We start from the raw sequence: 54,431 nt of genomic DNA on the forward strand, positions 1-54,431 counted from the left end.
GTGCTGCCGCCCGATAACCCCGCGCACACGGCGAAGGTCCGCATCTTCACGCCCGGCCGCGAACTGCCGTTCGCCGGGCATCCGACGGTCGGAACGGCGATCTACCTGAGCGCCGAGCGGTTCCGCGGCGGCGAGGGCGACGACGTCGACGTGATGGTGGTGCTGGAGGAGAAGGTGGGGCCGGTGCGCTGCGGCGTCGTGCTGCGCTCCGGCGGCGTCCCTTACGCGGAGTTCGACCTTCCGCGCCTGCCCAAGGTGGCCGATACGGCGCCGGAGGTGGCAGCCGTTGCCGACGCGCTCGGGCTCGCCGCGCACGAGATCGGGTTCGGCCACTATCCGCTGTCGATCTCCGATGCGGGCGTGCCGTTCGTCATCGTTCCGGTGAACGGCCTCGAGGCGGCGCGGCGCGCGTCGCCCAGCGCCGAGCGCTGGGCCCGGGTGTTCTCCACCGGCGGCTGTCTCGATGTCTATCTGTTCACCGCCGAGGTCGAGCGTCCGGAGGCGTCGTTCCACGCCCGCATGTTCGCGCCGACGATGGGGGTCGCCGAGGATCCGGCCACCGGGGCGGCCGCGGCGGCCTTCGCCGGGGTCCTGCATCGCTATGGCCAGCTGAGCGACGGCAGCCATTCCTACCGCATCGAGCAGGGGGTCGAGATGGGGCGTCCGTCGCTGATCGACCTGGAGATCGACGTCGCCGACGGCGCGCTGCACGGGGCCCGGATCGGCGGTGGCGCCGTCCTCGTGGCCGAGGGGACGCTGAAGGTCTGAGAGGCCCCGGGGAAGGGGCCCGGACGTGCTGGCGGCGGCCGCCTTATTCGCCCGCCGTCTGCGCGGCGGGGATCGGAAACACCAGATCGTAGGCCCAGTTGTAGACGAACGCGTAGACCAGGTAGAAGGCCGCGAACGATACGTCCATCAGGAACGCCTCGGCCACCGAGATCGCCAGATACCAGGCGATGAAGGGCAACAGGACGAGGAGCAGCCCGCCCTCGAACAGCAGCGCGTGGAGCAGCCGCACGGCGACCGTCTTGTGGACGTCGCCGCGGATGCGGACCATCGCGTGGTCGAAGATCAGGTTGTAGAGGTAGTTCCAGCCGGTCGCGATGGTGGCGCTGATGAGGCTGACCATACCGATGTCGCCGATCGGCTTGTCGAACACCACGGCGCCCGCCGGAATGACGAGGGCAAGGGCGATGAGCTCGAACGAGACGGCGTGCCGAATCCGGTCGAATGTGGTGCGCATGGGGATCCCCCTCGGATTTCGGGCCGTCCCGAACATGTGACCCGCGCTGGGGGAGGTCGTCCTCGCTGTCTGCGCCGGATATGGGCGCGCGCGCCGGAAAGTCGAGGGCAATTCGACCCGTCGGCGTGAAGCCGCAGACGCACGGCTTCATCGGCGCGCGAACGGACCTCGCATGGCGGCGCGGGCGGCGTGTCTGGAGACGCCGCATCGCGCGGACGCGGGCGGTGTGCTCCAAACGACGGTGCGAAAGCAGTCCCGTGTCGCGCGGAACCGGATCTCGCTCGAGAGTGGCTTAGAAGGCAGCCGGGCATCCGGGCGGGCAAGCGATGGCCGCTTTTCCGGGGGATGCCGAGAGCCCTTTCCGGTCAGACCGACACGGTCCGAACCGCGAGGATCTGCTCGGAGGCTTGAAGCCGCAGGCATGCCCTGTCGACCAGGTGGTTCACCTGGTCAGAAAGGACCTTAGCGGCGGGCCGTCGCGGCGACCTTGGCACGCGGCTTGGCGATCAGGCCTTCGCGCTGCGCCTGCTTGCGGGCGAGCTTGCGGGACCGACGCACGGCTTCGTTTTCCTTGCGGACCCTCTTCTCCGAGGGCTTCTCGTAGGCCCGGCGACGCTTCAGCTCGCGGAAGATACCTTCGCGCTGGAGCTTCCGCTTCAGAACCTTGAGGGCCTGGTCGACATTGTTCTCACGGACTTCGACTTGCAGGGGAACTCTCCTTTCAGACGTTCGGATGGGTGCTTCGTTCGGGCGCCCCATGGCAGTTCCGCGTCCAGATCGTTTCGACCTGTACGAAGCGGTACGTGCTCAAGGTTCAAATCCAGAGCCGGTTCCTGTCGGTCAGGTGGATCACCTGATCGGAATGGGCTCCAAGTTGGCGCCAGACGTGGCACGTCCGGTGGCAAACAAAAAAAGGCCCGGCCGGCTGGCCGGGCCTTTCAAAACCCGACAGCCGAATTAGGCGTTCGAGAGGTTCGTCGCGGCAGACTTGCCCGAGCGACGATCCGGCTCGACGTCGTAGTTGACGCGCTGACCTTCTTCGAGCGGCGGCATGCCGGCGCGCTCAACGGCCGTGGCGTGAACGAACACGTCCGGGCCACCTTCGGCCGGCGTGATGAAGCCGAAGCCACGAGTGTGATTGAAAAACTTAACGGTACCAGTAGCCATGTCGGCCTCCATTAGACAAAACGCAAAGATGCGTTCCCCTGCGCAACCATCGCGCAGGAACTTACCCGAATTCAGCTTTAACTTGGGTAGGCCGTTTTGAGCCAACACAGCAAGGCAGCGTGAAATCGCGACAGACGGTATATGAGCCTGTTCCGGCCGTCGGTCAATGCCGAACGGCCATCCAGGTACAGTTCTGTTGCAGCCATAGGCTGTCCACGCGCACAAGATACGCTTGGATGGCTTGCTTGGAGATCGCCCGGTAGGGCGTGCACGCAGCAACCGGACGCGCCGACATTTGCCGGCATTTGACGAAAGCCCGTGCGTGCGGGAAGGTTCGATAGCGAGTGAGTGTACAGGGCGATCGATGGGACCGGAACTGGATTTTGCGAGTTTCGCCAGCGCTGGTTCGGCGATTGCACAGATGGCTGAGAAGCTGGAGCTGTCGACGGCCGAAACAAGCCGGGCGCTGACGGCGCTGATGCCGGCCTTTGCGGTCGCCTACCAGCGTGCCTCGGCCGATCCGGAGCGTCTGAAGACCGCCATCAAGAACGCGATGCCCGTCGGCCGCTTCGAGGACGACCGCGAACGGATGACCCGCGCCTTCTTCGGCCGGGACGATCTGGCACGCGCCGTGATTGACCAGGCAGCCCGGTCGAGCGGCCTCGGTTCGGATGTGGTGCGCACCCTGTTTCCGGCGGTTGCCGCCGACTTCGCGACGTCGCTGTCGCGCCGCAACGAGCTCGGCACGGCGGGCGATCTGCTGATCGCGTTCTTCCGTGGCTATGCCCGCGGGCGCTCCGGCAGTGCGGCGCCGGTCACCTTCAATCCCTGGCTCGACGCGATGGCGGCGTTCACCGACGGCTTCATGCGCGCCCAGGACGACCAGGGACCGACGGTTGCCGCCAACACCGGCGCCATGCTCGCGGCGTCGGCAAACGCCGCGTCGGCGATGGGCTTCCCCGACATCACGACGTACCAGCGGATGTTCGACCAGTTCACCGGCGCGGCCCCGAACGGCGGCAAGGGCGGCCGGAGCTGAGCGGTCCCGTTTCGACGCCTTGGATCCGGGGCGGGCCGACCCGGCCGCTGCAGCGCCCGCCATCCGGCGAAGGACCGCGTGATGGCTGACGTCGGCACGCTGATCTCCTTCGCGGGTCTGCCGGGCACCGGCAAATCCACCATCGCCAGGCTGCTTGCGCGGGAAACCGGCAGCGTCTTCCTGCGCGTGGACGAGATCGAAACGGCGATCCGGATGTTCGAGGAGCGGCTGGACATCGGGCCCGAGGGCTACCACGTCGCCGCCGCCCTGGCCGCGTCGAACCTGGAACTCGGTCTCGACGTCCTCATCGATTGCGTGAACCCGTGGACGCTGACCCGCGACATCTTTCGGGCGGCCGCGGCCCGGGCCGGAGCGGCGATCGTGGGGGTGGAGATCCTGTGCTCCGACGCGGCGGAGCATCGCCGCCGGGTCGAAAGCCGAAAGGCGGAGGTGCCGGGCCTTGCCCTGCCGGACTGGGAGAAGGTGGTGTCCCGCGACTACACGCCCTGGTACGACGCACATCTGCGCATCGACACCGCCCGGGTCGCGGCCGAAACGGCGGTCGGCGAGATCCGGGCGGTGGTGCAGGCCGCCCGGCGGCGGGCCTCCGCGCAGGAGCGGACGTGATCGCGGCCGACGCCAGGGCGCCGGCCGCGATCGCATTGGTTTCGATAGCTCGGAGCGGGAGGGCAGCGAGAAGCCGCTCTCCCGCTTCTTCTCATCCCGCTCCAGCGGGCGGGCCGTTGGCCGGTGCTGCCGGGTGGCCCGGTCGCCTCAGGCGCAGACCTTGTACCCGGACGCGCTGTCGGCTTCCTTCGCCTCGGCAGCGCGCGCGGCGGCGGTGGCATGAAACTCCGCGCGCTCGGCGGCGCGGCGCGAGACGGCCCGGATCCTGAGGAGCGAGCTCGGGTCCTGCCCGGCCGGCGCCTCGAGCGCCCAGCGCACGTCGTCGCGCGTCACCCCGATGTCGCGCAGCATGCGGTCGTCGGCGTCGATGAGGGTGCGCAGCGAACGGCGGCCGCGATAGGCCCGTACCATGGCCGAGAGGGTCTTGCCGATCCGTGCGGCCAGGCCCATCCGGTGGTCGTTCCGCGCTTCGGTTTCCGCGGTCATGCTGCTTTCGCTCGACATCGTCCTTTTCCTTCTCGTCCCCGGTCGCCTGCTCCGGACGGGTCTCATCCGGCGGCGACCCTGCGGTTCCGGGACACTCACCCGGATCCCGCCACAAGTGCTTCGGTCGTTTCCGAAGCATGGCGCGCACTGCAACTCAGGGTGTTCTTGGAATGATCTCATTGCATACATCAGTCCAGCGAATATATGTTATGTGATAGATCAATAACTTTGATGGCGTTGCGCGATGGCCGGCCTTCTCGATCTCGATCAGCTGCGGACCTTTCTGGCGATCGCCGAAACCGGCAGCTTCACCCGCGCCGCGGAGGTGGTTCACAAGACCCAGTCGGCGGTCTCCATGCAGATGCGCCGGCTGGAGGAACGGATCGGCAAGCCGATCTTCATCCGCGACGGCCGCCAGTCGCGCCTGACCGACGAGGGCGAGCGGCTGCTGCATTATGCCCACCGTCTGATCAAGCTGAATGACGAGACGCTGTCGTCCTTCGACGACACCGAGCTTGCCGGCCGCGTGCGGCTGGGCACGCCCGACGACTACGCCGACCGGTTCCTTCCGGAGATCCTGGCGCGGTTCTCCCGCTCCAATCCGCGCTCGGAAGTGACGGTGGTGTGCGCGCCGACGCCGATCCTGGTCGATGCGATCCGGACGCGCGAAGTCGACGTGGCGATCATCACCCATGTTCCCGACCGCCGTCCGGGCCTCGGCGAGGTCATCCGCCGCGAGCCGCTGCTGTGGGTCTCCTCGGCCCGCCACGGCGTGCACGAGGAGGACCCGCTGCCGCTGGCGCTCGGCCGTCCGACTTGCGACTGGCGGGGCGCGGCGATCGCCGCGCTGGAAAGCGTCGGCCGGCCTCACAAGGTGCTCTTCGCAAGCTGGAATTCGGCCGGCGTCGGCGCCGCGGTGATCGCCGGTCTCGCCGTCTCGGTCCTGCCCGAGTCGGCCGTGCGGCCGGGGATGCGGGTCCTGTCGGACGCCGAGGGCTTCCCGCGGCTGCCCATGTGCGAGATCGCGCTGGCGCGCTCGTGGCACGACCGGTCGCCGCTGATCGACGCGCTGGCGGGCCACATCGTTTCCTCCCTCGACAACCTTGCGGTGCCGGAAGTGGCGATGGCGTAGCGGCCCGGCCGCCGGTCCCCGGGCCTGCCTGCCTGGCCGGGGCCCGGCACGTCGAACGCGCGCGCGGCGAGCACCACGCCGACCTCGCTCCGGCGAAGGCCGATGTCCTGCAGGATGTGGTCCGGCAGATCGGCCAGCCGGGCGGCGGCAGGCCGGCGCATACGGCTCCGCAGGACGGCCCAGGGGCGCGTCAGCCGCGCCCAGGCGTCCCGCATCGCCCACAGCTTCGCGGCGCTGTCCTCCACACTCATCTCGATCGAAAGTCGCATGATCATTCTCCATGCGTTCGCCATTTCTCATCGGGATTGAGCATGTGACATTCGCTATTGATCGGACAAACGAATGTTTATAGGATTATGCATGATGAAATGCGATTGATCGAACCGGAGTGGTCATGCGGAGCCTCGATCCCGATCTCCTGCGCACCTTCATGGAGGTGTCCAATGCGCCCAGCTTCGCGGAAGCCGGTCTGCGGCTGAACAAGACCCAGTCGACGGTGAGCGTGCAGATGCGCCGTCTGGAAGAGCTTCTGGAGACCGACTTGTTCGAGAAGCGCGGCCGTCGCAGCGTGCTCACCAGCGCGGGCCAGGAGCTTCTCGACTACGCGGTGCGCATCGTCCGGCTGAACGACGAGGCGGTGGGGCGTTTCCTTCGTCCGGCCGTCACCGGACGGATCCGCATCGGCACCCCCGACGACTATGCCGAGAGCTATCTGCCGCAGATCTTCGGCCGGTTCGCGCGCTCGCATCCGACGGTCGAGATCTCGCTCGAGTGCCAATCGAGCTCAACCCTGATCCAACGTGTCGAGGAAGGCGCCCTCGACATCGCGTTGCTCACCCTGACCAAGCCCAACAGCCGCGCCCGTGTGGTCTACCGCGAGCAGCTGCAGTGGATCGCCGGAACCTGCTGCGAGCCGGAAAAGCAGTCACCGCTGCCGCTGGCGGTGTTCGAGCCGGGGTGCGTCTGGCGGACGCTGACGCTGCAGGCCGTGGATGGCGCGGGGATCGACTACCGCGTCGCCTATTCCGGAACCAATGCGGCGGCGCTGGCGATGGTGGTGCGCGAGGGGCTGGCCATTGCGGCGATCCCGCTGCGGATGGCGGGGGACGGTTTCCGGGTGCTTGGCCGGGCCGATGGTCTGCCGCCGTTGGGGTCGTTCGACATCGGGCTGATGAGGGGCGTGGAAGGCAATTCCGTCGTCGATGCGTTCTACGACCACGTGCTGGAGTTTTTCGGGCGGATGGAGGTCATGGCGGCGTGATCGCGTCGGCTCGGACCTCAGGGATCCGGCGTCGCGACCGGACCGTCGAGCAGGTCCTCGATGAACAGGCTGAGCAACTGGGCGCGGCTCGACACCTCGGCCTTCGCGTAGACCCGCGTGAGCTGGGCGCGCACCGTGCCGGCGGCGGCGTTTCTGATCGCCGCGATCTCCGCAACATCGAAGCCCTTGAGGGCGAGCATGGCAACCTCGGCTTCCGCCGGGGTGAGGCCCCAGCCTTCGAAGCGGGCTGAAATCAGCTCGGCGAAGGCGCCGGAGGCGGCCGATGCGGCAGCCTCCGCCCGCCGGTTGCGCTCGAGCGTGCGCCGCATCTCCAGCCCGCCGAAGACGACGCCGATCGCCAGCGCCATCGACACCGCCGCTTCGAACACGGAGTGGATGTCGAGGCCCGTTCGGCCGAAATCGCCGGCGACGTCGGCGATGAAGAAGACCGCGCAGAGCGACTGCAGGACGATCAGCCCGGCGAGGACGGGGATGCGTCCGCCGCCGGACCGTTGGGGCGCAGCCAAGGTCAGCCGTCGTCCCGGACGGCCCGTCGGCCGGTGACCATCTGCCGGGCGAGATTGGTGCGCGAGAGATAGGATTCCACAGCCACGCCGCCGATGTGGAGGGCGGCCAGGACAAGGATCAGGTTGGCGGCAATTTCGTGAATGTCGGTCACGAGGCTTTCCTTCTTCTCACGGTCGTCGCCCTGCGCGGTGCCGTCTTCGTCGCCATCGTCGTCGACGGCGCCGATGGCCGGCGAGGCGAGCGGCTGGAGCTGGGCGGCCGCCCCGGCAGGAGGTGCCGACAGGGGCGGCGGACCCGCCATGACGATACCTGTGACGATGACGAGCGCCAGCATGCTCCAAAGCGCATAGACCATCAGCGATCCGAGCGGATTGTGCGAGCGGTAATGGCGGACCCGGCCGGCGGCGAGATCGGAGGCATGGGCGCGCGCGCCCGAGGCCGACGGCAGGAACGACGCGAAGCGCGCCTCGGCAGGGCCGACGAACCCCCACAGCAGCCGCAGCACCAGCATCGCCAACGCGATGTAGCCGATCCAGATATGCAGGACCGAGCCGCCGTCGTCGATCAGGCCGTTCAGCAGGATCGCCAGGGCGACGACCCAATGGGTGATGCGGACGATGGGGTCCCAGATCCGTTCGGAAAGCTGATGGGCGTGGGCCATTGGCAGGTCATCCCCGGGCTGCCGCCTCGGGAACGGAGCTGTCCCGGGCGTGGTCGTTGCACGACGCGAGCCGTGCGCCCGCTGGTCGTCGGCACCCTGCGCACCCGCCCCGCCGTCCGACGATGGGAGCAAGGCTTACCACGTCCAGCATAAGCGCTCGCTTACGCAAGCCGAGGGCGCGCGGAATCGGGTCCGGGATTGGAACGGCTTGAAGGCATGCGCCCTACGCGAGGGAGAAGACGCCCTACGAGAGGGGCTTTGGCATGGCCCGGTCGGCGGTGCCGTGCCAGGCAGGCTGGTAGCCCCTGGCGAGCACCGCGATGGTGGAGGGCGGGGTAAGGGCGTAGGCGAGGCCCGCATCGGGGCGCGGGCGGTGTTCCGCATAGCCGTCGCCGGACCACTTCAGGAGGCGGTCGCCCTTCACCGCCCAGGCCTGCCAGATGGCGCCGGGATCGTCCGGATCCGCTTCCGGCTTCGGCAGCGCGATCATCGTGCCGTCGGGAAGATCCGGAATGGGCTCGAGGAAGTGCGGGCGCATGCCGAGCGGGGTGCGCTCGCGGTGGAGGATCCGGTCGATGTCGCCGGCCCGCGGCAGCCGAGCAAGGTCGTGCGCCGCGGCCCACGTCTCGGCGAAGGCACGGGCTGCCGCGCGGCGGCACTGGTAGCAGGGACGGTGGCCGGCGGTCAGCGCGGTGACCTCGTCGAGAAAGAACAGCTCCGTGTAGCCGCGCCCCATGACCTCGCGTCGCTGGTCGCCGTAATGCAGGTCGCAGGCGATCCAGGCGCGCGACGCCCAGCGGCGTCCGGAGAGCAGCTTCGTCTCGGGGTCATGCAGGCGTCCCCCGCGGTTTCCCATCAGGAGACCGCGGGCGGAAATGGCGACGATTTCACCGAAGGGGGTGACCCGGTTCTGAAGCGGCATGGCGGCGTGTCTCATAGCGCACAAAATGCACACTATGAGCTTAACAAATTCCTAACGCTGGTGTCGCTTGTGTAGGGTAACCCCTTGATAACAAGGGATAGCCTGGCTGAAATCAGGTCGTGGCCGCGGTCGCAGGACGCTGGTTCGGGAGCACCACAACCTTGGTCCCGTTCGGCACCCGCTGGTAGAGGTCGATGATGTCCTCGTTCATCAGGCGGATGCAGCCCGACGACACCGCGTTGCCGATGGAGCTCTCCTGCGAGGTGCCGTGCAGACGGAACAGCGTGTCGCGGTTTCCCTGGTAGAGATAGAGCGCGCGGGCGCCGAGCGGGTTGGCCGGCCCACCCGGCATGCCGCCGGCATACTTGGCGGCCTCGGGCTGGCGGGCGATCATTTCGGCCGGCGGCGTCCAGGTCGGCCACTTTGCCTTGCGCTTGATGGTGGCGGTGCCGGACCACGCCATGCCTTCGCGTCCGACGCCGATGCCGTAGCGGATCGCCGTCCCGTCGTCGCCGACGAGGTAGAGGAAGCGGTTCGTCGTGTCGACGACGATGGTGCCCGGCTCGTAGCCGGCAGGGGCGCGCGTCAGCTGGCGGCGATAGGCGATCGGGATCGCGTTGATGTCGGTGGGCGCCACGGCGAAACGCTCGGGCTCGGAGGGCGTCAGCGCCGGGACGGGCTGATAGCCGAGGGGCCGGGCCGTCGGCGCGGACATGCAGCCGGACAGGGACGCGGCACCCGCAAGGGCCCCGAGCGCAAACATTCGCCGTGTGAGCATTCACCAACCTCCAGAACCCGAAACGATCATCGTCAATGGCACAATGGCCGGTGCGGCGAAAGGTTCGGTGCGTTCACCGAATCCTGATCGGCGGCGGTCGGAAGGGCGGCGGCGGCGGCGCGGAAAACCGGCACGGTCAGCGCCGGGCCGTGACCCGCTCGCCGATGGTGCAGAGGTCGCCGCCGTCGTTGGCGCCGGGCGCGGACGCCGCCGTCACCCGCGCGCGGGGCTCCGGCTCCACGCCGACGATTTCCAGAACCATCTTGCGGCGGATCGCGGCGGCGAAGTCCTGGCGGGCGCGGATCGGGATCTGGAAGGCCCCGACGCCGCCGATCACGCATTCGCTGTAATAGGTCTCGAGGTCCTCGACCACCGACCAGCGCTCGCCGTGTTCGTCGAGAATGATGGGCAGCCCGTTGATGGTGACGCCGCGCGAAACCGCCAGCTCGCGGGCCTGGGTCACCGGCCGTCCGTGATCGTTGGGGCCGTCGCCGGACACGTCGATGACGCGCCGCAGGCCGTCGAAAGCGTTGGTGTCGATGCGGTCGACCGCGAACATCACCGCTTCGGAAATCGAGGTGCGGGTCTCGCCGCGGATCGGAGCGTCCTCGAGGGCTTTCGCGAAGGCTTCGGCCGAGGCCGCGTCGTCGATCGCCTGCCAGTCGATCAGGATGCGCTCGTCGCCGGCGGTGCCCCACTCGACGTAGGTCAGCGCGACGCGGCCGATGAAGCCGGACTGAACCGCCTGGAGAAACTCCGGCGAGCGGATGGCCTCGACGTAGCCGCGGCGCTGGATGACCTGCTCGGCCATCGCCATGGAGCGGGAGACGTCGACGGCGAGCACGAGCTCGACATCGACTTCCTCGCCGGCAGCGGCGGGTGGGGCGAAGGCGAGCGCGGAGAGGGCGGAGGCGAGGAAAATTTCCGCGCCGCGGCGTCGCAAGCTGCACCTCATACTCATCCCCTTTTCAGGTTATGCGCACTCAATGCACTAGATGAGCATGATTCGTCGGGTTTGACCAAGGAAAAGCGCACGTTGTGCGTTCACGTGTTTGTGCGCACTGTGTGCATATCGAGGGCGCCGGAGAGCCACGCACACGGCGCGCAGGGCTGAACGACCTGACCTCAGAAAATGGTTTCGATTCTAGTAGCTTAGAGTGGAATTGGGCGAAAAAGCTCGCATCCGCCGATGCTCATTCTGCGCAAGGCGCGTGTGGCGCAGAAAGGCGCAGACCGGTTCCCATTGACGGACCGGCGGTCAGCCGACGACGATGACGTGCAGCGCCCGCGGGCCGTGCGCACCCAGCAGCAGCGTCTGGCCGATGTCGGCGGAGCGGGAGGGGCCGGTGATGAAGTTCACCGTGCGCGGCAGGTCGTTGCCGAAGCGGGTGCGCAGGGCCGCGAGGACGGTTTCCATGTCGCCGGCAACGCTGTCGGCGTCGACGAGGATGATCGCCTCCTCGGGGAGGAACGACACGGTGGTCGGATTGTCGGCGCCGGAGAGCGCCACCGAGGTTCCGGTCTCGGCGATGCCGGCAAAGGCGTAGACGACGCCCGCCATGTCGCCGTCTTCGGAGGGGCCGAGGCGAACCTCGAGGGAGGGCGCACGGTCCCAGGCCATCTCGTCGAAGCGCGGGTCGGCGCCGCGGCGGATCACCGGCGGCAGGTTCCGGCGGTCGAGCCGGCGGGCGAGGGCCACGGGCACCTCGGCGCGGGCGGCGACACGCTCGGTGGTGCCGGCAACGGCCTCGATCATCCGGCAGAACAGCGCGACGCGCTCCGCGCCGCCAAGCCGGCCGCGGGCCGGAATGGTGTGGCGGCCGTGGGCCGCGAGGCGTTCGGCGACGGTCCGGCGCCGGGCCTCGTCCTGGTTGGGATCGACGTCGAGCGCGCGCTGGATCTTGCCGATGATTTGCTCGCGCGCCTTCATGGCCGGCGCCTCGCCTTCCATTCCGCCAAGAAGGTTCGCGGCGCCGGGGCAGGCAGATCGCGGTGACGGGTCCAGACGCCGGCGAACGGCAGCCGGGTGAGGCGGCCGCGCGTCCCGCCGACCATGGACAGGGTGCGGGCGGCAAGCGCGCTGACCAGCCGGTAGGCGCGCGGACGGCGGGCGAAGAAGGCCCACGCGCCGATCCCGTATCGCGCCGTGCGGGGCTGCAGGTGGCGGGCGAACTCGTCCTCGCGCCAATGGCGCATCAGCTTCGGCAGCGGGATGCGCACCGGGCAGACGCTCTCGCAGCGGCCGCAGAAGGTCGAGGCATTGGGAAGCTGGCCGGCCTGGTCGACGCCGACGAGGGAGGGGGTCAGCACTGCTCCCAGCGGGCCGGGATAGACCCACCCGTAGGCGTGGCCGCCGACGGCCTGATAGACCGGACAATGGTTCATGCAGGCGCCGCAGCGGATGCAGCGCAGCATCTCCTGGAAGTCCGTGCCGATCATCCCGGAGCGGCCGTTGTCGACGAGCACAACGTGGAAGCCTTGCGGACCATCCGGGTCGCCGTCGCGGCGCGGGCCGGTGGCAAGCGTGGTGTAGACCGACATGTCCTGGCCGGTGGCCGAACGCGCCAGCACCCTGAGCAGGGTGGCTGCGTCCTCCAGGGTCGGCACGATCTTTTCGATCGAGGTGACGACGATGTGCGCCCGCGGCAGCGACATCGTGAGGTCGGCGTTGCCTTCGTTGGTGACGATGACGGCCGACCCGGTCTCGGCCACCAGGAAGTTGGCGCCGGTGACGCCGACATCGGCGGTGAGGAACTTCCGGCGCAGGATCGTGCGCGCCTCGCCCAGCAGGGCCGACGGCTCGCGCAGGTCGCGCTCGCTCGGCAGATGCCTGTGGACGCGGCGGAAGTCGGCTTCGATCTGGTCGCGGTTGAGATGGATCGCCGGCGCGATGATGTGGCTCGGCGCCTCGTCGCGAATCTGCAGGATGTATTCGCCGAGATCGGTCTCGACCGGCTCGATGCCCTTCTTCGTCAGGTAGCGGTTGAGCTCGATTTCCTCGCTCACCATGGACTTGCCCTTGGTGACCGTCTTCGCCTCGTACTCGCGGCAGATGTCGAGCACGGCGCGGCGGGCGTCATAGGCGGTCTCGGCAAAATGCACCTTGCCGCCGAGCGCCTCGACCTTGTCGCAGAACGCCTCAAGATAGAGGTCGAGGTGGGCGATGGTGTGGTCCTTGATGGCGCGCGCCTCGTCGCGCAGCGCCTCGAACTCGGGCAACGCATCGGCGGCGACCCGGCGCTTCTGGACGAAGCCATCGCTGATGTTGCCGAGCGCGCGCTGCAGCTGCGGGTCGTTGATCGCGCGGCTGGCATTTTGCTTGAAGGCGGGGGAGGTGATGTCCATCGGCTAGCCTTTCCTGGCCGCCGCGATCGCCGGCTCGTCGGCCATTCCGGCCAGCACCTCGGCGACATGGCGGACGGCCACCGGCGAGCCGTCGCGCGACAGCTTGCCGGCGATGTTCATCAGGCAGCCGAGATCGCCGGCGAGGACCGTCTGCCCGCCGGATGCGCCGATGGCGGTGCACTTGCGGCTGGCCATCTCGTTGGAGATGTCCGGATACTTGACGCAGAAGGTGCCGCCGAACCCACAACAGACCTCGGCGTCCTCCATCTCGGCGAGGCTGAGCCCGCCGACGGAGGCGAGCAGCTTGCGCGGCTGCGCCTTGATGGCGAGCTCGCGCAGGCCGGAACAGGAGTCGTGGTAGGTGACGCTGCCGTCGAAGCGGGCATCGACCGTCTCCACGCCGAGCACGTCGACGAGGAAGCTGACCAGCTCGAAGGTGCGCGCCGCCAGCGCCTCGGCGCGGCCGTGCCACTCCGGATCGCGGGCGAAGAGATCGGTGTAGTGGCGCGAGATCATGCCGGCACAGGAGCCGGACGGCGCCACCACGTAGTCGAACGTCTCGAACGCCGCGATCACCTGGCGGGCGATCGCGGCGGTGGAGGCGCGGTCGCCGGAGTTGTACGCCGGCTGACCGCAGCAGGTCTGGACGTCGGGGACCTCGACGGTGCAGCCGGCATTCTCCAGCAGCTTCACCGTGGCAAAGCCAACCTGCGGACGGAAAAGATCGACGAGGCAGGTGACGAACAGTCCGACCCGGATCGGCCCGCGAGGGTCTTGGGGTGTCTCGGGATTGCTCATTCGGATGATCCCCCGGCCGGGGTGGGGACAGGGGCCGCGGCGGGCGGGCCGCGGCGTGCCCGGGTTCCGGTCTTGGCCGGTCCGGTCGACGCGGGCTTGCGTGCCGCAGACTTCGGGGTGAGGCGGGACAGGCGGCGCTCGGCGACCTCTTCCCAGGCGCCGACCCGCTGGATCTCGCGCAGGGTGCCTTCGACATAGCTGATGTGGCCGCGCGCCGCGAGGCGGGCCGCGTCCGGATCGCCGGCCATGATGGCGGTGTAGATGGCGCGGTGCTGTTCGATCAGCCGGTCGCGGGCCTCGGCGCTCTGGTAGAGGCGGGCGCGGCTGAAGAACACGCCGTCGGCCAGCAGCCGGTAGCAGCCGCGCAGCGTGTGCAGCAGCACGATGTTGTGGGCCGCCTCGCCGATCGCATGGTGGAACTCGACGTCGATCTCGGCTTCCTCGTCGAAGGCGCCGCTCTCGTGGGCGGCCTGCATCTTCTCGATGAGGTGGGTCAGGATCTCGCGGTCGGCGGCGGTGGCACGCGCGGCGGCGAGCGCCGAGGTCACCTGCTCGATCTCGCAGCGGAAGTCGAGATAGTCGAACACGGCCGACGGGTGCCGCTCGAACAGCCGCACGATCGGCTCGGAGAAGACGGTGCCGATCACGTCGGCCACGAAGGTTCCGCCGCCGTGGCGGGCGACGATCAGGTCGCGTTCCTCCAGCGTCTTCAGGGCCTGGCGGAGAATCGGCCGGGAGACATCCAGCGTCTTGGCCAGGTCGCGTTCGGACGGCAGGCGGTCTCCGGTCCTCAGCACGCCCTGAAGGATCAGTTCCTCGATCTGGTGAACGATCGCGTCCGCGGTGCGGTTGTGCACGATCCGGTCGAATACCATGGCCGACAACGGTTCTTGTTCTTGTGCCGGCGCGCGCGGACGATCCGCTCCCGGCTGGGATCCATTCGATCGCCGAAGTATGCGGTGCCCACGCGAGAGGTCAACGATCTTGTCCATTGGGGTGGCCGAGGATTTCGGTTCCAGCCCGGCCGCGTGCCGGCCGCTTCGGCGCGATGCACGCAAGGGGCGCAAAGGCAGAAGTCGCCCCTGCGGGTCAAAACGCTTGCGTTTCCCGTCGGTTGAAGAGGGAGCGATGTCCAGGCGCACCCGGAGTTTCGGGCGCGCCAGAGGCGCCGGCATCCCGCTCAGCGATACAGCGCTTGACTCCGGTGGTCGGTCCGGCGAACCATTCCGACCAGGGGCTGCGCGGGGGCGACACACCCTTGCGTTGCCCGGGGGGCATCGGCGGCCTGAGGCGGGACCAACCTGCCCGGTCGGCGCGTCGGGCGTCTCCCAAGAAAAAGCAAAAAGCATCCAAGGGAGAGAAACAGCATGCACGTTGCAAAGGGAATTCGAAGCGCGGGCGCTTGCGCGTTCGCAGCGGTCGTCGGGGTGGGCGGGGTCCTTGCGGCCGCGACCGGAGTGGATGCCGCCGACCGGGTCCGCTGGCCGATGCCGATGTCGTTCGCCTCGACGCTGACGGCGCTCGGCGATACCGCCCCCTGGGTGGCCGACCAGATCGACAAGATGAGCGGCGGGACGATCAAGCTGGAGGTGTTCGAGCCGGGCAAGCTGGTGCCGGCGCTCGAGATCTTCGACGCCGTCTCGGAAGGCAAGGTCGAGGCGGGCTACGCCTGGATGGGCTACGAGCAGGGCAAGGTGCCGGCATCGGCGCTGTTCGGCGCGCGCCCGTTCGGCCTGGAGCCCGACCAGTACGCCGCCTGGATCTATTTCGGCGGCGGAGACGAGCTCGTGAAGGAGCTCTACAAGCCGCACAACGTCTATCCGATCTTCTGCGGCACCATCGCGCCGGAAGCGGCCGGCTGGTTCACCTTCGAGATCAAGAGCCTCGACCAGGTGAAGGGCCTCAAGTTCCGTGCCGCCGGCCTTGGCGGCAAGGTGATGGAGAAGGTCGGGGCCTCGGTCACGGTGCTGCCGGGCGGCGAGCTCTACCAGGCGCTTGAAAAGGGCGTCCTGGACGGCACCGAGTTCTCGCTGCCGACCGTCGACGAGCAGCTCGGCTTCTACAAGGTGGCGAAGTTCTACCACCTTCCGGGCTGGCATCAGCCGTCGACGAGCCAGTACCTCTACGTGAACCTCGACGCCTGGAACGGGCTCGACGCCACCCAGCAGGCGATCATCGAGACCGGCTGCGTGGCCGGCGTGGCGCACGCGATCGCCAAGGCGGAGGCGTTGCAGGGCGCGGTGCTCAGCCGCTTCCAGAACGAGCTCGGCGTGACGGCGGTGCAGCTGCCGAAGGACGTCCTCGAGGCCCTGCAGGTCGCCTCCGAAGAGGTCTTCGCGGAAGAATCGGCGAAGGACGAGATGTTCAAGAAGGTCTACGAGTCCCAGCTCGCCTTCCAGAAGGAGAACAAGGACTGGCACAACCTCGGCTACCTGCCGCGGGACTGGCCGGTCGAGCCGGCCGCGAACTAGCGTCGAAGCTCGGCGTCCCCTGCGCCTGTGCCGGCGCAGGGGACGTGCCCTTTTTCTCGATCAATGGTTCCGCCGCCGGGCGCCCCGCCTGACGACGGGTTGATCTCGCCGGGAAATCTCTCGTGACCGACGCACACGACCGCCTCCTTCAGGCCGTGGAGGCCGCCGAGCATGGTTCGGTGGCCATCCCTCTGCCCGAGACCCGCCTGTCGCGGGCGCTCGACGCCGCCGTCAACTTCATCGGCCGCGCCATCTCCTGGCTGTGGGTGGTGCTGATCGCGATCATCCTGGTCAACGTGATCCTGCGCTACGTCTTCAACGAAGGCCTGATCATCTTCGAGGAGCTGCAATGGCACGTCTATGCCATCGGCTTCATGATGGGGCTGTCGTTCGCCGTCGTCGGCGACCGCCACGTCCGCGTCGACGTGCTCGCCGAGCGGATGAGCGTCCGCTGGAGGGCGTGGGTCGAGTTCCTCGGCCTGCTCCTGTTCCTGCTGCCGTTCTCCATCCTCGTCACCATCGAGGCGGTGCCGTTCGTCATGCGCGCCTGGGATCTCGGCGAGGTGTCGGTCGCTCCCGGCGGGCTCAGCCACCGCTGGGCGCTGAAGTCGGTCATCGTCATCGCCTTCGCGCTGGTCGCCGTGGCCGCGCTTTCCCGGCTGTCGCGGGTCACGTCGTACCTGTTCCGCTTTCCACGCCCGCTGCCCCCGCGCGAGCTCTAGCCACCGGCTGGAGCCGCGCCCTGCCGAAGCACGATAGGCGCCATGGAATCCTACGAAATCATCGTCATCTGCCTTCTGGTCTCGTTCATCGTCCTGCTCATGACGGGGTTCCCGATCGCGTGGATCCTGGCGGGCCTGGCGCTCGCCTTCACGCTGGTCGGCATCGCCGGGCCCGAGTATTTCGGCATCGACACCTACTTCCTGGATTCCTGGTCCGACTTCGCGATCGTCGTGAACCGGACCTGGAACCTGATGGAAAACTGGGTGCTTACGGCGCTGCCCATGTTCATCTTCATGGGGCTGATGCTGGAGCGGTCGGGGCTGGCGGAATCCCTGATGAAGAACTTCGTGCAGGTGTTCGGCCGGTTCCGCGGCGGCCTCGCCATCGCGGCGATCCTGATCGGCATCCTGTTCGCCGCCTCCACCGGCATCGTCGGGGCCTCGGTGGTGCTGCTCACCGTGCTGGCCATGCCGATCATGCTGGAGCAGGGCTACTCCAAGAGCCTGGCGGCCGGCGTGCTGGCCTCGTCCGGCACGCTCGGCATCCTCATTCCGCCGTCGATCATGCTGGTCATCATGGCCGACCAGCTGTCGCTGTCGGTGGGCGACCTGTTTCTCGGCGCGGTGATGCCGGGGCTCATCCTCGGCGTCCTCTACATCGTCTACGTGCTGGTCGTCGCCGCGGTGAATCCGAAGGCGGCGCCGGCACCCACCCATCTGGAGCCGCTCAGCTTCGCCGTCGTCGTGCGCACGCTCATTTCGGTGCTGCCGCCGCTGATCCTGATCTTCGCGGTGCTCGGGACGATCTTCTTCGGCGTCGCGACACCGACGGAGGCGGCCGGCATCGGCGCGTTCGGCGCGACTGTCCTGGCGCTGGTCAACGGCCGGCTGACGCTGAAGGTGCTCAGGGAGGTCAGCTACGAGACGACCTACACCACGGCGTTCATCTTCGGCATCTTCCTGGGCGCCACCGCGTTCGCCCTGGTGATGCGGTCGCTCGGCGGCGACCAGTTCATCGAGCACATCCTGTCGTCGCTGCCGTTCGGGCCGAGCGGCATCGTCATCTTCGTGCTCGGACTGGCGTTCCTGATGGGCTTCTTCCTCGACTGGCTGGAGATCACGCTGATCTTCCTGCCGCTGATGGCGCCGGTGATCATCGCGCTGGGCTTCGACCCGGTCTGGTTCACGGTGATGTTCGCGGTGGCGCTGCAGACGTCGTTCCTGACGCCGCCGGTCGGCTTCTCGCTGTTCTACCTGAAGGGGGCGGCGCCGCCGGAAGTGACGACCATCGACGTCTACAAGGGCGTGATCCCGTTCGTGATCCTGCAGCTGATCGCGCTGGGGCTGGTGTTCGCCTACCCGCAGATCGTCCTGTGGCTGCCGGCGCAGGCCTACTGAGCCGCCGGCTTCGGACGGATGCCCATCCGCAGCCTGACCTCCGGCGGCACGCCGTATTCGTCCATGAAGGCCTTGGGGCGGCGCAGGCCCATCAGCTCGCGCTGCACGACGATGTGCCAGAGCGCCTCGCCGGCGGCGGCGACGATCGGATCACGCTCGACCTGGCTGGCGTCCGGGACCTCGGCGTCAAACGCCGCCAGCGCCGCCAGACGCTTTTCCAGCACCCGCAGAAGGCGGCCGTGGGTGCCCGCCATCTCGCCGCGGATCTCGTGGTCGAGCGCCTCCTCGAACGCCGTCGTCTGGGATTTGGGGGCGAACGCCTTCGGTGGCCGGACGGACATGGCGGGCCTTTCGGCTGACGGACCTCGGATCACGCGATCAAGGTGTGGGGTCGCTGAGCGCTGCGCAAGGGCCGCGCACCGGCGTGGATCGGCCGGCGCCCCGCGTTGATGGAATTCTCATCCTTCGACCCTATCCTTGTCTGCGACCGTCATCCAGGACGACGCACCGACAGGGGAACTTTGCGATGCGGACTTATCTGCCGGCCTTTCTCGGTCTTGTCGGCGCCCTCGCGCTGACGATCGAACCTGCCCAGGCAAGCTTTGCTTCCTGCGTGGCGGGCCTGAAGCAGGCGGCCGTGCGCGCCGGCATCAGCCCGCAACTGGCGGCGCGCGCCCTCGACGGTGCGAAGCCCGATCCGGACGTGATTCGCTTCTCGCGCTCCCAGCCCGAGTTCAAGACGCCGATCTGGGACTACATGGCCTTCCTGGTCGACGAAAAGCGCGTCGAGGACGGCAAGCAGATGCTGCGCAAGTACGACCGCGTCCTGCGCCAGGTCGAGAAGACCTACGGCGTCGACCGCCACGTGGTGGTGGCGGTGTGGGGCGTGGAGACCGACTACGGCCAGACCGTGGGCGAGTTCTTTCTGCCGCACGCGCTGGCGAACCTCGCCTGCGAGGGCGGGCGGCGCGCCGACTTCTGGCGCGGCGAGATGATCTCGGCGCTGTCGCTGGTGCAGGGCGGCGACCTGGAGCTGGACGAACTGGTGGGCTCCTGGGCCGGCGCCTTCGGCCAGACCCAGTTCATTCCGTCCACCTACAAGCGCCTGGCGGTCGATTTCGACGGCGACGGCCGGCGCGACCTGGTCCGCTCGGTGCCGGATGCGCTCGGCTCGACGGCGAACTTCCTGCGCAAGGCCGGATGGCAGCCGGGCGAACCGTGGATGATCGAGGTCAAGGTGCCGGCCAGCTATTCGGGGCCTTCCGGCCGGACGCGGACGGCGTCGCTGTCCAGCTGGGGCGCGCGCGGCGTGGTGCGGGCCGACGGCCGGCCGATCTCCGGGGGCGGCTCGGCCGGGCTGCTGCTGCCGGCCGGACCCGGCGGGCCGGGGTTCCTGGTGTTCCGGAACTTCAATGCGATCTATTCCTACAACCTGGCCGAATCCTATGCGCTGGCGATCTCCCATCTGGCCGACCGCATCGCCGGCTATCCGGCGTTCCGCACGCCATGGCCGACCGACGATCCGGGACTGTCGCGCGCCGAACGGCTGGAGCTGCAGAAACTGCTGAACGCCAAGGGCTTTGATGCCGGCAAGCCGGATGGCAAGGTCGGTCCCTCGACTCAGGCGGCGATCGTTCGGGCCGAGGCGCACTACGGGATGGAGCAGACCGGCCGGGCCGGACGCAAGATCTACGAGGCGTTGGGAGGTCAGGGTGCGGCCGGCTCCGGCTTCAAGGTGCCGGGGTTCCTGCGGCCGTTCACGCGACAGAAGGACTAGACGATGAAGATCAACCGTGCAGGCGCCGCGGCTTCCGTGGTGCCTTCCGCCGACTATTTCACCGGCACCGTCTGGCAGGACCCGATTGCCAACGCGCCCGAACCGGGACGGGTGCGGGCACTGCTCGTCACCTTTGCGCCGGGGGCGCGCACCAACTGGCACACCCACCCCCTGGGGCAGACGCTGTTCGTTGCCTCCGGCGTCGGGCGCTGCCAGTCCGACGGCGGGCCTGTCCGGGTCATCCGGCCGGGCGATTCCATCTGGTTCGCACCGGGCGAACGGCACTGGCACGGGGCTGCCCCGGACGCAGGCATGAGCCACATCGCCATTCAGGAGGCCAAGGACGGCGAGGCCGCGGACTGGGCAGAGCCGGTGTCCGATGCCGACTACGGCGCGGACCCTGAGGACTGAGGTCACTCACGCGGCTCTGGGGGGCTGAAGACATGGCAACTGCGACGGTGACGCCGCGCGAGCGCAATCGGGCGCTGGCGCTCGGCAGCCTTGGTGGCGGCCTGGAGTTCTACGACTTCGTCATCTACGCCGTGTTCGCGAATACGATCGGCATGGTGTTCTTTCCGGGCGGCGACGCCCATGCGCGGCTGCTGGCGGCGTTCGGGGTCTTCGCGGCCGGCTACCTCGTGCGGCCACTCGGCGGGCTCCTGTTTTCCCACTTCGGCGATCGCTATGGCCGCAAGGCGATGCTTCGGCTTTCCATCGTCGGCATGGCCGGTGCGACCATCCTGATGGCGCTGCTGCCCGGCCATGCCGCGTGGGGCGTGACGGCTACGGCGATGTTCGTCGGCCTGCGTCTGGTGCAGGGCCTGTGCCTTGGCGGCGAGATTCCCGGCGCGATGACGCTGATCACCGAGACGATGCCAGAGCGTCGTGGCTTTGCCTGCGGCACGCTGTTCCTGATGATCAACGTCGGGCTGGTGCTCGCGCAGGCGGTGCAGTGGACGATCCAGAACACCATGTCGCCGGGCGAGGTGACGTCGGTCGGCTGGCGCATCGCGTTTCTGATCGGCGGGGGCATCGCGCTCTCCGGATTCTTCCTGCGCCAGCTTCTCTCCGAGAGCCCGGCCTTCCAGGCCATGCAGGACCGAACCCATGCCCTGCCGATCCTGGAGCTCCTCAAGGGGCATCCGCGCGCCATCGTCACCGGCCTTCTGGTGACCAGCCTGGGCGCCGCCACGGTGTCGCTGCTGTATCTGTTCATGAACAGCTACCTGACCCAGTTCCTGAAATACGGAACGGACACGGCGGCGACGGCGGGGCTGGTCGCGATCGTGCTGTTTTCGCTGCCGATGCCGGTGGCGGGTCACCTCGCCGATCGCTTCGGCTTGAAATGGCCGGCCACCCTTGCGGCGCTGCTGCTCGCCGGCTCCGCCATCCCGATCTATGTTTGGATCGGGGCCGGCGAGGCGAGCGCACTGCCGGCCCTGGCGGTCATCTCGGTTATCGCCGCGTTCGCCTGGGGCATTGGTCCGGCGGTGCTGACGGCGATCTTCCCCACCGACGTGCGCTACACGGGCATCGCCTTCGTCTACAATCTCGCCTTCGCGATCGTCGGCGGGCTGACGCCGGTCACCGCAACCTACCTGATCGGATCGACCGGCAGCGTGATGCCTCCGGCCTGGCTGCTCGCCGGGTTCGCGGTCCTCGGTGCGATCGGCGCGCTGACCGCGCGGGTTCTCGAAGCCCCCTGTCAAACGGAGCTGACGGCCGGCGGGTCGTCCCGACCCGCCCGACGGTCGATGGACCCGCCGGGACCGCATTGCTGCGCATCCCTCGGGTTGGCGTGTTTCATCGGTCACGCAATTTCGATTGAATTGGCGTGTCGTTTCACTTTCGTGAACGATGTGAGGGCAAACGCGGGAGAAACGGTTTGGACACGCTGTCTCGGATGTCTGCCTACGTGGCGGTGGTCGATGCGGGGGGCTTCTCGGCCGCCGGGCGCAAGGAGGGACGCTCCAAGGCGATCCTGTCGAAGTACGTCGCGGAGCTGGAGGACCGGCTGGGCGCGCGGCTGCTCAACCGCACGACGCGCACGCTGTCGCTGACGGAAGCCGGACAGGCCTACTACCGCGAGGCGGTCGAGATCCTGCAGCGTATCGCCGATCTGGAAGCCTCGGTGCAGGACACGCACCTGGAGGTGCGCGGCGTGCTGCGGGTGGCCGGACCGCGCACCCTGGGCGAGGGGCCGATCATGGCGGCGATCATGGCGTTCGTCCGCGATTCGTCTCAGATCAAGCTCGACCTGCACCTGGAAGACCGATTCGTCGACCTGGTGGAGGAGGGCTTCGATGTCGCGGTGCGGGTGTCCGAACTGGCCGATTCCAGCCTGATCGCGCGCCGGCTGGCACCGTTGCGGATGGTGGTTGCGGCAAGCCCGGGCCGGATCGCGGCAAGCGGCCGGCCCCTACAGCCGGGAGAACTCTCGGATCTGCCGTGCGTGATCGACAGCAACGCCCGCTGGCGGGCCAACTGGGGCTTCGTGGTCGACGGCGTGCGCCAGACCGTGCCGGTGAAGGGGAGAGTGGAGGCCAACAGCCCGACGGCGGTCAAGATGGCGGCGCTCGAGGGGATCGGCTACGCGATGCTGCCCTACGCCGTCGCGCGCGAGGAGATCCTGAGCGGTGCCCTCGAGGTCGTGCTCGACGACTTCGCCTGCGACGGGGCGGCGATCTATGCCGTCTACCCGCACCGCCGGCATCTCTCCGCCAAGGTGCGGACCTTCGTCGACCACCTGGCGGCCTGGTTCGCCGAGCCCGCCAACCTCGAGGCGATCGGCGGCTGATTGCCCGGACCGGGAGTCAGGCCGCCTTGTGCGTCACCGCCCGATCGAGCCGGTCGCGGGCCATCGCGTCGGCAATCTCGCCGGTCGGCCGCTTCTCGCGCTCGGCCCGCGCAAAGATCGCGGCGAGCGTCCTGCCGATCGCGGTCACCCGCTCCACGACGGCGTCGTCGGAGCCGCCGGGTCTGGCCAGCGCGATCGAGATCACGCCGCCGGCGTTGATGGCGTAGTCCGGCGCATAGAGGATGCCGCGCTCCACGAGGCGGCGGCCGTCCTCCTCGGTGGCCAACTGGTTGTTCGCCGCCCCCGCGACGATCGGCGCGCCGAGAGCGGGGATGGTGGTCTCGTTCAGCCCGGCCCCAAGCGCACACGGCGCGAACACGTCGGCCTCGATGCGGCAGGCCTCTTCCGGATCGGCGGCCTGGGCGGCGAAGCTGTCCACGGCGGCTGCAACGCTGTCCGGGCGGATATCGGCCACGACGAGATGCGCGCCCTCGCGCGCCAGGCGTCCGGCGAGATCCCAGCCGACGTGGCCGAGCCCCTGGATGACGACGCGGCGGCCTGCGAGCTCATCGGAACCGAACCGGTGGAGGAGGGCGGCCTTGATGCCGTGATAGACGCCGAGCGCGGTGTAGGGCGACGGGTCGCCGAGGCCGGTCGCGGCGGTTCCGCGCGCGTGCGCGGTCACGCGGGCCGCCTGCTCGATGTCGTCGGTGGAAATGCCGACGTCCTCGGCGGTGATGTAGCGTCCGCCCAGCGCCTCGACGTGGCGGCCGAAGGCGGCCATCAGCGCGGGCGACTTGTCGCGCCGGGAATCACCCAGAATCACTGCCTTGCCGCCACCGAGGTCGAGACCGGCGAGGGCATTCTTGTAGGTCATGCCCCGCGACAGCCTCAGCGCGTCGGTAACGGCCTCGGCCGGGCTGCCGTAGTCCCACATCCGGCAGCCGCCGAGGGCCGGGCCGAGCCGGGTATCGTGGATCGCGATGATCGCCCTGAGCCCGCTGGCCGCGTCGCGGCAGAACACCACCTGTTCGTGGTCGTCGAACGCCGGATCGTCGAACACCGCGCCGGTTGTCTCGTGCGCGCTCATACCGTCTACTCCCTCGATCTGCTGCAGGCTGCCCCTCAAGGGATTATTTTGGTGCGAAAATGCGGGATATCCTCATCGATTCTCCGGCGGAGGCCGCAATCGCCGGATAAATGATCCTGGTGGTGTCGCTTTTTCGGATGATATTTCCGTGTTTCCGCTGCCCGGGTGCGGATCAGTCTTTCTCCCGCCATTCTCCGCGCTAGAAAGGGCACTGGAAGGCGAGTTTCGACCGAGGACAACACTGGATGCGCATGGCCGTTCCCCGTCTGATTGCAGCGCTGCTGATGCTGGCCGGCGCCATCCAGACCGCCGAGGCCCATCCGCACGTCTTCGTCGAGGCGAAGAGCGAGCTCGATTTCGACGGTTCGGGCAAGCTCACCGGCGTCCAGCATGCCTGGCGGTTCGACGGCCCGTTCTCGGCCTTCGCGGTGCAGGGGCTCGACGCCAACGGCGACGGCAACCTCTCCCAGGACGAATTGCGCGAGCTCGCCCAGGTCAACGTCGAGTCGCTGAAGGAGTACAGCAACTTCACCTGGCTCACCCGCGACGGCGTGCAGCTCCCGTTCGGCGAGGCCAAGGACTACTGGCTCGACTACAGCGGTGGCCGGCTGACGCTTTTCTTCGCCCTGCCGCTGATCGAGCCGGTCGCCGTGGACGGTACGACCGTCACCGTCGACGTCTACGATCCGGAATACTTCGTCGCTTTCGAGATGGTGAAGGACGAGCCGTTCGGGCTGGTGAACGCGCCGCCGGGCTGCACGATCAAGGTCCAGCTGGCCGGCGAGCTGGACCCTTTCACCGCGGCCCAGCTGGCAACCATTCCGGCCGACCAGCGGAAGGTGCCCGACAGCTTCCTGCAGGCGATCGACGACCTTGCCAACACGGCGCTGGTGGCATGCCCGTGAGCGCGCGCGGCGCCCGCGCGGCCGGGACCACACTCGCCGCCGCCCTGGTGCTGGTGGCGCTGCTGGCGCCCGCGATGGCGGCGGGGGGGCCGTTCGGGGTGGGGGCGCCCGAGCCGACGGCGGCGCCGATGTCCGGTCCGCTGGGGCCGGTTTTCGCCTGGGTCGCGGCATGGCAGACGAGCTTCTACCGCCTGCTGACGGATTCCATCGCCGAGATGAAGGCGAGTGGCGCGGCGCCGTGGCTGCTGATCGCGCTGTCCTTCGGCTACGGCGTCTTCCACGCGGTGGGACCGGGCCATGGCAAGGCGGTGATCTCCTCGTACATGATGGCCAACGAGGCGACGGCAAAGCGCGCCCTCGGCCTGTCGTTCGCGGCCTCCGCGGTTCAGGCGACGACGGCCGTCGTGCTGGTGCTGGTGGGCGCGCTGGTGCTGAATCTGTCGAGCATCGCGCTGTCGCGCTCGGTCGAGACCATCGAGATCGCCGCCTACAGCCTCGTCACCGCACTTGGCGCCGTCCTCGTCTGGCGCAAGATCGTCCTGCCGCTTGCACGGCGCCGGCGTCCTGCGCACGGCATCGTGGCCGCGGGGCCGCTTTCGGCGGCGCTGGCAGCGGACGCGATGCCTCCGGTGCATGCGCATCACGAGGCTCACGCCGCTCGCGACGGTCCCCATCACCACGATCACCACCATCATCACCACCACGGGGAAGCCGAGGCCTGTGGCTGCGGTCATGTGCATGCGCTTGATCCGGCGATGGTGGCGGAGGCCGGAACGGCACGCGAAATGGCGGCGGCGGTGCTGTCGATCGGGCTGCGCCCCTGCACCGGCGCGGTGATCGTGCTGGTGTTCGCGCTTGCCCAGGGTTTGCCGATGGCGGGCATCCTGTCGGCCTACGCGATGGGGCTCGGCACCGCGGTGACGGTCTCGGTGCTGGCGCTTGCGGCGGTGGGTGCCAAGGGGCTGGCGGTGCGCCTGTCGGGGCCGGATTCGCGGCTTGCCGCCCGCGTCCATGCGGGCATCGAGGCGGGAGCCGCGGTGATGGTGCTGGTGCTCGGCGCGCTTCTGCTGGGAGCGACGCTCTCGATGGCCTGACGGCCCTGTCAGGCGCGTTAGGCCCCCGTTAACCAGCCCTCTTAGGCCGATGTTTGCCCGCACGCGGTCTCCTGCGGGCATGAACACACGCGTCTCGATCCACTGGAAGACCTGCGCCACGGCCGTCATCGCGATCGCCGCGCTGGCTGCGATCGTCGCCGGCTGCTCGCGCGGGCCGCAATACGGCGAAAAGCGGGAGGCGTGGCGGTCCATCGCCGAGCGCAACTGCCTGAAGGCCGGCCGGGTCACGCCGTCCGCCTACGTGGAGGAGCGTCCGCGGATTCGCGTCGGCGCGTGCGGGGCCGATCATCCGTTCAAGGTCTCGGCCGCACAGGATGGCGCGGTGGGCCTGTCGCCCTCGGCGACGCTTGCCTGCCCGATGATCCCGGCCGTCGACCGCTGGATTGCCGGCTCGGTCCAGCCGATCGCCACCGCGCTGTTCGGCTCGCCGGTGACCGAGGTTCACGTCGCGGCGTCCTACGGCTGCCGCACGCGCAACAACAGGCGCGGCGCGCGGCTGTCGGAGCATTCCTTCGCGAACGCCATCGACGTCTCGTCGTTCCAGCTTGCCGACGGGCGCACGATCACCGTCAAGGACGGGTGGAAGAGCGAAGGCTCGGACGCGATCTTCCTGAGAACGGTGCACGGCGACGCCTGCAAGGAGTTCACCACGGTGATCGGTCCCGACGGCGACCGGCACCATACCGACCACCTGCATCTCGATCTTGCCCGCCACAACAAGGACGGCAGCTACCACCACTGCGAGTAGAGCGAAGACCGGGAAAGCGACCTCGCCCTCGCGGCCCTGCCTTGGCGGCAAGGCCGCCGGCGCGCGGTCGGCGCAGGCGCACCGCCGTCAGGCGGCCGCCTGCATCAGCGGGTAGCCTTCCTCGACGAGGTAGGGGCCGCCGCCCATCGAGGCCCGTGACGAGAACAGCACGAAGCGCGACGCCGTGAAGGTGGGAACCTGGAAGTCGCCCCGCAGCGACAGCCAGGTCGCGACTTCGCGCGAGGAGGCGCCCTTCACGCGCGCGATGGTGACATGCGGGGTGAACTTGCGGCCCTCCGCCGGCAGGCCGATGCGCTGCAGGAGCCGCTCCTGCTCGGCCTGGAGCTCCAGCAGGGCGGGGTTCGGCTCGACGCGCGCCCAGATCGAGTGCGGCTTGCGCGACCCGAAGGCGCCCAGCCCCGAGAGGCGGATGTTCACCTCCGTGCGCCGGACGCTGTCCAGCATTGCCGCGACCTCGTCGGCCGTGCGGTCGTCGATGTCGCCGATGAAGCGGAGGGTGATGTGGTAGTTCGCGGCGTCGATCCACCGCGCGGAGCGCAGACCCCCGCGCAACTGAGAAAGCCTCATGCGGACGTCCGGCGGGATTTCGAGCCCCGTGAACAAGCGTGGCATGGGTGAAAATCTCCCCGCTTGTGGTCGCGGCACCGACTGATTCGGCACCTTCATCAAGTGTTGAGGACAGCGCGTCCGAGCGCAAGGCGCATGGGCCGCCGCTCACAGCCGAGGACGTGAGGTGTGGGACCTATGCATCACGGGTGCCGCGAGCGTCCACCTACCTAAAATGATCCGGGCGCCAGCCTGCAAGCGCTGGTCGATCGGCCGTCAGGTGCCAGCCCGCATCGGGGAGCTGTTTCCTCCGACCGGAAGAGGAGCCACCGGCCAGACAAGCAAAAGGCGCGGCAAGAGGCCGCGCCTTTCGAAAGGGAGTTTCAGGTCGGAAGGCGGATCAGTTCCGGTTCCCGAACAGCTGCAGCAGCATCATGAACAGGTTGATGAAGTCGAGGTACAGCCGCAGGGCGCCCATGATCGCCTTCTTGCCGGAGACCGAGCTGTCGTCGCCCGCGTAGTACATCTCCTTGATCTGCTGCGTGTCGTAGGCGGTGAGGCCCGCGAACACCAGCACGCCGATCACCGAGATGGCGAACTGCAGGGCGCTCGACCCGACGAAGATGTTGACCACCGAGGCGATGATGATGCCGATCAGGCCCATGAACAGGAAGGAGCCCCAGCCGGAGAGGTCCTTCTTGGTCGTATAGCCGTAGAGGCTCAGCGCACCGAACGAGGCTGCGGTGATGAAGAACACCCGGGCGATCGACTGGCCGGTGAAGACCAGGAAGATCGAGGAGAGCGACAGGCCCATCAGGGCGGCGAACACCCAGAACGCAAGCTGTGCGGACGAGACGCTCATGTGCTGGACGCGGAAGCTCAGGAAGAACACCATTCCGAGCGGCGCGAGCATGATGAGCCATTTCAGCGGCGAGGCGTAGATCGCGAGCCCGAAGCTCGTCAGATACATGCCTTGGCCGAGCTGCGCGACCTGGCCACCCGTCATCTGGGCGGCGGACCCGGCATCGCCGGTGATCGCGAGGTAGGCGGTTCCGAGTGCCACGAGACCAGTCACGAGCAGGCCTACAGCCATCAGGTTGTAGACTTTGAGCATGTAGGACCGCAGGCCCTGGTCAATGACGCCGGCCTCGGCGCGGCCGGCGGCGTAGCCCTGAGACCGCGCGTAAGCATTCCGGTCGAAGGTCGACATCCAATTCCTCTCCACGTCTTCTATACGAGTGGAGGGCAGCGGCCCGTCATCGGATCACTCCCCCCTCCATGGCGAATATGGTTGGAGTGGTTGCCCCCGACAAGACGCAAAACGTCACGCTTGAGCGGAATTCGGGGCCGCTAGGGCCCCGAATGACGCATCCGTGATCAGGCGGCGCGAGCGAGATTGCGCAGCACGTAGTGCAGGATGCCGCCGTTCTCGAAATAGTCGAGCTCGTCGGCGGTGTCGATCCGGCACAGCAGCGGCACCTCGAGGGTCTCACCGTCGGACTTGGTGATGTGGGCGGTGAGCACCGCGCGCGGCTTGAGGCCGCCGGCAAGGCCGGTGATCGACACGGTCTCGTCACCCGTCAGGCCGAGGCTCTTCCAGCTGTCGCCTTCGTTGTTGAAGACCAGCGGCAGCACGCCCATCCCGACCAGGTTCGAGCGGTGGATGCGCTCGAAGGATTCGGCGATGACGGCGCGCACGCCAAGCAGGCGCGTGCCCTTCGCCGCCCAGTCGCGCGACGAGCCGGTGCCGTATTCCTTGCCGGCCAGCACGACGAGCGGGACGTTCTCCTCCGCATAGCGCATGGCCGCATCGTAGATCGCCAGCTGATCGCCCGACGGGTGGTGGACCGTCACGCCGCCTTCGACGCCCGGCACCATCTGGTTCTTGATGCGGATGTTGGCGAAGGTGCCGCGCATCATGACTTCGTGGTTGCCGCGGCGCGAGCCGTAGGAGTTGAAGTCGATGGTCTCGACGCCGTGCTCCGACAGGTAGCGGCCGGCGGGCGAGTCCTTCTTGATCGAACCGGCCGGCGAGATGTGGTCGGTGGTGATGGAATCGCCGAACAGGCCCAGCACGCGGGCGTTCTCGATGTCCTTGACCGCATCCGGGGTCATCGACATGCCCTCGAAATAGGGCGGGTTCTGAACGTAGGTGGACTTGCCGTTCCAGGCGTAGGTGAGCGATCCGCCCTCCACCTTGATCGACTGCCAGTGCTCGTCGCCCTTGAAGACGTCGCCGTAGCGATCGGCGAACATCTCGGCGTTGATGTCGGTACGGACGATGTCGGCGATCTCCTTGGAGGACGGCCAGATGTCCTTCAGGTAGACCGGCTTGCCGTCCTTGTCGGTGCCCAGCGCATCCTTGGTGATGTCGACGAACAGCGAGCCGGCGATGGCGTAGGCGACGACCAGCGGCGGCGAGGCGAGATAGTTCGCCCGCACGTCCGGGTTCACGCGGCCTTCGAAGTTGCGGTTGCCCGACAGCACCGAGCAGGCGACCAGGTCGCCGTCGGCGACGGCCTTGGAAATCTCCTCCGGCAGCGGACCGGAGTTGCCGATGCAGGTGGTGCAGCCGTAGCCGACCAGATTGAAGCCCAGCGCGTCGAGATCGTCCTGCAGGTTCGCCTTGGCGAGATAGTCGGTGACGATCTTGGAACCGGGGGCAAGCGAGGTCTTCACCCACGGCTTAACGGTCAGGCCCTTGGCGATCGCGTTGCGGGCGACGAGGCCGGCGGCGACCATCACGCTCGGATTGGAGGTGTTGGTGCACGAGGTGATGGCGGCGATGACGACGTCGCCGTGGCCGAGGTCGTGGTCGCGACCCGGAACCGGCACGCGCTGGCCGATCTCCTCGGCCTTGTTCCATTCCGTCCCCATCGCGGTCTCGAAGGCCGATTTGGCATCGGTCAGGGTGACGCGGTCCTGCGGGCGCTTCGGTCCGGCGATCGACGGTACGACGTCGCCGAGGTCGAGGCCGAGGGTGTCGGTGAACACCGGGTCCGGCGTGTCGTTGGTGCGGAACATGCCCTGGGCCTTGGCGTAGGCCTCGACGAGCTCGACGCGGCCCGGATCGCGGCCGGTGGAGCGCAGGTAGTTCAGCGTCTCGTCGTCGATCGGGAAGAAGCCGCAGGTCGCGCCGTATTCCGGCGCCATGTTGGCGATCGTGGCGCGATCCTCGAGGCTCATCGAGGAGAGGCCCGGGCCGTAGAACTCGACGAACTTGCCGACGACGCCCTTCTTGCGGAGCATCTGGGTGACGGTGAGCACGAGGTCGGTGGCGGTCACGCCTTCGTTGAGGGTGCCGGTCAGCTTGAAGCCGATGACCTCGGGGATGAGCATGGAGATCGGCTGCCCGAGCATCGCGGCCTCGGCCTCGATGCCGCCGACGCCCCAGCCGAGCACGGCGAGGCCGTTGATCATCGTGGTATGCGAATCGGTGCCGACGAGGGAGTCCGGATAGGCGATCTCATCGTCGCCGTCCTTGCGCGACCAGACGGTCTGGCCGAGATATTCCAGGTTGACCTGGTGGCAGATGCCGGTTCCGGGGGGCACCACGCGGAAGTTGTCGAAGCCGCCCTGGCCCCATTTCAGGAACTCGTAGCGCTCGTTGTTGCGCTCGTATTCGCGCTCGACGTTGGTCTCGAACGCCATCGCGTTGCCGAAGGCGTCGACCATCACCGAATGGTCGATGACCAGGTCGACCGGCACCAGCGGGTTGATCTTCGTCGGGTCGGTGCCGAGGTTCTTGGCGGCGTCACGCATGGCGGCCAGGTCGACCACCGCGGGGACGCCGGTGAAGTCCTGCATCAGCACGCGGGTCGGGCGGAAGGCGATCTCGCGCGACGACCGCTTTTCCTTCAGCCAGCCCGGCATCGCCTTGATGTCGTCGGCGCTGACGGTCCGGCCGTCCTCGTAGCGCAGCAGGTTCTCCAGAAGCACCTTCAGCGAGAAGGGGAGCTTCTCGATGTCGTCCAGCCCGCCTTTCGCGGCGTCCGGCAGGCTGTAGTAGACATAGCTGCGGTTGCCGACCTTGAGGTCTTTGCGGGATTTGAAGCTGTCGAGAGAGGAAGCGGTCACTGGACTTACCTTCGGTTTGCGTTCTGTCGGTCGCGATCGCGTCACCTGACGCGCGCCGCCGTCGCGGAAAGAAAAAGCGCCGCCCGATGGACCGGCCCGGAGGGGCGATCGGAGGCGCACTCGGGCCGAAAGCGCCGCAAGAGGGGAGGGCGCCGACCGCCAGTTGCCTGCCGTATACCCAATTTTGTAGACCGGTTCTAGATCGGCAAGCGTTGCAGACGCCGCCACGACGGGGGCATTGTCCGTCCACGATGGCCTCGTGACCCTCAGACCGGGACTTCCGACATTTCCGCGATCCCCACATTTGCGCCGATCGATCGGCTCGAGATCCGCGACCTTGCCGTCGACCGCGGCGGACGGCGGGTGCTGTCGGGCGTCTCCGGATCCGTTTCGGCGGGGGCCGGCATTGCGGTAACCGGCCCCAACGGGACCGGAAAATCGACGTTGCTGCGCGTGCTCGCCGGGTTGTTGAAGCCGGCCGAGGGGGCGGTGACGCTCGCCGGCGCCGATCCGGAGGTGCCAGCCACGGTGCACGTTCACTATGTCGGTCACCTGGACGCGGTGAAAACCCAGGAGACCGTCGGCGCGAACATGGCGTTCTGGGCGCGCTGGCTGGGCGGCGATCCCGATCCCGACATCCTGGAGGAGGCGCTGGCCGCCTTCGGGCTCGACCATTTGTTCGATCTGCCCGCCCTGTTCCTGTCCGCCGGCCAGCGGCGGCGCCTGGCGCTGTCGCGGCTGCTGGCCGCGCCGCGCGCCGTCTGGTTGCTCGACGAACCGACGGTGGCCCTCGACGCCGGATCGGAAGCCCGGTTCGCGGGCGTGATGGATGCGCATCTCGACGCCGGCGGCATCATCGTGGCGGCGACCCACAGTCCGCTCGCGGTGGCGCGGCTGGCGCCGTTTCCGATCGCCGCGGAGAGGCCGTGATGCGCGCGCTCGCCGCCCTGTTCGCCCGCGACGTCCGGCTGTCGGTGAAGGCCGGCGGAGGGGCGCCGATGGGGGTGCTGTTCTTCCTGGCCGTCGTCACGCTGATGCCGTTCTCGATTGGCCCCGACCTGCCGTTGCTGGCCCGCATCGGTCCGGCGGTCCTGTGGATCGGCGCGCTGCTGGCAACGCTCCTCGGCCTCGACCGGATGTTCCAGGTCGACCAGGAGGACGGCACCATCGACGTGCTGCTGACCGGCGGCCATGCGCTGGAACTCGTGGTGCTGGTGAAGGCGGCGGCCCACTGGGTCTCGACCAGCCTGCCGCTGGTGATCGCCGCGCCGTTCATGGGGCTGCTCCTGAACATGGACGCGACCGCGATCGGGGCGGTGACGCTGACGCTGCTGGTGGGCACGCCGGCGCTGACCCTCATCGGCACCATCGGCGCGGCGCTCACCGTCTCGCTCAGGCGGGGCGGCGTGCTGATCGCCATCCTCGTGCTGCCGCTGGCCGTGCCGACGCTGGTCTTCGGGGTCGGCGCGGTGCTGGGCGCGGTGACCGATCCGGCGCCGTTCCTGTCGCCGCTCCTGATCCTGGCGGCGATCACGCTGGTCGCCGGGGTGACCGGGCCGATCGCCGCGGCCGCGGCGCTGCGCCAGTCGGAGGGCTGACGCTGGGGGCGGATCCTGATCGCGGGCATGTGACGGTGCGTCGCTTGCGCCGCGATCCGGCACCGGCAAACTGACGTGCGTGTTTCGGCGGACTTGACGCCACCCGGGCAAAGTCGCACCTGCTGCGCTGAACAAACCGAGAGATGAAGTTGGCCAACGTTTCCGCCACCTCCCAGTCGACCCTGCAGTCGCTCGCCAATCCGACCCGCTTCGTGGCGATCGTCGATCGCGTGCTGCCCTGGCTCGTCGGGCTCACGCTCGTCCTGTTCGCGGTCGGCATCCCGCTCGCCTTCTTCATGGCGCCGGCCGACTATCAGCAGGGCGAGACCGTGCGGATCATGTTCGTGCACGTGCCGGCCGCATGGATCGGCATGTTCTGCTACGTGGTGATGGCATCGGCGGCGCTCGGCAGCCTGGTCTGGAAGCACCCGCTGGGCGACGTGGCGGCGCGTGCCGCCGCCCCGATCGGCGCCGCCTTCACGCTCATCTGCCTGGTCACCGGCTCGCTGTGGGGCCGGCCCATGTGGGGCGCCTGGTGGGTGTGGGATGCGCGGCTGACGTCGATGCTGGTGCTGTTCCTCATGTATCTCGGCCTGATCGCGCTCTGGCACACGATCGAGGACCCGATCCGCGCCGGCCGCGTCGCCGCGATCCTCATCCTGGTGGGGGTCATCAACATCCCGATCATCAAGTTCTCCGTCGACTGGTGGTACACGCTGCACCAGGCGGCGAGCGTGTTCCGCTTCGACGGCCCGACGATCTACGTCACCATGCTGATCCCGCTACTGGTCATGGCGGTGGCGTTCATGGGGCTGTTCGGCGTGCTGCATTTGATGGCGATGAAGAACGAGATCCTGCGCCGGCGCATTCGCGCCATCGGCATGCGGGCGGCCTATGAAGGCCGCCGGGGAGAAGGCTGATGGCGGGGATCGATCATCTCGGCTTCATCGTGGCCGCCTATGCGGTGACCATCGTCGTCCTCGCGGTGTTGATCGCCTGGATCGTCGGGGATGGTCGCCGCCTCAAGCGCCAGCTGGCACGTCTGGAAAGCCGCGGCTATGGCGGCCGCCGCCGCCAGCCGGACGCCGCGTCATGACCTCGGTGGAGAAGAACGGCGGTACGCCGGCCGGCCTCGCCGATCCGCCGGCGGGGCTGCATGGCCCGACGGACGAGCACGAAGCGCAGAAGCCCCGGCGGCTGTGGGTCGTGCTGCTGCCGCTGGTGCTGTTCCTGGCGCTGGCGGGGGTCTTCCTGATGCAGCTGGTCTCGGGCGGCGATCCCTCGAAAATTCCCTCAGCCCTGATCGACAAGCCGGCGCCCCAGACGGCGCTCCCGGCCCTGCCAGGCCTGACCGTGGACGGCGTCCCGGTGCCCGGCCTCGATCCGGCGGACTTCGCCGGCAGGGTCACGATCGTCAACGTCTTCGCGTCCTGGTGCGCGCCCTGCCGGGTCGAGCATCCGCTGCTGATGCAGCTGAAGGCCGAGGGCGGGGCGCGCATGGTCGGCATCGACTACAAGGACCAGCCGGAGAATGCCCTGCGCTTTCTCGGTACCTTCGGGCTGCCGTTCGACGCGGTCGGGGCGGACGTCGATGGCAGGGCCGCCATCGAATGGGGGGTCTACGGCGTTCCGGAGACCTTCATCGTCGGTCCGGATGGGCGGATCCGCTACAAGTTCGTCGGTCCGCTGACCGAGGAGGCCATCGCCGGCCCGTTCGGCGAGGCATTGGCCGCTGCCAGGGCGGACGCCTCCTGACGCGGCGGCGGGACGCGGGCGGTTGATCTTTCGGCGCGTCCACCGTCATTCTGCGCGCCATGACCGACACTGAGCCGAAACCCGATTTCCACTACGTCACGCCGCACGGCGAAGATCGCGAGCGCGCCGTCTGCACCCATTGCGGGTTCGTGTCCTACGAGAACCCGAAGATCGTCGCCGGTTCGGTGGTCCGCGCCGACGGCAAGATCCTGCTGTGCCGCCGGGCGATCCACCCGCGCAAGGGGTTCTGGACGATCCCGGCGGGCTATCTCGAGCTCAACGAGTCTCCCGAGGAAGGGGCCCGCCGGGAGGCCAGCGAAGAGGCCTGCGCCACCATCCGGCTCACCTCGCTGCTCGCCGTCTACACCATCCACCGCCTGTCGCAGGTGCAGATCATCTACCGGGCCGAGCTGGACGGCGCGTTTGCCGCCGGGCCGGAGAGCCTGGAGGTCGCGCTCGTCGACTGGGACGAGATCCCCTGGGGGGAGATCGCCTTCCCCTCGGTGACATGGGCGCTTCATCACGACCGTCACGTCCTGCAGGGCGCGGGTCAGCCTCCGTTCGCCAACCCGGACGGCGCCACGGGGGACCTCGCGTCGTTCGTCGCAAGCCTGGGCGGATCAGACGGCGGCGCCTAGGCGTTGGCGAGAAACGGCTTTCCGGCTCGGAGGTCCAGGCGGGGCTGCGGGGCGGGCGGCCGGGATCTGGAATTGAAGATCCCAACCAGATCAAAGGGTTGTTCCATGTTTTCTGGCGTGCTCGCGCCGTGGCGGTGCGAGATGAAATCCGGACCGGATCCGTATATTTTGACCCGGCGTCACCCGACCGTGACTCGCTATTGAGCGGGTCCATCCGTAGGCTGACGGGATCGAAGTGGCTGCGGTGGCGCCTTCCGGCAAGCAGACCCAGACGGGAAACCAACTCACATGGTCGGACGCAAAGCGGTGCTGTTTCTCGGCCTCGCCGTGATCGCCTTCGGGCTTCCGGCGAAGGCGGACGACGGGTCGTCGAAGGGACCGGCGGTGGTGGAACTGTTCACCAGCCAGGGGTGCTCCTCGTGTCCCCCGGCCGACAAGCTGCTCGGCCGGCTGATGGACGACCAGACGGTGATCGCGCTCACCTATCCGGTGACCCTATGGGACTATCTCGGCTGGCCCGACACGCTGGCGAGCCGCGAGAACACCGAACGACAGTTCGCCTATGCGCAGGTGCGCGGCGACAGCGCCGTCTACACCCCCCAGGTGGTGGTGAACGGCCGCGAGGACGTTGTCGGCAACAACGAGAACGCGGTGCGCCGCGAGATCGACGGCCAGGCCACTCATGGGCTGGCGCCGGCGATCAAGGTCGGCCTGGAGCGTAACGGCGCGGTGCTGGAGCTCCGGATCGGGGCCGCCGCGCCCGGCGCGCCGAAGGCATCGGCGACGATCTGGCTCGGCTCGATCACGCCGGAGGTCAAGGTCGACATCGGACGCGGCGAGAACTCCGGCCGGTCGATCGTCTATCACAACGTCGTTCGCTCGCTGCGGGCGATCGGCATGTGGAAGGGACACCCCGTCTCGATCGACATGCCCATCGACGAGATCAGCCGCGACGGCGGGACGGCGTGCGTGGTGCTGGTGCAGCTCAACGAGCCTGCCGGGCCGGGCGCCATCGTCGGCGCCGCGACGACAAGCTGGCCGGCGCCGGTGGCCAACGCGCGGGTCACGCGCTGATCCCTCCCTCCCGCGCCGCGTGCGGTCAGGCGGAGAAACCTCCGCTCGCGAGATAGGCCTTTTCGGCCTCGGTCGTCTCGCGCCCGAGCACGTCGTTGCGGTGGGGGAAGCGGCCGAACCGGCGCACCGCGTCGAAATGGACCAGCGCGTAGAAGTAGGTGTCCTGGACGCCGGCGGCCCGATAGAGGTCGAGCGAGCGCTCCTGCATCGCCAGATCCTCCGAGTGCATGAACGGCAGGTAGAAGAAGTTGCGAGCCGGCATCGGGTAGGCCTTGTCGAAGCCTCGCGACAGCGCCCGCTCGGCGATCGCAAGCGCCTTGGTATCCGTCGCGAAGGCGCGCGCCGAGCCGCGATGCAGGTTGCGCGGAAGCTGGTCGAGCAGCAGCAGAAGGGCCAGCGTGGTGACGGGGGTCGCCTCCCAGTCATCCAGGTCGCCGCGTGCGGCCCGGTCGTGCAGGTCGCGGAACGGTTCGCAGGCGGCGTCGAACTCCGCGCCGCCGTCGAACCAGGCCGCCGGCCCCGCCGTCCACCAGAAGTCCAGGAGCGCGAGCGCTTCCTCCGGCACGTCTGCATCGGTCATTCGCAATCCCCTACGCGCGGTCGTCGTTGCGGAGCCGTTTTTCCCGGGCGGATCCACCTTTCCGACAGAAAACGGTCACACGGTCGATGTGTCGAGAAGGTCCCGTTCGTTCAGATCTGTGGGCTCCGGACGGGAAGGTCCAGGTCAGAGGCGCACGGCGCCGGTGCGGATCCGACTATAGAGATCGTCGTCGAGGCGGACAAAGCCTGCGGTGACGGGATCGGCGGCGAACAGGGGATCGTGGATGCCTGAGGGGTCGTAGCCTTCCGCGACCAGGTCGACCTTGCGCTGCTTCAGCGTGCCGGTCGTCTCCAGCGCCGGGCGGAAGCGCAGGAACAGCGGCCGCGCGTAGTCCGGCAGCCCTTTGGCGAGCCGCGCGGGGAGGCTGTTGATGTCGAAGTCGTCGTCGACGACCAGGGCGGCCATGCCGGCGCGGCCGTCGCGTCCGGGGATCTCCACCCCGTAGACGGTGGCCTCCAGTACCCCCGGGATCGCGCCGATGATCTGCGCCACCTCGGTCGTCGAGACGTTCTCGCCCTTCCAGCGGAAGGTGTCTCCGATCCGGTCGACGAAGTAGAAATAGCCGCGCGCGTCGCGGCGGACGAGGTCGCCGGTGCGGAACCACCGGTCGCCGGCGCGGAACACGTCGGTGGCGATCTTCCGCGAGGTTTCGGCCGCGTCGGCGTAGCCGTCGAAACGCTGGCTGGGCTTGTTGGGATCGTCGAGGATCTCGCCGATCATCTCGCCCGGCTCGTCCGGGCCGCAGCGGACGCAGAAGCCGTCCGGCCCGCGCTCCGGCATCCGGGTGAGGGGATCGAAGCGCACCACGTCGATGGAGAAGATGGACTTCGCCCAGCCGGGAATGCGGCCGATCGCGCCCACCTTGCCGTCGAAGTTGAAGAGCACTGCGTTGCCCTCGGTGGCGGCGTACCATTCGAGGATCCGGGGGATGGCGAAGCGCGCCTGGAAGGCCTCCCAGATGTCGGCGCCGAGACCGTTTCCGTCCACGATGCGCAGCCTGTGGGCGCGCTCCTTGGGATGGGCAGGCGCGTTCAGCAGATAGCGGCAGAGCTCGCCGATATACTGGAAGATCGTGCAGCCGTTATCGGCGACGTCGTCCCAGAAGCGGGCCGCGGAAAAGCGCTCGGCGATGAACACCGAGCCGCCGACAGTCAGCGTGATGCCGACGCCGAGGACGCCGCCGGCCGAGTGATAGAGCGGCAGGCAGACGTAGATCCGGTCGCGGGCGCGCGCATCCACGGCGGCGGAGAACCCGTTCATGATCGCCTGGACGCGGTAGTGATTGAGGTTGGCGGCCTTCGGCAGGCCGGTGGTGCCGCTGGTGTAGATGTAGAGGCAGCGATCGTTGATGGTGAGCGGCGTGCGTTCATCGGGCGCAAGCGGCGCGTCGGAAACCGCGGCGAGGGCCGGGCCGAGCGCCCGGCCGGCGGGCCCGTCCACCGGGTCGTTGGCCAGGACCCACAGCTCCGGCGGTGCCTCGACGAGCCCGTCCGCCGTCCGGTAGGCATCGAGCAGCGCCGCATCGACGATCGCGAGCTTGGGTTCGACGATCGAAACCGAGTGGGCCAGCGCCTCGCGGCGCAGATGCGTGTTGATCAGCGCGGTGACCCCGCCCGCCCGGGCGATGCCCAGCCAGACGGCGAGATAGTCCGGCCGATTCGGCATGAACAGCACCACGCAGTCGCCCTTGGTGATCCCCTGGGCGTGGGCCCACCTGGCGTAGCGGTTGGCGCGGGCATCGAAGGCGGCGAAGGTGTAGCTCTCACCGGCCGACAGGAGCGCCGGGCGATCGGGAAATCGGCGGGCGAGATCCTCCACGTGGTCGCACCAGGTCCGGTTCGGCGCGCGCGCGATCGGCTTGACGCGCCTCAGAGCCCTGAGCGCGCCCGCGAGATAGGCCCATTCGCTGCGCAGACGAGCGAGCATCGGCGTTTCCTGCCGCCGGCCTCGCCTTCGAGAGCGATTGTCGTGCCGTGCGGACGTTTCCCTTTGAGCCTCTTACGACCAGGTGGTGACGCCCGGACGGTCGCAAAAGGCTCTATGTCTCCGGGGACTATGGCAGACGCGCACCAGGTTGGAAGGGCGAATTCGGTTTGACGCCGGGCACGTCCTCGTGTGGTGGTGAAGCCATGAGCACGCACGCACCGACGCCCGCCACCGCCAACACGGCCTCGGCATCTGAGGAAACCGTTCTCGACCTGAAGGGGCTCAACTGCCCGCTGCCCGTTCTGCGCCTGGCCAAGGCGCTGAGGGGAGCGCGCCCGGGCACTCGGTTCCGGGTGGCCGCGACGGATCCCCTGTCGAAGCTCGACATCCCCCATTTCTGCCGCAGCAAGGGACATGCCGTCGTCGACGGGACCGAGACCGATGGGGTGTTCCTGTTCCTGATCGAGGCCGGCGCAGCCTCCGAGGACGGCTGACCCGCTCAGCCTCAACGGCCCCGAACGCCGGGGATCGCCAGCGGATTGTCGAACATCGCGGATGCATCCGGCGTGTCGACCGCGGGCTTGCCGGTGAAGGCGTCGAACAGCGAGCGCACGAAGCCCTCCGGAAGTCCGTCGACGATGAAGACCAGGCGCGAGGTGCGCGTCCCGTCCGGCCATTCCGGCAGCCGCACCGGCGGATGCAGCACGTGCTGGACCGCGTGCAGCACCAGCGGGCGCTCCGGGTCGTCGGCCAGCTTCACGATGCCCTTCACCCGCAGCAGCTTCGGACCGTGGCTCGCGACCAGCAGGTCCAGGAACATGTCGAGTGCGCGCACCTCGATGGGCCGATCGGTCTCGAGCGTGAACGCGCGCACCCGGTCGGAGTGGCGGTTCACCGGGTGCGCATGGTCGTGGCCATGATCGTGCGCGTGGCCGTGATCGCCGTGATCGGAATGAGTATGACCCTGATGCGCGTGATCCGCGGCCTCCTCGGTCTCGCCGAACCACCTGGCCACGTTCATCGTGCGGGTTTCGTCGTCGTAGAGCCCGGCGCCCAGCAGCGCCGGCACTTCGGCTTCGCCCTTGGCTGCATCCAGGATGCGCGCCAGCGGATTGATGGCATGGAGGCGGGCGCGGAGCGCGGCGACAGCCGGATCGCCGGCCGGCAGCAGGTCGGTCTTGGTGAGAACGATCCGGTCTGCGACGCCGGCCTGGGCGAGGGCTTCCTCGTGCGCGTCGAGGGTGGCCATGCCGTTGACGGCGTCCACGAGGGTGACGACGCCGTCGAGCCGGAACCGCTGGACGAGATAGGGGTGCAGCATCACGGCATGCAGGATCGGGCCGGGATGGGCGAGGCCCGTCGTCTCGATGACGACCCGCGACAGGCGCTCCAGCCGGCCGTTGTCGAGGCGGCGCAGGAAGTCCTCCAGCGTCGAGACGAGCTCGCCGCGCACCGTGCAGCACAGGCAGCCGGACGACAGTTCGATCACGTCGTCGGCGACGTTGGCCACCAGCAGATGGTCAAGCGGGATGTCGCCGAACTCGTTGACGATCACCCCGGCCTGGGCGAGCTCGGGCGCTGCCAGGAGCCGGTTGAGGAGCGTGGTCTTGCCGGCACCCAGAAAGCCGGTGATCACGGTCAGCGGGATGGGCTGCAGGCGCTCTGATCGGGGGGCAGGCATGGTCACCGCGGAAACGTCCTCGACAGGCGAACCGGACCGGTTCGCGCAGGTGCAGTCGGCCGGCGTTCGCACCCGACAACGGTGACGGCGCCTGCCGCCCGCTGACCCCGGCCCGCGGGATTTCGGTTCGGCAGCCGATCAAGGCCGGTTGCGGCCATCTGCGTGCCGGCTCCAGGTTCAATCCCTTGAGCAAGGTCTCCCGGTCCGATCGCTTCGATCTGACCGGGATATGCGCTAGTCCGCCGGCTTCGGCCGCGGAAACCAGGAGACCGTGATGTCGCCCGGAGCGGCGGTGGCGACGGGAACCGGTTCGGACAGCGGTTCCGGCCCGGCCTCTGCGGCGGATGCGGTGGACACCAGCGCCAGCGGGGCGGGGGCCGCCGGGGCCGCGGCGGTGTCGACCGGCGGTCCGCTGTTGGAATGCCGGATGCTGGCCGCGATCGCCATCACCTCGGCCGGATCGATGCGGTCGGCCGAGACCATCATGGAGAACAGCGGGCGAGGCCGCGGCACCGGGATCGACGCAGCCGAGATGGTTTCCATCTCGCCGCTCTCCTCGTCCAGGGCCAGCTGCGGCCCGGTGGCGCCGCCCATGAAGATTTCCGTCGGCGGACCAACCGTCAGGTCGTTGCGCAGATAGGAGATCACCTGGCCGCCCGAGCTGTTGAGGAGCACCGGCTGCTTGCCGCCGGGCAGAAGCTTCGCGAACGGGTCGCGGCTGTTGGCGGCATAGGCGGTGGCCACCTCGTCCTCGTCGAGTTCGTCATAGGCCACGACGTTGGAGCGGTCCGAATAGGCCGTCTTCGGCCGCTTGCCGCCGCACACGATCGGCCGCAGGTCGACCGGCGTTCCGGCCGTCACCGACGCCTTGCGCAGATCGTCGATGCTCTTGCGGTTGCCGGAGAGGAAGCCGGTGCGGGTGCGGAAGCCGATTTCCAGCAGCTTGGCGGTCTCCTCGTTGCGCTCGCGCGACGTGTAGCCGCCGAGCACGATCGCGGCGATCTCCCGCCCGCCCCGCTTCGCCGTCGCGGCGAGGTTGAAGCCGGACGAGCAGATGAAGCCGGTCTTCATGCCGGTCGTGCCGGGGAAATGGGCAACGAGGTAGTTGTGGTTCTTGTAGATGTGATTTCCGAGCTTCAGCGCGGTGATCTGGAAGAGATCGTCGTAGTCGGGGAATTCCTTGCGGATCTGCGTCACGAGAATGGCGAGGTCGCGGGCCGAGGAGACGTGGTTCTTGTCCGGCAGCCCGTGCGGATTGGCATAGTTCGACTGGGTCATGCCGATCCGGCGCGCTTCCCGGTTCATCGCGCGCACGAAGCCCGCCTCGGAGCCTTCCACGGCCTCGCCGAGGGCCACGGCCACATCGTTGGCCGACTTCACCATCAGGATCTTCAGCGCGGTGTCGACGGTGATGACGCTGCCGACCGGAAAGCCCATCTTGCTGGGAGGCGCGCGCAGCGACTCCGCCGAGATGACCACCGGCGACTTGAGCGTGATCCGGCCTTCGTCGATCGCCCGGAAGGTCACGTAGACCGTCATCAGCTTGGTCAGCGAGGCGGGGTACCAGGGCTTGGTGGCATTGTGCTCGTCGAGGATCGCACCGGTGTTCACGTCGAAGACGAGATAGGATCCGATTTCTGCGCGCGCGGGTCCGGCAGCGGCGACGGCGGCAAGACACACCAGCGCGGCAAGCTTGCGAATCCGGCTCAACATAGCTACGCGGTCAGGCAAGAGTCTGCTCCTCGAGCTTGAGGGGTCGCGAGCGTGCGCAAGGCCAAGGCCGTCATAGCCGATGACGCTTCCGGACGCAAAGAATCCATCGAGACTGCGGAAATCGTCGGCCCCACGCGCGCCATGAATTCCGTGCTGATATGGCGAAAGGAGGGCAGTCTTGACCGCGACCCGTGACACGATCGAGCGGAAGCTGACCGAGGCACTGCGGCCGAGCGACATCGACATCGTCGACGAGTCGCACCTGCACGCCGGCCACAGCGGCTGGCGCGAGGGCGGCTCGACCCATTTCCGGGTCCGGGTGGTGTCGGAGGCGTTCACCGGCAAGAGCCGGATCGAGCGGCACCGGATGGTCAACGCGCTGCTGGCCGACGAACTGGCGGGCGGCGTTCACGCGCTGGCTCTGAAGACCCTCGCTCCGGGCGAATAGAGGCCGGTCGCAGGACGATTGCGTCGGTGCGGCCTATTCGGCGGATCGCCGGCGGCGGTCGCGGACGTGGTCGCGCAGCAGGCGCGGAAGCATCACGATGATGCGGCCGTAGCGCGGCGCCAGCCGGCGCGGCTCCTGCAACGTCCGCCACAGCCATTCGAGGCCGCCCTTCTGCATCCAGCGCGGGGCGCGCCGCACGTCGCCCGCAAGGAAGTCGAGGCCGGCGCCGATACAGATCGCGACGCCGCAGTCGATCCGGTCGCAGACGTCGGCCGTCCAGATTTCCTGGGTCGGAGGCCCCAGCGCGACGAACAGGATATCCGGGCGCGCCCGCCGGACGATTTCCGCCGCCACCTGCTGGGCCTCGGGGTCGTCCCTGAAGCCGAACGGCGGGGAGTGCCGGCCGGCGATGGTCAGCCCGGGCGCAGCTAGTCTGAGCGAGGCCTCGGCGCGCGCGAGGCGGTCGTCGGTCGAGCCGATCAGGAAGACGCTCAAGCCCTCGCGGGCCGCCGCCCGGCAGAGCGGCACGATCAGCTCCGAGCCGGAAATGCGGCACGGCAGCGGGTCCTTCGACAGCCGTGCCAGCCAGACGAACGGCATGCCGTCCCCGACCACCAGGTCGGCGCCCTCGTAGGCGGCGCGGAAGGCGGCGTCGGACCTCAGCTTCATCGCGTGATCGAGGTTGCAGGTGAAGACGATCCGCGTCGGCCGCTGGCGCGCCCACCCCAGGATGCGGTCGATCGCCGCGTCGAATGCGATCACGGCGACGTCGATGCCGAACAGTCGGGTGGTTCTGGCCTGGGGCATGTCGATCCGGGTCGAAAGGGAAGACCGGCGGCGGTGCGCGTTCTTGTGCCGGATATCCGCCCGAAATGTATAGTTAATACATTGCTGTCATGAACGGGACTGTTGCCAAGTCGTGTCGTCCGGCAAGGGGCTGGAAGGTGCGGCAAGCCGTGGCGGCCGCCAATCGGACGGCCGGCACCCGTGTCCGGTCCCGAAGAGCGCGGGACCCGCAGGATCGCAGATGGACGATACATCCGACATCCGGCGCGGACCACGACCGGCTGCCGAGCGCTGGAATGAGAGCGACGGCGCGCTCACCAACCCCCTCGTGTGGGTTGTCCGCATCCTGCGCCAGCGGCTGCTGCTCATCGCCGTTATCGTCATCCTCGGCACCGGTGCAAGCGTCGCGCTGGCGCTGTCGCTCGCGCCGAAATACCTGGCGTCGGCGATCGTCGAAATCGATCCGCGCTCCGAAGAGGTGCTCGCCGCCTCCGACCAGAACCGCACCGCCTTCCCGTCGGACATCGTCACCGAGACGGAAGTGCAGGTCATCGGGTCGGAAGCGATCCTGTCGCAAACCATTTCCGATCTCGATCTGGAATATTACCCGGCCATCAACCCGGCCCTCGGCCGCCGGACCGGCCTGCTGGCGCGGATCCTGCCAAAGGCCGACGAGACCGAGCCGACGGACCGGCAGGAGCTGGCGACGCTGATGGTGCGGGCGCTGCGCGAGAACCTCACGGTTTCCCGCGTCGGCCAGTCGAACGTGGTGCGCGTGACGTTCGAATCGAAGTCGCCGAAGCTGTCCGCCGAGGTCGCCAACGGCATCGTCGACGTCTATCTGCAGGACGAGGTCGCGCGCTCGCGCGATCTGTCGCGCAACGCGCTTGGCCTTCTCGGCGAACGCGTCGCCAACCTGCGGCTGGAGGTCGACCGCCGCGAGCAGGCGGTCGAGGACTGGCGGCGGGAATCGGGCATTTCCGATGGCGTCTCGTCGACGGTGCTGCGCGAGCGCATCACCCAGCTGGGCGTCGAGCTGAGCCGCGCGCAGGCGGCCCTCGCCGAAGCCAGTGCCGTGAGCCAGAACGCCGACCGCAACGGCGCCAGCGCCGGCAGCGATCCGCAGGTGGTCGCCTCGCCGCTGATCCAGAGCCTCGTCGAGCGCGAGGCAAACCTGGAGCAGGAGATGTCGCGGCTCAACGCGCTCTACCAGCCGTCGCATCCGAAAGTGATCTCGGCGCGCGCCGCGCTCGAGTCGTTGCGCAGCGCCATCGAGACCGAGACCCGCAACATCTCCTCCAGCCTCGGGCGCAGCCAGCAGATCCAGTCGGAACGGGTGAAGGAGCTGCAGGCCAACGCCGAGGATCTCCGCCAGGAGCTGTCGCGTCAGCGCGAAGCGGAAATCCGCCTGCGCGGGCTGGAACAGGAAGCGGAAGCGTCGCGCGGCGTCTACGAATCCTTTCTGGAGCGCCAGAGCCAGCTGCAGAACCAGATGGGCCTGGAGCGGGCCCGGGCGCGCGTCGTCGCACGGGCGACGCCGCCGCTGGAGCCGAGCGGCCCGAACCGCAAGCTGATCGTCGCGGGCGGGCTGGTGGCGTCGTCGTTCCTGGCGGTTGCGCTCGCCGTCCTGCTGGCTCAGTTCCAGCCGAGCATCCTGGTCTCGGAAGACGTGGAGGACGTGCTCGGCGTGCCGCCGCTTGCGGAAGTCCCCAGGCTGACCGGGGCCGACGACCGGCCGTTTGCGCTCGTCGAGCGGGTGGTCGAGGTGCCCGACGGCCAACTGGCCGAGGCGATCCGCGCGCTCAGGGTGTCGCTGCTGATCGGCCGCGGCCAGGAACGGGCGACGACGGTGATGGTGGCTTCGGGCGAGGATGGCGAGGGCAAGACGACGATCGCGGCCGCGCTCGCGCGGGCCGCGGCGCTGTCGGGCGACCGGGTCCTGCTGATCGACTGCGATCTCGACCGGCCGACGATCCACACCCTGTTCGGCGGCCACGACACCATCGGCATCGCCAACGTGCTCCTCGACAAGGCCGACAGCGAGCGCGCCATCCAGATCGACAGCGCGTCGTCGGCGCTCTATCTGGCCTGCGGCCTGACGGGGTCGGGGACCAAGGAAATCTACCGGTCGCTGAACTGGGAGGACCTGCTGGCGCTGCTTGCCGACCATCTCGATCTGATCATTCTCGACACTCCGTCGCTGGCGCGGGTGCCGGATGCCCGGTTCCTCGCCGGTGTCGTCGACGCGACGCTGGTGGTCGCCAGGGCCCGCCAGACCAGCCGGGAGGGGCTGCGCGAGACCGTCCGCCTCTGCCAGATCCCGGGCGGCACCGCCGAGACCGCCATCGTTCTGAACGCCGTCGAGGCGAGCGAGCGGTTCCGGCTCGGCGGCCGCGAGGCCTGATCGCATCGACGCGACGTGCGCGGCCTCCGTGGGGTCCCCGCATCGCGGTTCCCCTGGTTCGCGCGGGCGGTCTGCTGGCCGCCTGCGGCAGGGACGGGGTCCGGTCGGCATCCGCGGTTTACCCGTCGCTAACCTTAATGCGCGATAGATGGCAGTCGTGCCACCAGCGCAGGCTTTCCCCACTCCGGGTGGCAGCGGGGCTGGCGTGCACGGGGGAGCGGCCGATCGGGCTGGCCACGACGTGGCGGGTGACGTGCGGTGCTCTCCGAGTGGAGCGAGTCCGGTTCGTTGAAGAAACTTGCCCTGGCGATGATCGGCGTGCTTGCGGTGGGCGCCTGCGGACAGATGTCCGCGGGGCGGCAATCCGCGACGGGCTGCGTTCAGCCGACCGAGAGCCGCTCGCCCCGCGTGGTTCCCTGTTCCGGGACGCTCGCGGCCGCAGGCCGCCCGGCACCGATCGTTCCGACGGCCTACGCCGATCCGGGCCTGGCGACCGGCTTCCGGCCGTGGAACGAGGGCGTCGCGTCCGAGTTCCGCTTCGTCATCGGCGACGAGGTGACCATCAATCTGCCCTTCTACGAGGAGGAGAGCGCGACCACGCAGGTCGCCCCCGACGGCCGGATCTACCTCAGCCTGATCGGCAGCGTGGTGGCGGACGGGCGCACCCCGAAGGAACTCGAACAGGAACTCGAGGAGCGTTACCGCAAGTATCTGCGCTTCCCGACCGTCGGCGTGGTGCCGAAGAGCTTCGGCTCGCGCCAGGTGTTCGTCGGCGGCGAGGTCGAGCGGCCGGGCGCGCTCTCCGTCCCCGGGCCGCTCGGGGTCATGGAGGCCGTCATCATGGCCGGCGGCCTCAAGGATACGGCCGGCCTGCGCAAGATCGTCCTGATCCGCCGCAGCCCCGACGACCAGCCGATGATGCGGATCGTCGACCTCGACCAGTTCACCGACAGCGCGGCCCCAGCCGAAAACGTGATATTGCAGCCGTATGACATCGTCTTCGTCCCGCGTTCGACGATCGCCGAAGTGAACCTCTGGGTCGACCAGTTCATCAACAAGACCGTGCCGTTCAGCCGGGGCTTCAGCTACACGATCCAGAAGACGGTCTACTGATGAGCCCGCCCGGTACGCCCACTGATCCTCATGCATCCGGCCAGACCGGTGCGGGGGCAGAGGCGTCGGCGCCGGCGACCCCCATGAAACACGCCGATCAACAGAGCGACGATTCCAGCACCGCGGCAGCCGAGCTGGAGCGGGTGCGCGAGGAACTCGAAGCGATCGATGCCTCCTCGCGCGGGCCGGGCTTCATGGGGTCGCTCATGGGGGCGCTTGGTGCGCGTGCGGGTTCCAGATCCGCCCGCGAGGAGCGCGCGGTCCCCGGGCCGGAGCCAGTTCGGGAGCCTCCCGCCGCCATGGCCCCGGAGCCCCCGTCGCCCGGCTGGGAGGGCGAACGCGATCGTTTCCCGCCGGTGCCGGAGCGGCAGGCCTGGGCCGCGCCGCGTGCCGACGATGCGTCCAGCCGCAGGCTCGCCTACCGGCTGGCGACCCCCGCCCGCTTCGAGACGGGCGATGAGAGCTTCCGCACCCTCGACTGGTCGCTCGGCGGCTTTGCCCTGGCGGCCGGATCCGGCAGCTTCAGGCAGGGCCAGCGCGCCACCGGAACCTTCACCGTCTATCTCGACCAGTTCGTCGTCTCGACCACGGTGACCGCCGAGGTGGTGTACGTCGACCGCAAGCGGCTCGGCTTCCGGTTCACCGAGCTCAGTCACGCGCAGATCCGCATGCTGCGGTCGCTCGCCGGTGCGCTGATGGAAGGCCAGGTGCCATTGACGATCGGCATCGGCGAGGGCGCCCGCCGGCGCCGCATCGACCAGGCGCGTGGCTCTGCCCGGCGCCGGCCGCCGCGCCTGGTGCGGATGCTGTCGAGCCTCCTCAACGGCGTCCTCGTCCTCGTGGTGGTCGGGATCGGCATGTTCATGTTCTTCACCCCCATCGAACCGAGCTTCACGGCCGAGACGGGCGCCATCGCCGCGCCGCAGATCACCGTGACGGCGCCGACGGGCGGCCTGGTCGCCGGCATCGTGGCGAAGAAGGGGGATGAGGTGGTGCCCGGCACGCAGCTCGCCTCCATCGAATCGACCGGCGGTCGGGTAGCTCTCGAAAGCCCCTGCTACTGCGTGGTTCAGACGATTGCGGAGGCAGGCGGCCTCGTTGCCGTCGGCGCGCCGGTGGTGCGCCTGTACGCATCGACCGCCGTGCCGATGGTGCAGGCGGTGTTCGCCCGCGACAGGGCAGACGTGCTGGTTCCGGGCCGGAGGGTGGAGATCCGGCTCCCGTATTCGGCGCGAACGATCATCGGGCAGATCAAGCGGGTGACGCCCAATCTGGACGAGGACTGGATCGGCGTGCCGGCGGCTCTGGGCAATGCGCCGGACCGGGTCGTGGCCTGGATCGAGCCGGATCAGCCGCTGCCGTCCAGCGCGATCGGGGAGCCGGTCGTCGTAACGTTCGAACCGTCGACCGGGCTGTGAGGCCCGTCCGACGGACGTCCGCCGCTGCCGGTCGGCGGGCACGTCCATGACCGGCTGGATCCTCGACAGCAGCTTCAACTTCCTGCCGCAGTCGGTCTGCGTCCTGGCGGGCCTCCTTGCCCTCGTCGCGCTGGCGACCCGGCGGCAGGGGCCGCTGGTGCTGGCCGCCGCCCTGGTCGTCTGCCTGGGTGTCGGGCTTGCCCTCTACAAGGAAACGCTCACGAGCGAGGGCACCGCCGGCGGCGTGCGGGTGATGACCGCGAACCTGCTGTTCAGCAACACCGACGCCACCTCGTTCGCCCAGGCCGTTCGTGCGAGGGATCCGGACGTGCTGGTGGTCCAGGAGCGGGTGCCATTCTGGGTGGAGGCGATCGAGCGCACGCTCGGATCGCAGTATGCGCTCCTCGCGACCAGCACGGCGAGCAACACCGCCATCTATCTGCGCACGGGACGGCAGTCCTGCCCGGTGCCGGAGCTGCGTACGCCGATCGCCGAAAGCGCCGCGCTCGGCTGCGTCGTTGTGGATGGCCTGCCGGTGCTGGTGCTGGGCGTGCATGCGCCCCGGGCGAAGGGGCCGCTGGCCGAGCTCGATCGCACCACCTCGCTCGCCGCCTACCGGGCGACGCTCGGCGAGGCCGGGATGCCGCGCATCGTGGCTGGTGATTTCAACGGCTCGCCGCTGGCGCCCAGCATGGCGGAGTTCCTGCGCCAGACCGCGGTGAGCATGCCGGCGGAGAGGGGCATCTGGTTCGCAGCGTCGTGGCCCGCGGCAGCGGCGGCCGTCGGTGTGCGCATCGACCATGTCCTGGTGAGCGGAGAACTCGCCGCCCAGGTCGTCGGCGTGGGTCCGCCGATTGGCTCCGACCATCTGCCGGTGACGGTGGACGTCGCGCGTCGGGCGCGCTGACGGCTCTAGATTCGCCAGCGGCGGTGGAGCCAGAGCCACTGCTCGGGATGCTCCCGGATCCAGCCCTCCACCACATCGTTCACGAAGGTCATGGTGCCCTCGACGTCGATCTCTCCCTCGCCGTCGCGGGGCAGGTCGAGCGGGCCCTTCAGCTCCATGTAGAACCGCCCGTTCGGCTTGCGCACCGAGCGGGCCGCGTAGACGTTGCATTCGTGTCGCCGGACGAGCTTGGCCAGCAGCGGGTTGGTTTTCGCCGGCCGGCCGAAGAACGGCAGCGTGAGGCCGCGGCCGAACCGCTGGTCGACCAGAATGCCGACGTGTCCGCCCCGGGCCAGGATACCGTCGAGCGCTGCAACGGCCCCCGGCTGGGAGGGAACCAGACCGCCCATGGTGCCGCCGCGTACCACGTCGAGTTCGCGGGCGAGCCGGGCGTTGTTCAGCGGACGGAAGAGGACGGAGACATCCAGCCCGAACGTCGCCGCGCAGACCGGCAGGAGCTCCCAGTTGGCCAGATGCGCGGTGAAGACGACGCACGGCGTCTTGGAATCACGGATCTCCAGGAACTGCTCGATGCCGCTGACGTCGAAGTGTCCGGCTGTCGGGTTGTGGAAGTCGAAGTCGAAGATCTTGTCGAGGAACATGAACTCGGTGGCGGTGCGGCCGAGATTGTCCCACACGCCGTTGAGGATCTGGCGCCGCTCCTTCGCGGACTTCTCCGGATAGGCCGCTTCCAGGTTGTCGCGGCCGACCTTGTCGACGGGCAGCAGCGGACCGATCGTCCGCGATGCCCAGCCGCCGAAGTCGACCGCGGCGCGCGCCGGCAGCAGGCGGATGAGCCGGACGACGCCGACGACGATCTTGCCGAAGATCCAGTCCGCGGCTCGCAGCGCGCGGGCCGTGAGGGCGCGCTTGGAGATCACCGTCTCAGCCCAGCGTCATGACGATCTTGCCGAACACCTTGCGGCTCTCCAGGCGCGCAAGACCCTCCTCGATCTGGTCCAGGGTGATCGACGTGTCGATCACCGGCCGGATGCCCTCGGACATCTTGGCAAGGCCTTCGGCCACGTTCCGGATGGTGCATCCGAACGAGCCGAAGATGCGGTACTGCTGCTGGAACAGCTGCATCAGGTTGATTTCAGCGGTGATGCCGGTGGTCGAGCCGCAGGTGACAAGCCGGCCGCCGCGCTTCAGCGAGAACAGGCTGCCCTGCCAGGTGTCGACGCCGGTGTGCTCGAACACCACGTCGACGCCGCGCTTGCGGGTCAGCTTGCGCACCACGCCTTCGAAGCGCTCGGTGTTGTAGTTGATGACGTGGTCGGCGCCGAGCGCGCGCGCCTTTTCCGCCTTCTCGTCGCTGCCCACGGTGGTGATGACCGTGGCGCCGATGGCCTTGGCCATGCGGATCGCTGCGGTGCCGATGCCGGAGCCGCCGGCCTGGACCAGCACGGTCTCGCCTTCCTCCAGCCTGGCATTGTCGAACAGCATGTGCTGGACGGTGCCGAAGGTGATGGAGGCGCAGGCGGCGTCGATCATGGTGACGTTATCGGGCACCGGCACGCACAGGCGCGCCTTGGTGACCATCCGCTCGCGGGCGAAGCCGTCGAGATGGAAGCCGTGGATGCCGCCGACGTTTTCGCAGAGATTGTCGCGGCCCGCGCGGCAGGCCTTGCATTCGCCGCAGGTCTGGGCGCCGTAGATGGCCACCTTCTGACCGGGCACCAGATCGCTGACGCCCGGGCCGACCTGAACCACGGTTCCGGCCGCCTCCGCGCCGACCACCAGCGGCAGCTTGCGACGGGCGAACGCCATGCCGCGCCAGCCCCAGACGTCGATGTGGTTCAGCGCCACGGCGCCGATCTCGATCAGGACCTCGCCGTCGCCCGGCGCCTCCGGCTCGGGCATGTCGACGATCTTGAGATTGCGGTCGCTGACGAGCTGAAGGGCGCGCATCTTCTGGATGTATCCGTTGGTCTTGAGACGGTGGTCAGGGCCGCCGGTTGATCAGGTTCGCCGACAGCCCGCCGTCGATGGTCAGGACGGAGCCGGTCATGTAACCGGCAAGCGGCGAAAGCACAAATCGGACGAGGTGGGCGATCTCTTCCGGCTGGGCGAGGCGGCCGGCGGGGATCTGGCGCTCCATCTTCTCCCGGTAGGGGAGATAGGGCTCGATGAGGCGCGTTTCCACGAAGCCGGGGGCGATGTAGTTCACCGTCACGCCCTTGCGGGCGATCTCCACGGCCAGCGTGCGGACATAGCCGAGGAGGGCGCCCTTGGTTGCGGCGTAGGTGGCGTTTCCCGACACGCCGTAGTTGGCGGTGATGGATCCAGTTGCGACGATCCGGCCCTGCTTGGCGCGCACCATCGGCCGCATCGCCGCCGCCGCCAGCCGCATGAAGCCGAGCGCGTTGATCTCCATCAGCTCCGCGGCGCGATCGGGATCGATGCTCGCGGCCAGCCGGTCGTAGGACTGGCCGGCGTTGTAGACGAGGCCGTAGGTCGCCTCGTTCTCCTCGATGACCGCCGCAAGGGCCGCCACCGACGCCCGGTCACCGGTGTCGACCTCGTGGACCGCGAAATCAGCCGACGGGTGGGCGGCGCGCAGTTCTGCGGCGACATCCGCCACTTCGCCGTCCGGCGTGCGCGAGGTCAGCGTGATGTCGAAGCCGTCGGCGGCCAGCGCGCGGGCGATGGCCGCGCCGATGCCCCGGCTCGCACCGATGACGTAGACCCGCTTGCCCGCTCCAGGAGACGCTGCGTCGGTCATCGTGCGCCGGCCCGTCAGAACGGTTCGGCCGACAGAAGCAGCGACACGTTCTGACCGCCGAACCCGAACGAGTTCGACATCACCGTGCGGATCGGCACGTCGCGGGCGACGTTCGGGACGAGGTCGAGGGGGATCGTCGGGTCCGGCTCGTCGAGGTTGATGGTCGGCGGCAGCCGGCCGGTCTTCAGCGACAGCACCGAGAACACCGCCTCGACGGCGCCGGCGGCGGTGATCGTGTGGCCGATCATCGACTTGTTGGACGAGACCGGAATCGACGGCAGCGCGTCCTCGAACACGGCCGCCAGCGCCAGGTATTCCATCTTGTCGTTTTCCGGCGTGGCCGTGCCGTGGGCGTTGACGTAGTCGATGTCCTCCACCGACATGTCCGCGTCCTTCAGCGCCTCGCGGAACACGCCGATGATCGACGAGCCGTCGGGCTTGGAGCGGGTGCGATGGAAGTCGTCGGCGCGCTCGCCGATGCCTGAGACGATGGCCAGCACCTCGGCGCCGCGGGCCCGGGCGCTCTCGAGGCTCTCCAGCACGAACGCGCCGCCGCCTTCGGCAACGACGAACCCGTCGCGGTTCTTGGCGAACGGCTTCGACGCCTTCTCCGGCGGATCGTTCTGGGTGGAGAGCGCCGACAGCAGCGAAAAGCGCACCACGGTCTCCGGATGCACCGAGCCGTCGGCGGCCAGGCACAGGGCGGCGTCGCAGTCGCCGCGCCGGATCGCCTCGACGCCGAGCTGGATTGCGGTGGCGCCCGATGCGCAGGCGGTCGTCAGCGAGATCGGGGCGCCCTGGGTGCCGAAGCGGTCGGCGACGCGCTCCTCCACCCCGGCGAACGAGAAGGCACGGTGCATGCCCACCCAGTCACCGTGGCGCACGCCGTCCAGCATGCGCTTCCAGCCTTCGCCGCTCTGGCCGGCCTCGTAGAGCGCCAGCCGGTGCTTCCATTCCAGCTCGACCGGCGGCACGGCAATGAACAGCGGCCCGGGAAAGCTGCCGGAGGTCGGCAGGCCGGCCTGGGCCAGCGCTTCCTCGCCCGCCAGCACGGCAAGCTTTTCCGTCAGCGCCGGTGCGCAGAGATCGTCCAGGTCGAGAAAGTCGATGGTTCCGGCAACGGTGGTGCGCAGTCCTTCGGTGGGAAAGCGGGTGATGCGCTTGAGGCCGGACTTGCCGCCGGTCAGCGCCGCCCAGTTGTCGTCCTTGCCCTGGCCGAGCGAGGTGACGACGCCGAGCCCGGTGACGGCGACGATCGGGCGGCCTTTGTGATCGCGGGTGGCGCTGCTCATGGTCTCATTCCGATCTGGATCAGGTCCGGCTCGGTCGGAGGCGGTCCGAACCGGGCATGATCAAGCGAGTGATCCGGTGCCGTTTCTGGCCGACCGGGCGTCCGCACCCGATCGAAAATTGCATCTAGCAGGTTCGAGCCCGCGCGGACGGTCGGTCAGGACTCCGAACCCAGAATGGTCAGGCTCTCGCCGCGCCAGGAGCCCCAGCCGGTGACGGCGACGGTGGCAGGGGCCTCGCGCGCCTCCGCCTCGGCATCGCTGTCGGAAAACGGCGGATAGAACGTGCCTGCGGAGAGGGCGGCTGCGGCAAGCGCCACGCCCGCCGGCATCTGCGCCTCCATGCCGTGGCCCATCAGCGAGCCGATGCCGCGCACATAGGTGGGCCGGCCGGCGGACATGCCGGCGATCATCTCGCGCTCGAGGCGCACCGCCTCGGGCACGCCGCTGGTGCCGGACAGCAGCCCGACCGGAGCATCGCCCGCAGCCGCCTCCAGGCGCTCGACCTGGCGGGCGATGCGCGCCTGGTAGCGCTCCGAACCGTCGCGGGCGCCGCGGTCGGTGACGACGTCGTCGATGTGGGCATAGATCCTGGCGCCGCGCGCCTCGGCGTGCTCGCGGCTCTCGATGACCAGGAAGGCGCCCATCGAGGCGGGAACCAT

The 54,431-nt window shown here is 68.7% G+C and carries 55 protein-coding genes and 1 pseudogene (2 of these 56 running past the window's edge); 28 read left to right on the top strand and 28 right to left on the bottom strand.

Features of this window, described 5'->3' with window-relative positions:
* On the top strand, positions 1 to 768 hold the 3' portion of the coding sequence (locus tag ACSSVZ_RS19130; RefSeq protein ID WP_453972335.1) for a PhzF family phenazine biosynthesis protein. 147 nt of this gene lie to the left of the window's left edge; 768 of the gene's 915 nt are visible here — the last part of the coding sequence; its start codon lies off the left edge, out of view; the stop codon is at positions 766 to 768.
* A gap of 43 nt (positions 769 to 811) precedes the next feature.
* Here the strand turns inward: ACSSVZ_RS19130 and ACSSVZ_RS19135 are convergent, their stop codons facing one another.
* The 3 genes from ACSSVZ_RS19135 to ACSSVZ_RS19145 all read right to left on the bottom strand — a co-directional run bounded on the left by ACSSVZ_RS19135 (position 812) and on the right by ACSSVZ_RS19145 (position 2,410).
* A complete protein-coding gene (locus ACSSVZ_RS19135) occupies positions 812 to 1,243 on the bottom strand; it encodes a PACE efflux transporter (protein ID WP_453972336.1) in 432 nt (143 codons plus the stop codon).
* A 462-nt stretch (positions 1,244 to 1,705) separates the two neighbouring features.
* Positions 1,706 to 1,951: a 30S ribosomal protein S21 gene (gene rpsU / locus ACSSVZ_RS19140; protein WP_453972392.1), complete on the bottom strand. Its 246-nt coding sequence runs from the start codon at positions 1,949 to 1,951 to the stop codon at positions 1,706 to 1,708.
* Positions 1,952 to 2,200: 249 nt separating this feature from the next.
* The gene (locus ACSSVZ_RS19145; protein ID WP_453961507.1) at positions 2,201 to 2,410 is read right to left on the bottom strand and encodes a cold-shock protein; all 210 of its coding nucleotides are present in this window, start codon (positions 2,408 to 2,410) and stop codon (positions 2,201 to 2,203) included.
* A 421-nt stretch (positions 2,411 to 2,831) separates the two neighbouring features.
* On the opposite strand from ACSSVZ_RS19145, the gene ACSSVZ_RS19150 reads away from it, so the two are divergent.
* Together ACSSVZ_RS19150 and ACSSVZ_RS19155 are read left to right on the top strand one after the other, a co-directional pair.
* Positions 2,832 to 3,449 carry a hypothetical protein gene (locus ACSSVZ_RS19150; protein ID WP_453972337.1) on the top strand — a complete coding sequence of 206 codons (618 nt, stop codon included), beginning with the start codon at positions 2,832 to 2,834 and terminating at the stop codon, positions 3,447 to 3,449.
* An 81-nt stretch (positions 3,450 to 3,530) separates the two neighbouring features.
* Positions 3,531 to 4,076: an AAA family ATPase gene (locus ACSSVZ_RS19155; RefSeq protein WP_453972338.1), complete on the top strand. Its 546-nt coding sequence runs from the start codon at positions 3,531 to 3,533 to the stop codon at positions 4,074 to 4,076.
* 147 nt (positions 4,077 to 4,223) lie between these two features.
* On the opposite strand, the gene ACSSVZ_RS19160 is transcribed toward ACSSVZ_RS19155, so the two are convergent.
* Positions 4,224 to 4,580: a DUF1127 domain-containing protein gene (locus tag ACSSVZ_RS19160; protein WP_453972339.1), complete on the bottom strand. Its 357-nt coding sequence runs from the start codon at positions 4,578 to 4,580 to the stop codon at positions 4,224 to 4,226.
* 226 nt (positions 4,581 to 4,806) lie between these two features.
* Between ACSSVZ_RS19160 and ACSSVZ_RS19165 the strand changes: the two genes are divergently transcribed.
* Entirely contained in the window at positions 4,807 to 5,694 is an 888-nt protein-coding gene (locus tag ACSSVZ_RS19165) for a LysR substrate-binding domain-containing protein (RefSeq protein WP_453972340.1), read from the top strand.
* Between the two features lie 394 nt (positions 5,695 to 6,088).
* Entirely contained in the window at positions 6,089 to 6,955 is an 867-nt protein-coding gene (locus tag ACSSVZ_RS19170) for a LysR substrate-binding domain-containing protein (RefSeq protein ID WP_453972341.1), read from the top strand.
* Positions 6,956 to 6,972: 17 nt separating this feature from the next.
* Here the strand turns inward: ACSSVZ_RS19170 and ACSSVZ_RS19175 are convergent, their stop codons facing one another.
* From ACSSVZ_RS19175 to ACSSVZ_RS19215, 9 genes are all read right to left on the bottom strand, one after another.
* A complete protein-coding gene (locus ACSSVZ_RS19175; protein ID WP_453972342.1) occupies positions 6,973 to 7,482 on the bottom strand; it encodes a helix-turn-helix transcriptional regulator in 510 nt (169 codons plus the stop codon).
* Between the two features lie 2 nt (positions 7,483 to 7,484).
* Positions 7,485 to 8,144: a cytochrome b/b6 domain-containing protein gene (locus ACSSVZ_RS19180; RefSeq protein WP_453972343.1), complete on the bottom strand. Its 660-nt coding sequence runs from the start codon at positions 8,142 to 8,144 to the stop codon at positions 7,485 to 7,487.
* Positions 8,145 to 8,388: 244 nt separating this feature from the next.
* Complete coding sequence (locus ACSSVZ_RS19185; protein ID WP_453972344.1) at positions 8,389 to 9,066, bottom strand: hypothetical protein; 678 nt, start codon at positions 9,064 to 9,066, stop codon at positions 8,389 to 8,391.
* Positions 9,067 to 9,178: 112 nt separating this feature from the next.
* Positions 9,179 to 9,844: a L,D-transpeptidase gene (locus ACSSVZ_RS19190; RefSeq protein ID WP_453972345.1), complete on the bottom strand. Its 666-nt coding sequence runs from the start codon at positions 9,842 to 9,844 to the stop codon at positions 9,179 to 9,181.
* Positions 9,845 to 9,980: 136 nt separating this feature from the next.
* On the bottom strand, positions 9,981 to 10,787 hold the full coding sequence (locus ACSSVZ_RS19195) for a DUF1194 domain-containing protein (protein ID WP_453972346.1): 807 nt from the start codon (positions 10,785 to 10,787) through the stop codon (positions 9,981 to 9,983).
* Between the two features lie 315 nt (positions 10,788 to 11,102).
* Entirely contained in the window at positions 11,103 to 11,774 is a 672-nt protein-coding gene (locus tag ACSSVZ_RS19200) for a LutC/YkgG family protein (RefSeq protein ID WP_453972347.1), read from the bottom strand.
* On the bottom strand, positions 11,771 to 13,189 hold the full coding sequence (locus ACSSVZ_RS19205) for a LutB/LldF family L-lactate oxidation iron-sulfur protein (protein ID WP_453972348.1): 1,419 nt from the start codon (positions 13,187 to 13,189) through the stop codon (positions 11,771 to 11,773). The genes ACSSVZ_RS19200 and ACSSVZ_RS19205 overlap by 4 nt, the downstream gene beginning before the upstream one ends.
* Positions 13,190 to 13,192: 3 nt before the next feature.
* Positions 13,193 to 13,987 carry a (Fe-S)-binding protein gene (locus tag ACSSVZ_RS19210; protein WP_453972349.1) on the bottom strand — a complete coding sequence of 265 codons (795 nt, stop codon included), beginning with the start codon at positions 13,985 to 13,987 and terminating at the stop codon, positions 13,193 to 13,195.
* Positions 13,984 to 14,862, bottom strand: a complete 879-nt coding sequence (locus ACSSVZ_RS19215; protein WP_453972393.1) for an FCD domain-containing protein — start codon at positions 14,860 to 14,862, stop codon at positions 13,984 to 13,986. Before ACSSVZ_RS19215 ends, ACSSVZ_RS19210 begins: the two co-directional genes overlap by 4 nt.
* A gap of 492 nt (positions 14,863 to 15,354) precedes the next feature.
* On the opposite strand from ACSSVZ_RS19215, the gene ACSSVZ_RS19220 reads away from it, so the two are divergent.
* The 3 genes from ACSSVZ_RS19220 to ACSSVZ_RS19230 all read left to right on the top strand — a co-directional run bounded on the left by ACSSVZ_RS19220 (position 15,355) and on the right by ACSSVZ_RS19230 (position 18,578).
* Positions 15,355 to 16,458 (top strand): TRAP transporter substrate-binding protein, encoded by a 1,104-nt coding sequence (locus ACSSVZ_RS19220; protein ID WP_453972350.1) that lies wholly within the window; start codon positions 15,355 to 15,357, stop codon positions 16,456 to 16,458.
* A 122-nt stretch (positions 16,459 to 16,580) separates the two neighbouring features.
* Positions 16,581 to 17,180: a TRAP transporter small permease subunit gene (locus ACSSVZ_RS19225; protein ID WP_453972351.1), complete on the top strand. Its 600-nt coding sequence runs from the start codon at positions 16,581 to 16,583 to the stop codon at positions 17,178 to 17,180.
* Between the two features lie 42 nt (positions 17,181 to 17,222).
* Positions 17,223 to 18,578, top strand: a complete 1,356-nt coding sequence (locus tag ACSSVZ_RS19230) for a TRAP transporter large permease (RefSeq protein WP_453972352.1) — start codon at positions 17,223 to 17,225, stop codon at positions 18,576 to 18,578.
* On the opposite strand, the gene ACSSVZ_RS19235 is transcribed toward ACSSVZ_RS19230, so the two are convergent.
* Positions 18,572 to 18,919: a DUF6665 family protein gene (locus ACSSVZ_RS19235; RefSeq protein ID WP_453972353.1), complete on the bottom strand. Its 348-nt coding sequence runs from the start codon at positions 18,917 to 18,919 to the stop codon at positions 18,572 to 18,574. The genes ACSSVZ_RS19230 and ACSSVZ_RS19235 overlap by 7 nt on opposite strands.
* A 185-nt stretch (positions 18,920 to 19,104) precedes the next feature.
* Here ACSSVZ_RS19235 and ACSSVZ_RS19240 point away from each other — a divergent pair, with 185 nt between their 5' ends.
* The 4 genes and pseudogenes from ACSSVZ_RS19240 (at position 19,105) to ACSSVZ_RS19255 (ending at position 23,152) form a co-directional block, all read left to right on the top strand.
* Entirely contained in the window at positions 19,105 to 20,355 is a 1,251-nt protein-coding gene (locus ACSSVZ_RS19240; RefSeq protein ID WP_453972354.1) for a lytic murein transglycosylase, read from the top strand.
* A gap of 3 nt (positions 20,356 to 20,358) precedes the next feature.
* A complete protein-coding gene (locus ACSSVZ_RS19245; RefSeq protein WP_453972355.1) occupies positions 20,359 to 20,766 on the top strand; it encodes a (R)-mandelonitrile lyase in 408 nt (135 codons plus the stop codon).
* A gap of 32 nt (positions 20,767 to 20,798) precedes the next feature.
* Positions 20,799 to 21,926: pseudogene (locus ACSSVZ_RS19250) on the top strand (MFS transporter); the annotation flags it as partial.
* A 332-nt stretch (positions 21,927 to 22,258) separates the two neighbouring features.
* On the top strand, positions 22,259 to 23,152 hold the full coding sequence (locus tag ACSSVZ_RS19255; protein WP_453972356.1) for a LysR family transcriptional regulator: 894 nt from the start codon (positions 22,259 to 22,261) through the stop codon (positions 23,150 to 23,152).
* Between the two features lie 16 nt (positions 23,153 to 23,168).
* Here ACSSVZ_RS19255 and ACSSVZ_RS19260 read toward each other — a convergent pair whose 3' ends face one another.
* Complete coding sequence (locus ACSSVZ_RS19260) at positions 23,169 to 24,242, bottom strand: Glu/Leu/Phe/Val family dehydrogenase (RefSeq protein ID WP_453972357.1); 1,074 nt, start codon at positions 24,240 to 24,242, stop codon at positions 23,169 to 23,171.
* 251 nt (positions 24,243 to 24,493) lie between these two features.
* Between ACSSVZ_RS19260 and ACSSVZ_RS19265 the strand changes: the two genes are divergently transcribed.
* The 3 genes from ACSSVZ_RS19265 (at position 24,494) to ACSSVZ_RS19275 (ending at position 27,010) form a co-directional block, all read left to right on the top strand.
* A complete protein-coding gene (locus tag ACSSVZ_RS19265) occupies positions 24,494 to 25,147 on the top strand; it encodes a DUF1007 family protein (protein ID WP_453972358.1) in 654 nt (217 codons plus the stop codon).
* Entirely contained in the window at positions 25,144 to 26,241 is a 1,098-nt protein-coding gene (locus ACSSVZ_RS19270) for a nickel/cobalt transporter (RefSeq protein WP_453972359.1), read from the top strand. The genes ACSSVZ_RS19265 and ACSSVZ_RS19270 overlap by 4 nt, the downstream gene beginning before the upstream one ends.
* A gap of 79 nt (positions 26,242 to 26,320) precedes the next feature.
* Positions 26,321 to 27,010, top strand: a complete 690-nt coding sequence (locus ACSSVZ_RS19275) for an extensin-like domain-containing protein (RefSeq protein WP_453972360.1) — start codon at positions 26,321 to 26,323, stop codon at positions 27,008 to 27,010.
* A gap of 87 nt (positions 27,011 to 27,097) precedes the next feature.
* On the opposite strand, the gene thpR is transcribed toward ACSSVZ_RS19275, so the two are convergent.
* From thpR to acnA, 3 genes are all read right to left on the bottom strand, one after another.
* Positions 27,098 to 27,643 (bottom strand): RNA 2',3'-cyclic phosphodiesterase, encoded by a 546-nt coding sequence (thpR, locus tag ACSSVZ_RS19280; protein WP_453972361.1) that lies wholly within the window; start codon positions 27,641 to 27,643, stop codon positions 27,098 to 27,100.
* A gap of 334 nt (positions 27,644 to 27,977) precedes the next feature.
* The gene (locus ACSSVZ_RS19285) at positions 27,978 to 28,787 is read right to left on the bottom strand and encodes a Bax inhibitor-1/YccA family protein (protein ID WP_453972362.1); all 810 of its coding nucleotides are present in this window, start codon (positions 28,785 to 28,787) and stop codon (positions 27,978 to 27,980) included.
* A gap of 167 nt (positions 28,788 to 28,954) precedes the next feature.
* Positions 28,955 to 31,654, bottom strand: coding sequence for an aconitate hydratase AcnA (gene acnA / locus ACSSVZ_RS19290; protein ID WP_453972363.1), 2,700 nt, complete (start codon positions 31,652 to 31,654; stop codon positions 28,955 to 28,957).
* A 327-nt stretch (positions 31,655 to 31,981) separates the two neighbouring features.
* On the opposite strand from acnA, the gene ccmA reads away from it, so the two are divergent.
* From ccmA to ACSSVZ_RS19325, 7 genes are all read left to right on the top strand, one after another.
* Positions 31,982 to 32,584, top strand: a complete 603-nt coding sequence (gene ccmA / locus ACSSVZ_RS19295) for a heme ABC exporter ATP-binding protein CcmA (RefSeq protein ID WP_453972394.1) — start codon at positions 31,982 to 31,984, stop codon at positions 32,582 to 32,584.
* On the top strand, positions 32,584 to 33,252 hold the full coding sequence (gene ccmB / locus ACSSVZ_RS19300) for a heme exporter protein CcmB (RefSeq protein WP_453972364.1): 669 nt from the start codon (positions 32,584 to 32,586) through the stop codon (positions 33,250 to 33,252). The genes ccmA and ccmB overlap by 1 nt, the downstream gene beginning before the upstream one ends.
* A 143-nt stretch (positions 33,253 to 33,395) precedes the next feature.
* Entirely contained in the window at positions 33,396 to 34,172 is a 777-nt protein-coding gene (locus ACSSVZ_RS19305; protein ID WP_453972365.1) for a heme ABC transporter permease, read from the top strand.
* Positions 34,172 to 34,348 (top strand): heme exporter protein CcmD, encoded by a 177-nt coding sequence (ccmD, locus tag ACSSVZ_RS19310; protein WP_453972366.1) that lies wholly within the window; start codon positions 34,172 to 34,174, stop codon positions 34,346 to 34,348. Before ACSSVZ_RS19305 ends, ccmD begins: the two co-directional genes overlap by 1 nt.
* Entirely contained in the window at positions 34,345 to 35,007 is a 663-nt protein-coding gene (locus tag ACSSVZ_RS19315) for a DsbE family thiol:disulfide interchange protein (RefSeq protein WP_453972367.1), read from the top strand. Before ccmD ends, ACSSVZ_RS19315 begins: the two co-directional genes overlap by 4 nt.
* A 59-nt stretch (positions 35,008 to 35,066) precedes the next feature.
* The gene (locus ACSSVZ_RS19320; RefSeq protein ID WP_453972368.1) at positions 35,067 to 35,645 is read left to right on the top strand and encodes an NUDIX domain-containing protein; all 579 of its coding nucleotides are present in this window, start codon (positions 35,067 to 35,069) and stop codon (positions 35,643 to 35,645) included.
* A gap of 288 nt (positions 35,646 to 35,933) precedes the next feature.
* Positions 35,934 to 36,719, top strand: coding sequence for a DUF1223 domain-containing protein (locus tag ACSSVZ_RS19325; protein ID WP_453972369.1), 786 nt, complete (start codon positions 35,934 to 35,936; stop codon positions 36,717 to 36,719).
* A gap of 25 nt (positions 36,720 to 36,744) precedes the next feature.
* On the opposite strand, the gene ACSSVZ_RS19330 is transcribed toward ACSSVZ_RS19325, so the two are convergent.
* Together ACSSVZ_RS19330 and ACSSVZ_RS19335 are read right to left on the bottom strand one after the other, a co-directional pair.
* Positions 36,745 to 37,299 carry a DUF924 family protein gene (locus tag ACSSVZ_RS19330; RefSeq protein WP_453972370.1) on the bottom strand — a complete coding sequence of 185 codons (555 nt, stop codon included), beginning with the start codon at positions 37,297 to 37,299 and terminating at the stop codon, positions 36,745 to 36,747.
* Positions 37,300 to 37,443: 144 nt separating this feature from the next.
* Positions 37,444 to 39,246, bottom strand: coding sequence for a long-chain-acyl-CoA synthetase (locus ACSSVZ_RS19335; RefSeq protein ID WP_453972371.1), 1,803 nt, complete (start codon positions 39,244 to 39,246; stop codon positions 37,444 to 37,446).
* Between the two features lie 203 nt (positions 39,247 to 39,449).
* Here ACSSVZ_RS19335 and ACSSVZ_RS19340 point away from each other — a divergent pair, with 203 nt between their 5' ends.
* Entirely contained in the window at positions 39,450 to 39,740 is a 291-nt protein-coding gene (locus tag ACSSVZ_RS19340; protein WP_453972372.1) for a sulfurtransferase TusA family protein, read from the top strand.
* 11 nt (positions 39,741 to 39,751) lie between these two features.
* On the opposite strand, the gene ACSSVZ_RS19345 is transcribed toward ACSSVZ_RS19340, so the two are convergent.
* Both ACSSVZ_RS19345 and ACSSVZ_RS19350 read right to left on the bottom strand, forming a co-directional pair.
* Positions 39,752 to 40,927 carry a CobW family GTP-binding protein gene (locus ACSSVZ_RS19345; protein WP_453972395.1) on the bottom strand — a complete coding sequence of 392 codons (1,176 nt, stop codon included), beginning with the start codon at positions 40,925 to 40,927 and terminating at the stop codon, positions 39,752 to 39,754.
* 234 nt (positions 40,928 to 41,161) lie between these two features.
* The gene (locus tag ACSSVZ_RS19350) at positions 41,162 to 42,658 is read right to left on the bottom strand and encodes a D-alanyl-D-alanine carboxypeptidase family protein (RefSeq protein ID WP_453972373.1); all 1,497 of its coding nucleotides are present in this window, start codon (positions 42,656 to 42,658) and stop codon (positions 41,162 to 41,164) included.
* A 160-nt stretch (positions 42,659 to 42,818) separates the two neighbouring features.
* On the opposite strand from ACSSVZ_RS19350, the gene ACSSVZ_RS19355 reads away from it, so the two are divergent.
* Positions 42,819 to 43,088, top strand: a complete 270-nt coding sequence (locus tag ACSSVZ_RS19355) for a BolA family protein (RefSeq protein WP_453972374.1) — start codon at positions 42,819 to 42,821, stop codon at positions 43,086 to 43,088.
* A gap of 33 nt (positions 43,089 to 43,121) precedes the next feature.
* Here the strand turns inward: ACSSVZ_RS19355 and ACSSVZ_RS19360 are convergent, their stop codons facing one another.
* The gene (locus ACSSVZ_RS19360; RefSeq protein WP_453972375.1) at positions 43,122 to 43,895 is read right to left on the bottom strand and encodes a WecB/TagA/CpsF family glycosyltransferase; all 774 of its coding nucleotides are present in this window, start codon (positions 43,893 to 43,895) and stop codon (positions 43,122 to 43,124) included.
* A 220-nt stretch (positions 43,896 to 44,115) separates the two neighbouring features.
* On the opposite strand from ACSSVZ_RS19360, the gene ACSSVZ_RS19365 reads away from it, so the two are divergent.
* The 4 genes from ACSSVZ_RS19365 to ACSSVZ_RS19380 all read left to right on the top strand — a co-directional run bounded on the left by ACSSVZ_RS19365 (position 44,116) and on the right by ACSSVZ_RS19380 (position 49,716).
* Entirely contained in the window at positions 44,116 to 46,278 is a 2,163-nt protein-coding gene (locus tag ACSSVZ_RS19365) for a GumC family protein (RefSeq protein WP_453972376.1), read from the top strand.
* A 288-nt stretch (positions 46,279 to 46,566) separates the two neighbouring features.
* The gene (locus ACSSVZ_RS19370; RefSeq protein ID WP_453972377.1) at positions 46,567 to 47,391 is read left to right on the top strand and encodes a polysaccharide biosynthesis/export family protein; all 825 of its coding nucleotides are present in this window, start codon (positions 46,567 to 46,569) and stop codon (positions 47,389 to 47,391) included.
* Between the two features lie 83 nt (positions 47,392 to 47,474).
* Positions 47,475 to 48,809: a PilZ domain-containing protein gene (locus ACSSVZ_RS19375; protein WP_453972378.1), complete on the top strand. Its 1,335-nt coding sequence runs from the start codon at positions 47,475 to 47,477 to the stop codon at positions 48,807 to 48,809.
* Between the two features lie 46 nt (positions 48,810 to 48,855).
* Positions 48,856 to 49,716 (top strand): endonuclease/exonuclease/phosphatase family protein, encoded by an 861-nt coding sequence (locus ACSSVZ_RS19380; protein ID WP_453972379.1) that lies wholly within the window; start codon positions 48,856 to 48,858, stop codon positions 49,714 to 49,716.
* 5 nt (positions 49,717 to 49,721) lie between these two features.
* Here ACSSVZ_RS19380 and ACSSVZ_RS19385 read toward each other — a convergent pair whose 3' ends face one another.
* The 5 genes from ACSSVZ_RS19385 to ACSSVZ_RS19405 form a co-directional block, all read right to left on the bottom strand.
* Positions 49,722 to 50,636, bottom strand: coding sequence for a lipid A biosynthesis lauroyl acyltransferase (locus ACSSVZ_RS19385; protein WP_453972380.1), 915 nt, complete (start codon positions 50,634 to 50,636; stop codon positions 49,722 to 49,724).
* Positions 50,637 to 50,640: 4 nt separating this feature from the next.
* A complete protein-coding gene (locus ACSSVZ_RS19390) occupies positions 50,641 to 51,666 on the bottom strand; it encodes a zinc-binding dehydrogenase (RefSeq protein ID WP_453972381.1) in 1,026 nt (341 codons plus the stop codon).
* A gap of 34 nt (positions 51,667 to 51,700) precedes the next feature.
* On the bottom strand, positions 51,701 to 52,480 hold the full coding sequence (locus tag ACSSVZ_RS19395; RefSeq protein WP_453972382.1) for an SDR family NAD(P)-dependent oxidoreductase: 780 nt from the start codon (positions 52,478 to 52,480) through the stop codon (positions 51,701 to 51,703).
* A 14-nt stretch (positions 52,481 to 52,494) separates the two neighbouring features.
* Positions 52,495 to 53,772, bottom strand: a complete 1,278-nt coding sequence (locus tag ACSSVZ_RS19400) for a beta-ketoacyl-ACP synthase (RefSeq protein ID WP_453972383.1) — start codon at positions 53,770 to 53,772, stop codon at positions 52,495 to 52,497.
* Between the two features lie 155 nt (positions 53,773 to 53,927).
* Positions 53,928 to 54,431: the 3' end of a beta-ketoacyl-ACP synthase gene (locus tag ACSSVZ_RS19405; protein ID WP_453972384.1), read on the bottom strand. 717 nt of this gene lie beyond the right edge of the window; only the last 504 of its 1,221 coding nucleotides appear in the window; its start codon lies beyond the right edge, outside the window; it ends in the stop codon at positions 53,928 to 53,930.

The sequence above is a fragment of the Amorphus sp. MBR-141 genome (genome assembly GCF_053628695.1).

Bases quoted from the DNA above. Each gene is read 5' to 3' on its own strand.
- ACSSVZ_RS19135 (WP_453972336.1), bottom strand. From the start codon at position 1,243: ATGCGCACCACATTCGACCGGATTCGGCACGCCGTCTCGTTCGAGCTC.
- ACSSVZ_RS19145 (WP_453961507.1), bottom strand. From the start codon at position 2,410: ATGGCTACTGGTACCGTTAAGTTTTTCAATCACACTCGTGGCTTCGGC.
- ACSSVZ_RS19150 (WP_453972337.1), top strand. From the start codon at position 2,832: ATGGCTGAGAAGCTGGAGCTGTCGACGGCCGAAACAAGCCGGGCGCTG.
- ACSSVZ_RS19155 (WP_453972338.1), top strand. From the start codon at position 3,531: ATGGCTGACGTCGGCACGCTGATCTCCTTCGCGGGTCTGCCGGGCACC.
- ACSSVZ_RS19160 (WP_453972339.1), bottom strand. From the start codon at position 4,580: ATGTCGAGCGAAAGCAGCATGACCGCGGAAACCGAAGCGCGGAACGAC.
- ACSSVZ_RS19165 (WP_453972340.1), top strand. From the start codon at position 4,807: ATGGCCGGCCTTCTCGATCTCGATCAGCTGCGGACCTTTCTGGCGATC.
- ACSSVZ_RS19170 (WP_453972341.1), top strand. From the start codon at position 6,089: ATGCGGAGCCTCGATCCCGATCTCCTGCGCACCTTCATGGAGGTGTCC.
- ACSSVZ_RS19180 (WP_453972343.1), bottom strand. From the start codon at position 8,144: ATGGCCCACGCCCATCAGCTTTCCGAACGGATCTGGGACCCCATCGTC.
- ACSSVZ_RS19185 (WP_453972344.1), bottom strand. From the start codon at position 9,066: ATGCCGCTTCAGAACCGGGTCACCCCCTTCGGTGAAATCGTCGCCATT.
- ACSSVZ_RS19190 (WP_453972345.1), bottom strand. From the start codon at position 9,844: ATGCTCACACGGCGAATGTTTGCGCTCGGGGCCCTTGCGGGTGCCGCG.
- ACSSVZ_RS19200 (WP_453972347.1), bottom strand. From the start codon at position 11,774: ATGAAGGCGCGCGAGCAAATCATCGGCAAGATCCAGCGCGCGCTCGAC.
- ACSSVZ_RS19205 (WP_453972348.1), bottom strand. From the start codon at position 13,189: ATGGACATCACCTCCCCCGCCTTCAAGCAAAATGCCAGCCGCGCGATC.
- ACSSVZ_RS19210 (WP_453972349.1), bottom strand. From the start codon at position 13,987: ATGAGCAATCCCGAGACACCCCAAGACCCTCGCGGGCCGATCCGGGTC.
- ACSSVZ_RS19215 (WP_453972393.1), bottom strand. From the start codon at position 14,862: ATGGTATTCGACCGGATCGTGCACAACCGCACCGCGGACGCGATCGTT.
- ACSSVZ_RS19220 (WP_453972350.1), top strand. From the start codon at position 15,355: ATGCACGTTGCAAAGGGAATTCGAAGCGCGGGCGCTTGCGCGTTCGCA.
- ACSSVZ_RS19230 (WP_453972352.1), top strand. From the start codon at position 17,223: ATGGAATCCTACGAAATCATCGTCATCTGCCTTCTGGTCTCGTTCATC.
- ACSSVZ_RS19235 (WP_453972353.1), bottom strand. From the start codon at position 18,919: ATGTCCGTCCGGCCACCGAAGGCGTTCGCCCCCAAATCCCAGACGACG.
- ACSSVZ_RS19240 (WP_453972354.1), top strand. From the start codon at position 19,105: ATGCGGACTTATCTGCCGGCCTTTCTCGGTCTTGTCGGCGCCCTCGCG.
- ACSSVZ_RS19245 (WP_453972355.1), top strand. From the start codon at position 20,359: ATGAAGATCAACCGTGCAGGCGCCGCGGCTTCCGTGGTGCCTTCCGCC.
- ACSSVZ_RS19255 (WP_453972356.1), top strand. From the start codon at position 22,259: ATGTCTGCCTACGTGGCGGTGGTCGATGCGGGGGGCTTCTCGGCCGCC.
- ACSSVZ_RS19260 (WP_453972357.1), bottom strand. From the start codon at position 24,242: ATGAGCGCGCACGAGACAACCGGCGCGGTGTTCGACGATCCGGCGTTC.
- ACSSVZ_RS19265 (WP_453972358.1), top strand. From the start codon at position 24,494: ATGGCCGTTCCCCGTCTGATTGCAGCGCTGCTGATGCTGGCCGGCGCC.
- ACSSVZ_RS19275 (WP_453972360.1), top strand. From the start codon at position 26,321: ATGAACACACGCGTCTCGATCCACTGGAAGACCTGCGCCACGGCCGTC.
- thpR (WP_453972361.1), bottom strand. From the start codon at position 27,643: ATGCCACGCTTGTTCACGGGGCTCGAAATCCCGCCGGACGTCCGCATG.
- ACSSVZ_RS19285 (WP_453972362.1), bottom strand. From the start codon at position 28,787: ATGTCGACCTTCGACCGGAATGCTTACGCGCGGTCTCAGGGCTACGCC.
- ccmB (WP_453972364.1), top strand. From the start codon at position 32,584: ATGCGCGCGCTCGCCGCCCTGTTCGCCCGCGACGTCCGGCTGTCGGTG.
- ACSSVZ_RS19305 (WP_453972365.1), top strand. From the start codon at position 33,396: ATGAAGTTGGCCAACGTTTCCGCCACCTCCCAGTCGACCCTGCAGTCG.
- ccmD (WP_453972366.1), top strand. From the start codon at position 34,172: ATGGCGGGGATCGATCATCTCGGCTTCATCGTGGCCGCCTATGCGGTG.
- ACSSVZ_RS19315 (WP_453972367.1), top strand. From the start codon at position 34,345: ATGACCTCGGTGGAGAAGAACGGCGGTACGCCGGCCGGCCTCGCCGAT.
- ACSSVZ_RS19320 (WP_453972368.1), top strand. From the start codon at position 35,067: ATGACCGACACTGAGCCGAAACCCGATTTCCACTACGTCACGCCGCAC.
- ACSSVZ_RS19325 (WP_453972369.1), top strand. From the start codon at position 35,934: ATGGTCGGACGCAAAGCGGTGCTGTTTCTCGGCCTCGCCGTGATCGCC.
- ACSSVZ_RS19330 (WP_453972370.1), bottom strand. From the start codon at position 37,299: ATGACCGATGCAGACGTGCCGGAGGAAGCGCTCGCGCTCCTGGACTTC.
- ACSSVZ_RS19335 (WP_453972371.1), bottom strand. From the start codon at position 39,246: ATGCTCGCTCGTCTGCGCAGCGAATGGGCCTATCTCGCGGGCGCGCTC.
- ACSSVZ_RS19340 (WP_453972372.1), top strand. From the start codon at position 39,450: ATGAGCACGCACGCACCGACGCCCGCCACCGCCAACACGGCCTCGGCA.
- ACSSVZ_RS19345 (WP_453972395.1), bottom strand. From the start codon at position 40,927: ATGCCTGCCCCCCGATCAGAGCGCCTGCAGCCCATCCCGCTGACCGTG.
- ACSSVZ_RS19360 (WP_453972375.1), bottom strand. From the start codon at position 43,895: ATGCCCCAGGCCAGAACCACCCGACTGTTCGGCATCGACGTCGCCGTG.
- ACSSVZ_RS19365 (WP_453972376.1), top strand. From the start codon at position 44,116: ATGGACGATACATCCGACATCCGGCGCGGACCACGACCGGCTGCCGAG.
- ACSSVZ_RS19375 (WP_453972378.1), top strand. From the start codon at position 47,475: ATGAAACACGCCGATCAACAGAGCGACGATTCCAGCACCGCGGCAGCC.
- ACSSVZ_RS19380 (WP_453972379.1), top strand. From the start codon at position 48,856: ATGACCGGCTGGATCCTCGACAGCAGCTTCAACTTCCTGCCGCAGTCG.
- ACSSVZ_RS19390 (WP_453972381.1), bottom strand. From the start codon at position 51,666: ATGCGCGCCCTTCAGCTCGTCAGCGACCGCAATCTCAAGATCGTCGAC.
- ACSSVZ_RS19395 (WP_453972382.1), bottom strand. From the start codon at position 52,480: ATGACCGACGCAGCGTCTCCTGGAGCGGGCAAGCGGGTCTACGTCATC.
- ACSSVZ_RS19400 (WP_453972383.1), bottom strand. From the start codon at position 53,772: ATGAGCAGCGCCACCCGCGATCACAAAGGCCGCCCGATCGTCGCCGTC.